The sequence below is a fragment of the Bradyrhizobium elkanii WSM2783 genome, assembly GCF_000472865.1.
Lineage (GTDB): Bacteria > Pseudomonadota > Alphaproteobacteria > Rhizobiales > Xanthobacteraceae > Bradyrhizobium > Bradyrhizobium elkanii_A.
Genome location: NZ_AXAP01000030.1, coordinates 1 through 56,277 on the forward strand (window position 1 = coordinate 1; position 56,277 = coordinate 56,277).

The 56,277-nt window shown below is 62.6% G+C and carries 54 protein-coding genes, 1 tRNA gene and 3 pseudogenes (1 of these 58 only partly in view); 34 read left to right on the forward strand and 24 right to left on the reverse strand.

The genetic code is table 11. The features are described from left to right. Positions 1-145 (reverse strand): annotated as a pseudogene (locus tag YY7_RS60615) (IS5/IS1182 family transposase); the annotation flags it as partial. Positions 146-291: 146 nt separating this feature from the next. Next, positions 292-1,644, reverse strand: coding sequence for a bifunctional UDP-N-acetylglucosamine diphosphorylase/glucosamine-1-phosphate N-acetyltransferase GlmU (gene glmU / locus YY7_RS0124310; RefSeq protein WP_028165522.1), 1,353 nt, complete (start codon positions 1,642-1,644; stop codon positions 292-294). Between the two features lie 168 nt (positions 1,645-1,812). On the opposite strand from glmU, the gene YY7_RS0124315 reads away from it, so the two are divergent. Together YY7_RS0124315 and YY7_RS0124320 are read left to right on the forward strand one after the other, a co-directional pair. After that, positions 1,813-3,141, forward strand: a complete 1,329-nt coding sequence (locus YY7_RS0124315; protein WP_028165523.1) for a hypothetical protein — start codon at positions 1,813-1,815, stop codon at positions 3,139-3,141. Between the two features lie 96 nt (positions 3,142-3,237). After that, positions 3,238-3,618, forward strand: coding sequence for a hypothetical protein (locus YY7_RS0124320; RefSeq protein ID WP_028165524.1), 381 nt, complete (start codon positions 3,238-3,240; stop codon positions 3,616-3,618). On the opposite strand, the gene YY7_RS0124325 is transcribed toward YY7_RS0124320, so the two are convergent. Further along, positions 3,578-5,203, reverse strand: coding sequence for a beta-1,6-glucan synthase (locus tag YY7_RS0124325; protein WP_028165525.1), 1,626 nt, complete (start codon positions 5,201-5,203; stop codon positions 3,578-3,580). The genes YY7_RS0124320 and YY7_RS0124325 overlap by 41 nt on opposite strands. 245 nt (positions 5,204-5,448) lie before the next feature. Between YY7_RS0124325 and YY7_RS0124330 the strand changes: the two genes are divergently transcribed. The 10 genes from YY7_RS0124330 to YY7_RS0124400 all read left to right on the forward strand — a co-directional run bounded on the left by YY7_RS0124330 (position 5,449) and on the right by YY7_RS0124400 (position 13,730). Then, positions 5,449-6,036 (forward strand): hypothetical protein, encoded by a 588-nt coding sequence (locus YY7_RS0124330; protein WP_028165526.1) that lies wholly within the window; start codon positions 5,449-5,451, stop codon positions 6,034-6,036. Positions 6,037-6,225: 189 nt separating this feature from the next. Further along, the gene (locus tag YY7_RS0124335) at positions 6,226-8,904 is read left to right on the forward strand and encodes a glycosyltransferase (protein WP_028165527.1); all 2,679 of its coding nucleotides are present in this window, start codon (positions 6,226-6,228) and stop codon (positions 8,902-8,904) included. 256 nt (positions 8,905-9,160) lie between these two features. Next, positions 9,161-9,236, forward strand: a tRNA-Lys gene (locus YY7_RS0124340). Between the two features lie 1,027 nt (positions 9,237-10,263). Further along, positions 10,264-10,734: a MarR family winged helix-turn-helix transcriptional regulator gene (locus YY7_RS0124355; protein ID WP_028165529.1), complete on the forward strand. Its 471-nt coding sequence runs from the start codon at positions 10,264-10,266 to the stop codon at positions 10,732-10,734. 81 nt (positions 10,735-10,815) lie between these two features. Further along, entirely contained in the window at positions 10,816-11,130 is a 315-nt protein-coding gene (locus tag YY7_RS52585; protein WP_245287376.1) for a hypothetical protein, read from the forward strand. 46 nt (positions 11,131-11,176) lie between these two features. Further along, a complete protein-coding gene (locus tag YY7_RS0124365; protein WP_028165530.1) occupies positions 11,177-11,617 on the forward strand; it encodes a hypothetical protein in 441 nt (146 codons plus the stop codon). Between the two features lie 223 nt (positions 11,618-11,840). After that, positions 11,841-12,047, forward strand: coding sequence for a hypothetical protein (locus tag YY7_RS0124370; RefSeq protein ID WP_028165531.1), 207 nt, complete (start codon positions 11,841-11,843; stop codon positions 12,045-12,047). Between the two features lie 607 nt (positions 12,048-12,654). Next, entirely contained in the window at positions 12,655-12,924 is a 270-nt protein-coding gene (locus YY7_RS52590; RefSeq protein ID WP_130226911.1) for a hypothetical protein, read from the forward strand. 56 nt (positions 12,925-12,980) lie between these two features. Beyond that, entirely contained in the window at positions 12,981-13,154 is a 174-nt protein-coding gene (locus tag YY7_RS61980; RefSeq protein ID WP_196237316.1) for a hypothetical protein, read from the forward strand. Positions 13,155-13,499: 345 nt separating this feature from the next. Beyond that, complete coding sequence (locus YY7_RS0124400) at positions 13,500-13,730, forward strand: hypothetical protein (RefSeq protein WP_028165532.1); 231 nt, start codon at positions 13,500-13,502, stop codon at positions 13,728-13,730. A gap of 30 nt (positions 13,731-13,760) precedes the next feature. Here the strand turns inward: YY7_RS0124400 and greA are convergent, their stop codons facing one another. Continuing rightward, complete coding sequence (gene greA / locus YY7_RS0124405) at positions 13,761-14,246, reverse strand: transcription elongation factor GreA (protein ID WP_028165533.1); 486 nt, start codon at positions 14,244-14,246, stop codon at positions 13,761-13,763. A 1,267-nt stretch (positions 14,247-15,513) separates the two neighbouring features. Here greA and YY7_RS0124425 point away from each other — a divergent pair. From YY7_RS0124425 to YY7_RS0124445, 6 genes are all read left to right on the forward strand, one after another. Then, on the forward strand, positions 15,514-15,717 hold the full coding sequence (locus YY7_RS0124425) for a hypothetical protein (RefSeq protein WP_028165535.1): 204 nt from the start codon (positions 15,514-15,516) through the stop codon (positions 15,715-15,717). A 113-nt stretch (positions 15,718-15,830) separates the two neighbouring features. Further along, a complete protein-coding gene (locus YY7_RS0124430) occupies positions 15,831-16,079 on the forward strand; it encodes a hypothetical protein (RefSeq protein ID WP_028165536.1) in 249 nt (82 codons plus the stop codon). Between the two features lie 270 nt (positions 16,080-16,349). Continuing rightward, the gene (locus YY7_RS0124435; protein ID WP_028165537.1) at positions 16,350-17,639 is read left to right on the forward strand and encodes a hemolysin family protein; all 1,290 of its coding nucleotides are present in this window, start codon (positions 16,350-16,352) and stop codon (positions 17,637-17,639) included. 197 nt (positions 17,640-17,836) lie between these two features. Then, positions 17,837-18,436 carry a formyltransferase family protein gene (locus tag YY7_RS0124440; RefSeq protein WP_028165538.1) on the forward strand — a complete coding sequence of 200 codons (600 nt, stop codon included), beginning with the start codon at positions 17,837-17,839 and terminating at the stop codon, positions 18,434-18,436. A 197-nt stretch (positions 18,437-18,633) separates the two neighbouring features. Further along, positions 18,634-18,990, forward strand: coding sequence for a hypothetical protein (locus YY7_RS63370; protein ID WP_080663820.1), 357 nt, complete (start codon positions 18,634-18,636; stop codon positions 18,988-18,990). Continuing rightward, on the forward strand, positions 18,935-19,486 hold the full coding sequence (locus YY7_RS0124445) for a hypothetical protein (protein ID WP_028165539.1): 552 nt from the start codon (positions 18,935-18,937) through the stop codon (positions 19,484-19,486). The genes YY7_RS63370 and YY7_RS0124445 overlap by 56 nt, the downstream gene beginning before the upstream one ends. Positions 19,487-19,537: 51 nt before the next feature. On the opposite strand, the gene YY7_RS0124450 is transcribed toward YY7_RS0124445, so the two are convergent. Both YY7_RS0124450 and YY7_RS0124455 read right to left on the reverse strand, forming a co-directional pair. Beyond that, on the reverse strand, positions 19,538-19,738 hold the full coding sequence (locus YY7_RS0124450) for a hypothetical protein (RefSeq protein ID WP_028165540.1): 201 nt from the start codon (positions 19,736-19,738) through the stop codon (positions 19,538-19,540). 9 nt (positions 19,739-19,747) lie between these two features. Continuing rightward, entirely contained in the window at positions 19,748-20,146 is a 399-nt protein-coding gene (locus tag YY7_RS0124455) for a RidA family protein (RefSeq protein ID WP_028165541.1), read from the reverse strand. 163 nt (positions 20,147-20,309) lie between these two features. On the opposite strand from YY7_RS0124455, the gene YY7_RS0124460 reads away from it, so the two are divergent. Both YY7_RS0124460 and YY7_RS0124465 read left to right on the forward strand, forming a co-directional pair. Next, the gene (locus YY7_RS0124460; protein ID WP_028165542.1) at positions 20,310-21,188 is read left to right on the forward strand and encodes a DMT family transporter; all 879 of its coding nucleotides are present in this window, start codon (positions 20,310-20,312) and stop codon (positions 21,186-21,188) included. Between the two features lie 182 nt (positions 21,189-21,370). After that, a complete protein-coding gene (locus tag YY7_RS0124465) occupies positions 21,371-22,813 on the forward strand; it encodes a caspase family protein (protein WP_028165543.1) in 1,443 nt (480 codons plus the stop codon). Positions 22,814-22,885: 72 nt separating this feature from the next. On the opposite strand, the gene YY7_RS0124470 is transcribed toward YY7_RS0124465, so the two are convergent. Continuing rightward, complete coding sequence (locus YY7_RS0124470; protein ID WP_028165544.1) at positions 22,886-23,125, reverse strand: BrnA antitoxin family protein; 240 nt, start codon at positions 23,123-23,125, stop codon at positions 22,886-22,888. A 2-nt stretch (positions 23,126-23,127) separates the two neighbouring features. Then, positions 23,128-24,105, reverse strand: a complete 978-nt coding sequence (gene cysK / locus YY7_RS0124475) for a cysteine synthase A (protein ID WP_028165545.1) — start codon at positions 24,103-24,105, stop codon at positions 23,128-23,130. A 231-nt stretch (positions 24,106-24,336) separates the two neighbouring features. Here cysK and YY7_RS0124480 point away from each other — a divergent pair, with 231 nt between their 5' ends. Beyond that, complete coding sequence (locus tag YY7_RS0124480) at positions 24,337-24,552, forward strand: hypothetical protein (protein ID WP_028165546.1); 216 nt, start codon at positions 24,337-24,339, stop codon at positions 24,550-24,552. A 3-nt stretch (positions 24,553-24,555) separates the two neighbouring features. Here YY7_RS0124480 and tgt read toward each other — a convergent pair whose 3' ends face one another. Further along, entirely contained in the window at positions 24,556-25,689 is a 1,134-nt protein-coding gene (tgt, locus tag YY7_RS0124485) for a tRNA guanosine(34) transglycosylase Tgt (protein WP_028165547.1), read from the reverse strand. Positions 25,690-25,944: 255 nt separating this feature from the next. On the opposite strand from tgt, the pseudogene YY7_RS52600 reads away from it, so the two are divergent. The 4 genes and pseudogenes from YY7_RS52600 to YY7_RS0124500 all read left to right on the forward strand — a co-directional run bounded on the left by YY7_RS52600 (position 25,945) and on the right by YY7_RS0124500 (position 29,059). Beyond that, positions 25,945-26,982, forward strand: a pseudogene (locus tag YY7_RS52600) (aspartate-semialdehyde dehydrogenase). 100 nt (positions 26,983-27,082) lie between these two features. Continuing rightward, a complete protein-coding gene (locus YY7_RS0124495) occupies positions 27,083-27,796 on the forward strand; it encodes a TetR/AcrR family transcriptional regulator (RefSeq protein WP_035690741.1) in 714 nt (237 codons plus the stop codon). A 309-nt stretch (positions 27,797-28,105) separates the two neighbouring features. Further along, positions 28,106-28,384 (forward strand): hypothetical protein, encoded by a 279-nt coding sequence (locus YY7_RS58395; protein WP_245287377.1) that lies wholly within the window; start codon positions 28,106-28,108, stop codon positions 28,382-28,384. A gap of 51 nt (positions 28,385-28,435) precedes the next feature. Next, positions 28,436-29,059, forward strand: coding sequence for a PepSY domain-containing protein (locus YY7_RS0124500; protein WP_063623396.1), 624 nt, complete (start codon positions 28,436-28,438; stop codon positions 29,057-29,059). Between the two features lie 184 nt (positions 29,060-29,243). On the opposite strand, the gene queA is transcribed toward YY7_RS0124500, so the two are convergent. From queA to coaD, 5 genes are all read right to left on the reverse strand, one after another. Beyond that, positions 29,244-30,335 carry a tRNA preQ1(34) S-adenosylmethionine ribosyltransferase-isomerase QueA gene (gene queA, locus YY7_RS0124505; RefSeq protein ID WP_028165550.1) on the reverse strand — a complete coding sequence of 364 codons (1,092 nt, stop codon included), beginning with the start codon at positions 30,333-30,335 and terminating at the stop codon, positions 29,244-29,246. A gap of 106 nt (positions 30,336-30,441) precedes the next feature. Then, positions 30,442-30,909, reverse strand: a complete 468-nt coding sequence (locus tag YY7_RS0124510) for a peptidylprolyl isomerase (RefSeq protein ID WP_028165551.1) — start codon at positions 30,907-30,909, stop codon at positions 30,442-30,444. Then, the gene (locus YY7_RS0124515; RefSeq protein ID WP_028165552.1) at positions 30,885-31,319 is read right to left on the reverse strand and encodes a hypothetical protein; all 435 of its coding nucleotides are present in this window, start codon (positions 31,317-31,319) and stop codon (positions 30,885-30,887) included. The genes YY7_RS0124510 and YY7_RS0124515 overlap by 25 nt, the downstream gene beginning before the upstream one ends. Positions 31,320-31,328: 9 nt before the next feature. Beyond that, positions 31,329-31,892, reverse strand: coding sequence for a peptidylprolyl isomerase (locus YY7_RS0124520; RefSeq protein ID WP_028165553.1), 564 nt, complete (start codon positions 31,890-31,892; stop codon positions 31,329-31,331). A gap of 38 nt (positions 31,893-31,930) precedes the next feature. Next, the gene (gene coaD, locus YY7_RS0124525; protein ID WP_028165554.1) at positions 31,931-32,428 is read right to left on the reverse strand and encodes a pantetheine-phosphate adenylyltransferase; all 498 of its coding nucleotides are present in this window, start codon (positions 32,426-32,428) and stop codon (positions 31,931-31,933) included. Between the two features lie 215 nt (positions 32,429-32,643). Between coaD and YY7_RS0124530 the strand changes: the two genes are divergently transcribed. Then, the gene (locus YY7_RS0124530) at positions 32,644-32,904 is read left to right on the forward strand and encodes a hypothetical protein (protein ID WP_028165555.1); all 261 of its coding nucleotides are present in this window, start codon (positions 32,644-32,646) and stop codon (positions 32,902-32,904) included. A gap of 118 nt (positions 32,905-33,022) precedes the next feature. Further along, entirely contained in the window at positions 33,023-34,933 is a 1,911-nt protein-coding gene (locus YY7_RS0124535) for a potassium transporter Kup (protein WP_035690748.1), read from the forward strand. A 132-nt stretch (positions 34,934-35,065) separates the two neighbouring features. Here the strand turns inward: YY7_RS0124535 and YY7_RS0124540 are convergent, their stop codons facing one another. Further along, entirely contained in the window at positions 35,066-36,157 is a 1,092-nt protein-coding gene (locus tag YY7_RS0124540; protein ID WP_245287378.1) for a pyridoxal phosphate-dependent aminotransferase, read from the reverse strand. A gap of 469 nt (positions 36,158-36,626) precedes the next feature. Further along, complete coding sequence (locus YY7_RS65125) at positions 36,627-37,532, reverse strand: helix-turn-helix domain-containing protein (protein ID WP_028165558.1); 906 nt, start codon at positions 37,530-37,532, stop codon at positions 36,627-36,629. A 398-nt stretch (positions 37,533-37,930) separates the two neighbouring features. On the opposite strand from YY7_RS65125, the gene YY7_RS0124550 reads away from it, so the two are divergent. Genes YY7_RS0124550 through YY7_RS0124560 form a run of 3 tightly spaced genes read left to right on the forward strand, consistent with a single transcriptional unit; the run spans position 37,931 to position 40,807 of the window. After that, complete coding sequence (locus YY7_RS0124550) at positions 37,931-39,268, forward strand: Rieske 2Fe-2S domain-containing protein (protein ID WP_028165559.1); 1,338 nt, start codon at positions 37,931-37,933, stop codon at positions 39,266-39,268. Further along, the gene (gene benB, locus YY7_RS0124555) at positions 39,265-39,756 is read left to right on the forward strand and encodes a benzoate 1,2-dioxygenase small subunit (protein ID WP_028165560.1); all 492 of its coding nucleotides are present in this window, start codon (positions 39,265-39,267) and stop codon (positions 39,754-39,756) included. The genes YY7_RS0124550 and benB overlap by 4 nt, the downstream gene beginning before the upstream one ends. A gap of 25 nt (positions 39,757-39,781) precedes the next feature. After that, positions 39,782-40,807 (forward strand): ring-hydroxylating dioxygenase ferredoxin reductase family protein, encoded by a 1,026-nt coding sequence (locus YY7_RS0124560; RefSeq protein ID WP_028165561.1) that lies wholly within the window; start codon positions 39,782-39,784, stop codon positions 40,805-40,807. A 188-nt stretch (positions 40,808-40,995) separates the two neighbouring features. Here the strand turns inward: YY7_RS0124560 and gyrA are convergent, their stop codons facing one another. Both gyrA and YY7_RS0124570 read right to left on the reverse strand, forming a co-directional pair. Beyond that, positions 40,996-43,725, reverse strand: coding sequence for a DNA gyrase subunit A (gene gyrA / locus YY7_RS0124565; protein ID WP_028165562.1), 2,730 nt, complete (start codon positions 43,723-43,725; stop codon positions 40,996-40,998). Positions 43,726-44,141: 416 nt separating this feature from the next. Beyond that, on the reverse strand, positions 44,142-44,639 hold the full coding sequence (locus YY7_RS0124570) for a single-stranded DNA-binding protein (protein ID WP_028165563.1): 498 nt from the start codon (positions 44,637-44,639) through the stop codon (positions 44,142-44,144). A gap of 451 nt (positions 44,640-45,090) precedes the next feature. Between YY7_RS0124570 and YY7_RS0124575 the strand changes: the two genes are divergently transcribed. The 3 genes from YY7_RS0124575 to YY7_RS0124590 all read left to right on the forward strand — a co-directional run bounded on the left by YY7_RS0124575 (position 45,091) and on the right by YY7_RS0124590 (position 50,147). Then, positions 45,091-45,846 carry an outer membrane protein gene (locus YY7_RS0124575; RefSeq protein ID WP_028165564.1) on the forward strand — a complete coding sequence of 252 codons (756 nt, stop codon included), beginning with the start codon at positions 45,091-45,093 and terminating at the stop codon, positions 45,844-45,846. Between the two features lie 308 nt (positions 45,847-46,154). Beyond that, positions 46,155-49,130 (forward strand): excinuclease ABC subunit UvrA, encoded by a 2,976-nt coding sequence (gene uvrA / locus YY7_RS0124580; RefSeq protein WP_028165565.1) that lies wholly within the window; start codon positions 46,155-46,157, stop codon positions 49,128-49,130. A 363-nt stretch (positions 49,131-49,493) separates the two neighbouring features. After that, the gene (locus YY7_RS0124590) at positions 49,494-50,147 is read left to right on the forward strand and encodes an HAD-IA family hydrolase (protein ID WP_028165566.1); all 654 of its coding nucleotides are present in this window, start codon (positions 49,494-49,496) and stop codon (positions 50,145-50,147) included. Between the two features lie 253 nt (positions 50,148-50,400). On the opposite strand, the gene YY7_RS0124595 is transcribed toward YY7_RS0124590, so the two are convergent. From YY7_RS0124595 to YY7_RS0124610, 4 genes and pseudogenes are all read right to left on the reverse strand, one after another. Further along, a complete protein-coding gene (locus YY7_RS0124595; protein WP_028165567.1) occupies positions 50,401-51,333 on the reverse strand; it encodes a cytochrome D1 domain-containing protein in 933 nt (310 codons plus the stop codon). A gap of 2 nt (positions 51,334-51,335) precedes the next feature. Continuing rightward, positions 51,336-51,878 carry an SRPBCC family protein gene (locus YY7_RS0124600; protein ID WP_028165568.1) on the reverse strand — a complete coding sequence of 181 codons (543 nt, stop codon included), beginning with the start codon at positions 51,876-51,878 and terminating at the stop codon, positions 51,336-51,338. A 153-nt stretch (positions 51,879-52,031) separates the two neighbouring features. Then, a pseudogene (locus YY7_RS52610) lies at positions 52,032-52,786 on the reverse strand (AAA family ATPase). A gap of 14 nt (positions 52,787-52,800) precedes the next feature. Further along, a complete protein-coding gene (locus tag YY7_RS0124610; protein WP_028165569.1) occupies positions 52,801-53,583 on the reverse strand; it encodes an AAA family ATPase in 783 nt (260 codons plus the stop codon). A 92-nt stretch (positions 53,584-53,675) separates the two neighbouring features. On the opposite strand from YY7_RS0124610, the gene YY7_RS0124615 reads away from it, so the two are divergent. Beyond that, on the forward strand, positions 53,676-54,014 hold the full coding sequence (locus YY7_RS0124615) for a hypothetical protein (protein WP_035690756.1): 339 nt from the start codon (positions 53,676-53,678) through the stop codon (positions 54,012-54,014). A gap of 935 nt (positions 54,015-54,949) precedes the next feature. Here the strand turns inward: YY7_RS0124615 and YY7_RS0124625 are convergent. Both YY7_RS0124625 and YY7_RS0124630 read right to left on the reverse strand, forming a co-directional pair. Further along, the gene (locus YY7_RS0124625) at positions 54,950-55,816 is read right to left on the reverse strand and encodes a PCC domain-containing protein (RefSeq protein ID WP_028165571.1); all 867 of its coding nucleotides are present in this window, start codon (positions 55,814-55,816) and stop codon (positions 54,950-54,952) included. Between the two features lie 2 nt (positions 55,817-55,818). After that, positions 55,819-56,277, reverse strand: the end of a protein-coding gene (locus YY7_RS0124630) for an acyl-CoA synthetase (protein ID WP_051396878.1). It continues 1,182 nt past the right edge of the window; only the last 459 of its 1,641 coding nucleotides appear in the window; its start codon lies off the right edge, out of view — the gene reads right to left on this strand; the stop codon is at positions 55,819-55,821.

The window sequence follows — 56,277 nt, forward strand, 5'->3', positions numbered from 1 at the left end:
CGATCAGGCTGTCGATATCGACCGCTCGCAGTTCGACCTGGTCGCGCACCGGCTCGCGCAGCCGCGGCGCACCGCGCCGCACTGCTTCGGCCCGTGGCTCCGCTTGCTCCGGCAGCTCTCCAAACAACTCGTCACCAGCCATCATCCCCCTCCTGCAAATCAATCCGCGAAGAGAATCACAGCTGCCACGCGCCCGATATAAAAAGATTCACAGTCTCGTAGGATGGGTAGAGCGATGGGTTTCGCTTCCGCTCTGCCATCCTACGGGACAAGCAATCTACGGCGTCAGCTTCACTTCGTGGCCTTCGCTTTCATCTTGATCTCGCGATAGCGCGCGGCGCCGCCTTCGCGGACGGATTGCGGGCTGCGTTCGACGGCCATCGCATCGTCGGGCACGTCCTTGGTGATGACGGAGCCCGAGCCGATATAGGCGCCGGCGCCGATCTTCACGGGCGCGACCAGCGAGGAATTGGTGCCGATGAAGGCGCCCTTGCCGATCAGGGTCTTGTGCTTGAGGAAGCCGTCATAGTTGCACGTGATGGTGCCGGCACCGAGATTGGAGTTGGCGCCGACATGGGCGTCGCCAACGTAAGAGAGATGATTGACCTTGACGCCCTCCTCCAGGATCGCAGCCTTGGTCTCCACGAAATTGCCGATCCGCGAGCCGTCGCCGAGCGAGGTGCCGGGCCGCAGCCGCGCATAGGGACCGATCAAGACCTTGTTGCCGATCATGGCCTCGACGATGTGCGAGAAGGAGTGGATCACCGCGCCATCGCCGATGCTCACGCCGGGGCCGATCACCACGAAGGGCTCGATGGTGACGTCACGGCCGAATTTGGTGTCGGCGGCGAGATAGACGGTCTCCGGCGCGATCAGCGTCACGCCGGCCTCCATCGCAGCCTTGCGCAACCGCGCCTGCAGCACCGCTTCGGCTTCCGCAAGCTGCGCCTTTGTGTTGATGCCGCGCACTTCGTCTTCGCTGGTCTCGATCACGACGGCCTCCAATCCTTTTTCACGCACGATGGCGACAGCATCGGTCAGGTAATACTCGCCCTTGGCATTGGCATTGCCGATCTCATCGAGGATGCCGAGCGCCTGGCGCCCGTCGAACGCCATCACGCCGGCATTGCACAGCGTGATCTTGCGCTCCTCGGCGCTGGCGTCGGCCTGCTCGCGGATCGCAACGAGCCTGCCGTTCTCGACCACCAGCCGGCCGTAGCCGGTGGGATCGGCGGCGCGGAAGCCGAGCACCGCGAGCGCGGCGCCATTCTTCAGCGGCGCGCGCAGTCGCTCGAAGGTCTCCGCCGATATCAGCGGCGTGTCGCCGAACGCGATCAGGAGATCGTCGGCTCCAGCAGCGATCGCCTCGCGCGCCGCCAGCACCGCATGGGCCGTGCCGAGCCGCTCGCGCTGCACGAAGGTACTGGCGTCAGAACGGACCCGCCGCGACTCATCCGCGACCGCCTGATGGTCCGGCCCGACCACCACCGCCAGCGAAGCGCCCGTGCCATGCGGCGCGGCACGCAGCACATGGGACAGCAGCGACTGTCCGGCGACGGGATGCAGCACCTTCGGCAGCGAGGATCGCATGCGCGTGCCCTCGCCGGCCGCGAGCACCACCGTCAGGCTGGATCGAGCAGTCATCAAAACCCTCAAATATTGTCCGCGGATCGCGCCAAGCCGTCTTAATTGGTTTCCCCGGGAGAGGAAACCTATTCGCCTCGCGGGTTGGCTACGGATCAGGTTCCCCGCGCATTTCCTGTTAATCTTTGCGGCGTGATTCGGCGGGCCTTGAGGAGGGCCAAAGGGGTTTTGGCCAAAGATCCTGACAATCTGGCAGGCGATCTCGGCGCGGAAAGCACCGGCGGTTTGTTTACAGGCCTGCTTGCCGAGGAAGACGAATTCGACCGCCGCACGCTGTGGCGGCTCGGCTCCTGGGGTTTTGCCGCGGTCAGCGCCGTCACGCTCGCGGTCCTCGCCAACCAGTCCTCGCTCGGGTGGCGGCGCGACCAGGGTGCCGCCGCGGAGGTGGCGCGGCAGGCGCAGCAGATCCAGATGCTCACCAAGGAGAGCCAGAACGAGGCGCGGCGGCTTGCGTCCGCGATCGAGACGCTCAACTCCGACCGCGACCGGCTCTACACCCGCGTCACCGTGCTGGAGCAAGGACTGGATTCGGTTACCGGCACGATCGCGAAGCAGAGCACGGCGGCTGCACCACAGCCCGCCCCCTCGCCATATCCCGCGTGGGTGCAAGAGCCGGCAGCGCATCATGCCTCGGCTCCGGTCGTGGCCCCAGTCGCGGCAACGACACCCGCTCCAACCGCGCCCGAGAAACCAGCCGCCGAAAAGCCCCCGGTGCTGGCTTCGGACAAGCCACTGGCCGCTGCGAGCGAGAAGCCGCCCGTGGAGAAACCGCCGGTCGTTGCTGCCAACACGGCACCCGCCGCCCCCGTGCCAGCCAGCAATCCGGACCCGGCCGATGCCGCGGCAGCGTCGCTGCCCGCGATGCCGCTCGTCGGCGCGGCGTCGATAATCGGACCGCCCGTTCCTGCCGCGAGCAAGCAAGTCGAGCCGGCCATGCCCGCTGCCACGGTCACCGCCAGCCCCATGCCCGAGGTGGTCGCCGCGGCACCTGCCGCTGGTGACGCGGAGAAAGCGAAAGAGGACGCCGGCGCGCCGAAAGCCGAGGTGCTGCGTACCGAATTCGGGGTCGATCTCGGCACCGCCAATACGGTGCCGGGGCTGCGCGCGTTGTGGCGAGGCCTGTTGAAATCGCGCTCGAACGCTCCACTGTTCAACCTGCGCCCGATCATCGTCATCAAGGAAGGCGCCAACGGGCTCGGCATGCAGCTTCGCCTGGTTGCCGGCCCGCTGCGCGACGCCGGGGCCGCGGCGAAAATCTGCGCGGTGCTCGCCGAGAACGGCCGCCCTTGCGAGACCGCTGTTTTCGACGGCCAGCGCCTGACGCTCAAGGACGAGCCGGAGCCGACGGCGACAACTCCCAACAAGCCCGCACCACGCCGGCACGCGGCACCGAAACGAGCGGCAGCTCCAGTGGTGGTCGAGGAGCCGCCGAAGAAGCCGGCGCCGCCTTCCGCAGTCTCGGCGATCACCTCAATGTTCGGTCGCAAGGAGCAATAATGGCGTGACCGCAAGACGTTGCGGCGACATTTTCACTCGCTTTCATGCCGCCCGAAGCGGCTTGTCCTCGTCCCCTTTCCCGACCATATTCGCGCGATGACAAAGACCCCGTTTCGCCTTACGCCCTATCAGGTGCAATTCCTGCTGATCGTCGGTTTCCTCACCGTCGGTTACGCACTTTACGTGCGCTATCTCGTGATCGAATTCTCAACTGTCGCGCTCGCCTGCGATGCGGGCCTGCAGACCATGAACTGCAAGGTGCGCGCGCTGGCGACGACCCTGTTCCGGAACTCGGTGTTCGGCATCGTCGCGCTCGTGATCGCGACACTGCACGTGCTGCGGCCGTCGATCGTCCTGATGACCGGCGGGCTGATCGCGGCGGGGTTCGGGATCGTGCTCTACAATGTCGCGCTGTCGGGGATCGCGATCGGCCTGCTCATTTTGGGCTTTGCGCGACCCGCGCCCGCCACAGCGTAAGCGCCAGCAACACATACATCGCGCAGGTCCAGACCGACTGCCAATTGTCGGTACCCTCGTTGAGGAAGGTATAGCCGGCCGCAACCAGCAGGAGGCCAGCGAACACGGCCTCCGCGATCGGCCTTACCCCTTCCTGCGGCCGGTTGAGCAGCATCAGCAGCGCAAACGGCACCACCGCCATGGTGAGCGAGGCGAACGGAAAGTCCTTGTAGCGCGGGTCGAAGGTGAAGCCGAGTGCGGTTTCAGCCCCGATCACGGTCGTCACGATCAGCGACAGGCCGAGCAGCGCGGTGAGCATGGTGCCGTGCCGGTACTGGCGCGGCCCGAGCAACTCGAGGAAGGTCGGCAGCGACTTGCCGGCCATCAGCGCGTGGGCCGACAGGATCGGCGCGAGGATGGCTGCCGCAAGCAGCGTCCCCCATTGCACCCAGCCGCCGGTCCCGTAGCTCTCATAGATCATCTTGTCGATGGCAACCCCGAGCAGGATCCCGGCGCTGGTTGCGGAGACGCCGACCGCGATCCAGGACATGACCCGCGGCGCCCATGGCCGCCGCCGGACCGCCAGCCAGGCCACGAGGAAGGTGACGAAGCCCAGCCCAAGGCCAGCGCCCATGTACCATTTCCAAAGCGGGTAATTGCTGATGGCGACTCCGGGCGGGTACTTCACCACGCGATTGACGGAGTCGAACAGGCCCCAATAGCCGCCGACCGTACCCTCGAGCTGGCGCTTCCAGGGCTGGTCATAGGCCTCGATCAGGTTGACGCGGAAACCCTCGCGCTTGGCGAGATCGAGGATTTCCGAGACGATCCGCGCCTGGTTGGTGCGCGATGGCAGCGCCCCCTCGCGCATCCTGCCCATGCTCGGCCAGCCCGTCTCCCCGATCAGGATCTCCTTGTTCGGGAATGCCACCGCCATGCGCTTACGGATGGCATCGACATGGGCGGCGGCGAATTTCGCCCGCACCGGCATGTCTTCCCAGTAAGGCAGGATATGAATGGTGACGAAATCGACGGCGTCATAGACCTCGCGGTTGCGCAGCCAGAATTCCCAGACGTCGGCGTAGGTCACGGGCACCTGGACCTGGGCCTTCACCGCGCGGACATAGGCGGCGAGATCCGCGGTCGTCATCTCCCCGCGCAGCAGCACTTCGTTACCGACGACCAGCGCCGTGATCACACCCGGATATTGCTTGGCGAGCCCGACCGCGACCGCGATCTGGGTCTGGTTCTTGATCCGGTCGCTGCCGAGCCAGATGCCCTGGATGACTTTCAGCCCGACCTTCGCCGCGAGGCCCGGCACCTGGTCGAGCCCGTTCTCGATCGAATAGGTGCGCACACACTCGGTGACCTTGGCGAGATCAGCCAGATCCTGGGCGATCTGGTCGGCCGAAATGTGCGTGGTGGGGATCAGCGGCGTCTGCGTATCGCGGAACGGCGCATAGGAGACGCATTGCAGCTTTGCATTGGGGTCGATCGGCGCGCGCGCAAGCGTAATCGGCGTGGCGAGCCACCACCACACGGCCGCAATCAAACCCAGCGATATCAGGAGAAGCGCCAGTGGCGTACGAAGAGAAATCGGTTCCATCCTCCGGGGGACCGTCGATTAGCCGGTCATGCACCGTCTGCCAAGAGCACGAGTCGGGCAATAGCAAGGTTGTCCTGCGACAGTTTTGCGCTGTTGCGATAAAGTTGTGACTTTGCTGGACAAAATCTGAAATACCGGTCATGGGATTCCGCCAGCGTCTCCGCCGCACTGGAGACCTATTTGGACGGCATTACGCCATGGCCGTTCGAGATGATTTGTTGGGCGGGAAATCGATCGGGGAAGGTATGGGTGGACGGGTGCTTCAGTTCAAAATCGCGGTCTTGCGCCATTTCGCCACTGCCGGCCTCGCGCTTCTGATCGGTACCGGTGCCGCTTTCTCCCAAAGCGGCACGCCGAATCCGCAGGAGCAGTCGAAGCAGGGAAACGCTCCGTCCGACGTCACCAAGGACAATCAGCGCAAGACCGACGAATTCGTCGAGGCCACGCAGGCGATCAACGGCCCCGCCGGAAACCCGGAATGCGTCTGGCTCGGCCGGCGCGTGGTGCGGCTGATGTGGCTTGATGACCTCGACACCGCCTTCCGCCACCTTGACCTTTACGATCGCTTCGGCTGCCCCGGCGGCCATGTGCAGGCGACCTTCCGCTGCCTGACCCGGTTTGGCGCCACGATCGACGACAAGGTGCCGCGCAGCCTCGATGGCCGCATCCACGCTTGCTGGATCAACCCCGGCGCCCAGCCTCCGGCGGCCGCAGCCGCTGCGGCAGCGCCCAACCCGCAAGCGCCGCCCGCCACGGCTGGCAACGCTGCGCCGGCACCTGCCGCCTCACCTTCTCCAGCGCCGACGGCCTCGCCGTCGCCGGCCGCGAAATAACCGCCTTCGACTTTGGAACGAACGCGACTTCCGTCATTTGAGCTGCGTGGCGCCCTCAAAACGCCATGCGGTCATATCAGTTGTGGAATCGCGTGGCAGGATTATCTTGCAGTTTACCGCCATGTCGGTCGAACCTAGGGGACGGGTTCGCTTTCTCCTTTCATAGCAGCCCCGTATGGTTTAGCCGCGATGCGCGCTGTCGCCGCCGTTCTGTTGCTTGTCACCGCCGTGCATGCCGCGCTCTGGGGCCTTCTGCAGGAAAAGCAGCAGGCTCCTGACTTCCGCGGCATGCTGCCGAGCGTCTCCTATGCGCCGTTCGATGGCAGCGCACATCCCGACGTCGACAATATCCCGCAAGCCGAAAAGATTCGCGCCGACCTGAAGAAGCTGTCGACGATGACGCGCGCGATCCGCCTGTACTCGTCGACGGGCGGCGTTGAACTGGTTCCGCCGATCGCCGCCGAATTCGGCTTGAAGGTCATGGTCGGCGCCTGGATCGACAAGAATTCCGAGCGCAACGAGCGCGAGATCGACGCCGCGATTAACCTCGCCCGGCGCAACAGCAACGTGATCGGCGTCGTCGTCGGAAACGAAGTGATCTACCGCGGCGAGCAGAAGATCGACGACCTGATCGAGATGATCAAGCGCGTCAAGAAATCGGTCAATGTCCCCGTCACCACAGGCGAAATCTGGAACATCTGGCGTGACAATCCGCAGCTCGCCAATTCCGTCGATTTCATCGCCGCCCACGTCCTGCCCTACTGGGAGAACTTCACCGCCCAACAGGCCGTCGACCAGGCGGTCGCCATGTTCCAGCTCTTGCGCGACCAGTTCCCGGGCAAGCGCATCGTGATCGCCGAATTCGGCTGGCCGAGTGCGGGCTACAATCTCCGGAATGCGGAGCCCGGCCCGTTCGAGCAGGCCTCGGTGCTGCGCAATTTCGTCACCCGCGCCGAAGCCATCGGCATGGACTACAACATCGTCGAGGCGATCGATCAGCCCTGGAAATTCTTCGAAGGCGGCGTCGGCCCGTACTGGGGCATCCTGAATGCGTCCCGCGAGCCGAAATTCGCCTGGACCGGGCCGATCGTGAACGAGAACTACTGGAAGCTCGCGCTGCTCGCCCTCCTCGTCGGCATCCTGATGTCGCTGCCGATCCTGCGCCTGGAACGCCCGACGGTGATGCAGGCTCTAATACTCTCGGCTGCCGCCAATGGCGTCGGCGCCTGGGTTGCGACCGTCTTCGCCTATTGGGCCGGGCACTATTTCGTGTTCGGCTCGGCATTCGCGATGGCGCTCGGCCTGATCCTTCTCGTCCCGCTGATCCTGATCGCGATGGCGCGGATCGAGGAGATCGCCGATGTCGCCTTCGGCCGCGGCCCCCACCGCCTGATCCGGAAGAGCGCAGCGGTGGCGCCCGCCACGATTGGCGAGCAGGTCACCTTCCCCAAGGTTTCAATCCACATCCCCGCCTATTTCGAGCCGGTGGAGATGCTGAAGCAGACGCTCGATGCCGTCTCGCGGCTCGACTACCCCAATTTCGAATGCGTCTGCATCATCAACAACACGCCAGATCCCGCGTTCTGGCAGCCGATCCAGGATCATTGCCGCGCGCTCGGCGAGCGCTTCAAGTTCATCAATGCCGAGAAGGTCCAGGGCTTCAAGGCCGGCGCCTTGCGCATCGCCATGGACCGCACCGCGGCAGACGCCGAGATCATCGGCATTATCGATGCCGACTATGTCGTGCATCCGGACTGGCTGAAGGACCTCGTGCCCGTCTTTGCGGACCCGCGGGTCGGCCTGGTGCAGGCGCCGCAAGAGCATCGCGACGGCGACCGCTCGCTGATGCACTACATCATGAACGGCGAATATGCCGGCTTCTTCGACATCGGCATGGTCCAGCGCAACGAACACAACGCCATCATCGTGCATGGCACGATGTGCCTGATCCGCCGCGCCGCGATGGACATGGCCGGCGGCTGGTCCAGCGACACCATCTGCGAGGACACCGATCTCGGGCTTGCCATCATCGAGCGCGGCTGGCTGACGCATTACACCAACCAGCGCTACGGCGAAGGCCTGCTGCCCGACACCTACGAGGCCTTCAAGAAGCAGCGACACCGCTGGGCCTATGGCGGCTTCCAGATCGTGAAAAAGCACTGGCGGCGCTTCCTGCCCGGTGCGAGCCGGCTCTCGCCCAACCAGCGCCGGGAATTTTCGCTGGGCTGGCTGAACTGGCTGGGCGCCGAGAGCCTCGGCGTCTTGGTCGCGATCCTCAACCTGATCTGGGTGCCGATCGTCGCCTTTGCCGACATCGCCATCCCCGACAAGATCCTGACGTTGCCGATCATCGCCTCCTTCGTCGTCTCGCTCGTGCATTTCGTGGCGCTGTACCGGATGCGGGTAAAGGTGAAGGCCGGCCAGATGCTGGGCGCCATGATCGCGGCGATGAGCGTGCAATGGACGGTGTCGCGCGCCGTGGCGCAGGGACTGATCACCGAGCACCTGGCGTTCGCCCGCACCTCCAAGGGCGGCCTTTCGCGGATGTCGATCGAATTCCAGGCGTTCTGGGAAGCGGTGATCGGCGTCCTCCTCTTGGTCGGCGCCGCGGTCCTCATCGCCACCAACGGCTTCAAGCAGGTCCGCGAGATCTACATCTTCGCCGGCGTGCTGGTGCTGCAGAGCCTGCCTTTCCTCGCAGCGGTCGCGATCGCGATCCTGGAGAATTCGCGCATCAACTCGTTCTCGTTCTGGCGCAACAGCGCCATCCGTACCGCGGAACTGATCGGTCTGCGCCCGGTCGCCATGCCCACGATCGCCGCTCCTTCCCAGCAGGCCGCCTCGGAAATCCGCCGCGACGCCAACTGAGGCGCTATCCGGCCGTGGATTGATTTCGCGGCCGGGCTTGAAGAAGCGGACTAACCGCCAGCTATCTCAGGGCAATCCCGGGCCCGCACGACCACGCATTTGCCGCCCTCTGCGCTATTGACCCGTCGGCCCCCGCCCCCTACACAGCGCGGGCTGGAGCATGATCCGGAAAGGCGGGAGTCGGTTTCCGGCGGATCATGGTCAGACAAGAGCTGGAACGGGGTGACGGTTTAGAACGTCGTTACCTCCAGGAAGTGAGCGCGTAGCTCAGGCGGTAGAGCACGTGACTTTTAATCATGGGGTCGAGGGTTCGAGTCCCTCCGCGCTCACCACACACAATATGTCCAGCCCGCGCCAAAACACTTGCGCCAAAATTCAAACGACGAACATACGCGATGATATCATCAGCGATATGGTCGAGGTCACCTTAGCCGGCCGCATCCGTCTCAATGCGACAGCTCAGAGCATCGGCCGGTTTGCGCGCGCAGCTGTCGGATGGCCCATAACAAGTTCGGCCCGGCCTCGCTGGACCTGCCAGCCTTCCAGGAAGCCGAGACGCCGCTGATTGAGCCCGTCAGTCGTGATTGTGGCGTGAGTTAATCACCCATGGACAGAATCTCACCGGTTTGTGTGGGGAGTTTCAGCGCGTTTGGGCCATTAATCAGCTATTGACCCCAGCAGGGATCCTCCCATGGAGTTGCCTGCACCAGATTTGTTGGTGGGCGTCTTTCTTGTCGGCGCTCTGGTTGGCTATGCGGTCAGAGCTTTTATGTCCGCCAGGCGCCGGACTCGAGCCCGCAAGCGGCGACATGATTTCAATTAACTCACACCCATGACGCCCCGTAGCCTCCTCGGGTGAGGATCGATCCAGCAAAAGTGATGGGGCCCAGTGGCGTTTAGTGATAGATTTATGACAGCAGGCCTGACCTACCCATTTACCGTTTGGAAATGCTTCTCTTTCCCCCGAATTGGACCACAACGAACGAGGCAGAAGAGCCTCGTCGATTGGAGCGAGTAGCCCGCGAACAAGCTGCGCTGTGCCTCCTCGACGAGTCGCGCAACGCCATGCTCGAGATCGCCGGCAACTACGCGAGAGCCGCGGCGGTTTCCCAGACGTCTTCCCCCCTCCTCGCGGGCGTGTTCGCCTGGTGGTGGAAGTTGGTGTGTGGATAAGAGCGCCCCTTTGAGGAGCGCCTTCGCGCGTCCAGGGCAGCATCATATGTCCTCACGCGTTTGCACGCTAGCGGCGGCGCAGTCGCTTCCTGAGACGCTACCGATAATGGTAACGGGGAAGGTGCTGCGACCGGAGCTGCGCGCGCGAGGATAGATTCTCTTCGGCAAATTCGACACGATAGGCAAATGCAAAAAACCGCTTCTCACGCCGCGGGCCTGCACCGCGCCTCCCTCAACAAGCTCCACGATTTGGACGCGGCGCTGGAGCTCATGTACTATGGTTGGCGCGGGATGACGCTCTCGGCCGACCAGTATCTCGCCACGCTCGGCCTATCACGCCCGCACCATCGCATTCTCTATGTCGTCGCACGGCGGCCCGACATCTCGATCGGCTCGCTGATCGAGGTCCTCGGCATTTCCAAGCAAGCTTTGAACCGGCCGCTCGGCCTGTTGCTCGAGCGCAAGCTCCTGACATCGAAGCGGTCGCCCGAGCAGCATCGATCCAAATTGCTGCGCCTGACGCAGGCGGGGCAACGCATCGAACAACGAGCATCGGGCTACGAGCGGGAGGTCCTGCGCGAGGCATTTGATCGTGCTGGGCCGTCCGGCGCAGCCGCGTGGATGGCCGTTATGGAAGCTATCGCCGACAACAACTGACTGCACTCTCAGGTCAACCTGATTGACGTCAATGTCACGCCGTGCCACTCTTCAGCAGTTGCACTTGAGGAGGGCGGAAGCATGAGCGGACGGACAATGGACCGGGCGGCCGCCGGGCGCTTTGTCGAGGCGTGGTGCGCCAACTGGTGCAAGGTTGATATCGATGCCGTCGTCTCGCACTTGGCCGACGCCGCCGAGATGCGCAGCCCCCTGGCGCTCAAACTGACGGATTCTCCCGTGGTCGTTGGCGCCGAGAACATTCGCGCCTACTGGCGCAAGGCTTATGGAGGCATTGAAAACGCAGACCTGAAAATCCTGGGACGAAACGACCGCGCGCCTAACGGTGTGGTGGCAACTGGGCGACACGCGCGCCAGCGAGTTCATGGACTTCGATGATGCCGGCCGTGTGGTGCGCAGCGAAGCCTTCTACGGAAAGTAGCCGATGCGATTCTCGGATTTCGTCCTGCTCCTCAACGCACTCTGGTTCGGCGGCGCATTCATCCAGTTCAGCATTGCCCAGCGCAATACGCTGAAGATCCTGGTGCCCCGGGAAGAGCGCGGCAATCCGATTGCACCGACCTTGTCCGCCAGCGTGGCATTTCTGGGCGGGATCAATCTGCCAATCGGTCTCTTGTCGCTTTATCTTCTCGCCCGGCCGCCCTTCTTTCAGGCGATTGACGCGCAGCTTGCGCTGTTCCTGTTCTTCGCCGCGTGCCACTTCAGCCAGTTCGCCTATAACCTCCCGGTCCTGATGCGCGGGGGTCGCGTCGGGGTGGCATACTGGCCCGTATTGAAGGGCCCGATGCTCAGGATTTTCGTCATCGATGCGACGCTGTTCGTGGCAAATCTTGCCGCGGTTTTGCCGCTGGCGTCGCGTTCCTGATGCTCCGCCGTCGCGGCGGTGTCGCCTTCCCAGAGCGGCGATCGCGTTGACGAGCGTCTCCGCGCTTTCCGCTTCGCCTGCTCTGCTTTCTTTCCAAGAAGACTTTCATACTCGCTCACGTTTTCATTTCGCACGAAACTCGCTGGCGGCGATGCAAACCTGATCTCGTTTTCCTCCGCAGGGCGCCCAACTACACGAACCTATCCCTCCAGGAGGAAGTGAAATGAAATTCGTTGCAGTTGCCTTGACCACTTTGGCCATGCTCTCGCTGACCTTCGTGCCGGCGGATGCGGCCAAGCGTCATCACCGCGCGCACCACGCGAAAAATTTGGGTAATCCGAACGGCACAGCCGCCGGCCCCACCTCGCTGAGCGGCACCGGATCGTCGCAGTACGGAGGATCAAGCCCGGGTACCGCGGGCAAGAATTGATCCACGGAAAGTATCTCTCCTCAAGGCGCGGCGACGATGATGTGTGGATGTCCGGTGCTTGATCCGGACGCGCTGCATGCCTTCGCCGCCGCAGCCGAGCTCTCCGTGGATTGTGGCCTGATCTTGTCGCTCGCGTGGCGGACTGTGTCAGGCGCCGGACCGTTTGCATCGCACGAAACCATTTTCCACCGATGACGAAAACGTCCTGAAACAAAGTGCGAGCTATCTACGTTTCAAAAGGAAAACAGGGATGGCGAACATGCAGTTCATATTGGACCTGTTCTGGGAACAATCGTGCAGCAGATATCTCGCCTCCCTGGCACAACAGGAGGTGCAGCAATGATCGAGACCTCTGCAGCAATCCTCGCGCTGGTGAGCGTGGGTATCTTCCTCGCGCACGCGCTGGACGCTTATCGGACCGGCTAGCGCGAACCTGATTTCGTTTGGATGCATTCCCGCTCCAGCAATCTTGAGCGGGCGCTGTCTCACAGCGCTGCTGCCGTACCGCGATAGCCCTCGCCGAGCGCATCGGCCTAAATTCCAGCGCCTCCGGAAACGTTTGCCGCCTTGCGCGTTCTTGCAAGGAGCCAACACGGGAGGAGCGCGCGTGCGAACCTCAACTATCGCAATGCTCATCGCCCTGGGAAGCGCGATCGCGCTGCCGGCAGCGGCGCAGCAGATGACACCCGGCAAGCAACAGATGCAGGACGACGCCAACAAGGGCGTCAAGACCCGCAACTCCGGCGAGTCAGGCTATGTGGCCGGCCAGGAGAAGCAGGGCGCGCGCGTTCCCGGTCAGTCTGACCAGAGCCAGACGACAGGATCCAGCAATGGAACCGGCAGCCAGGGTTCTGGATCGGGCGGAAGAAATCGATAGCGCGCAGCCAATCAGCGAGACCTCTGACACCACGACGACTGCGCCAGGAGATCCGAATGACGACCGCGGCAAAGCTCCTCGCGCAAAAGCAGCAATTGCTCGAGCGGCTGCAGGAGAATCCCGGGGCGAACGAACGCGCCGAGATCGAGCGGCTGCTCGAGCAGATCGACACCGCGCTGAATCTGCTCGATGAAGCCGGCTCGAGCGGCTCCGGCGAAGAGCCCGACTAGAGCATTTTCGGTTCTGATTGAATCAGAACCGAAGCTCTAGATTCTTGTTTTGACGCGTTTTCTTCACGCGAACCGGTCTCCACTTCGCTCGAAAACGCTCTAACGTGGGTCGGATGGCTGCCTACAAAATCGCCTTGCCGGAACCGTATCTCGGCGCTTTTCTGAGAATTGTGGGTCCTTGGGGCGACACCTAGGGTTTCACCGGGCCTCGTGCCATCCACCCGCAAGAGCCCCCGCCTTCCTCCCGGTCGGTGGGGGTTTTGTTTTTCATCAAGCGGATTGGCCCGAAGAAAAAGTATAAGATGGGCCCGTGAGGTATTGCCCAACTCATTTCGAGGAAGCGCTATGGATAGTGATTTTGTCGGTTACCAGCATGCGATGCTTGTTCTCATGCGCCACATATTGGCCGAGCAAGCACTGCAGAGTGGCGAGGAGCCGATGCAGTGGCTCCGCAACTTCAAGAGCCGGGTGGTCCAGGACATCAAGGGAACGTCAGGTCCTTCGGAGCAGGACGAACTGGCTGTGATCCCGGTGTCTCTTGCCGTGATCGACGACGTTTTTGCCGATGTGATGTAGTTTGAGACCGAGCGCTCTCGGCACGAGCGGTCACCCCTCGCCAAGCGCATTCATACGGGAGACGTTGAGGATTTCCGCCTCACCGCTGCCAACGCGGACAACGTCTCCCACCCTCCTGCCAAACAGCGCTCGCGCCAATGGTGAGGCGTGCGAGACGGTGCCGTGCGCAGGATCCGCCTCGTCCTCGCCGACGATCCGAAAGGTCTGTTGTCGACCGTCATCGCGGAGGATTGTAACGGCATGTCCGAACCGAACCTGGCCGTCGTCCTCGGGCTCTGCCACCACATTGGCGGAAGCGCGCCTCGCGCTCCAATAACGCAAGTCACGTGAGGCGCTCGCGATCGCCGAGCGGTCGCCCTCCGCCTGTGCCGCCACCAACGCTTCTTGCGCGGCCGCGACTGCGGCCTCGATCTGGGCAAGGCCTTCCCTGGTGACATCGTTTCGCGCGTCCGAAATCGGCCGATCGGGCAGATCGTCGAGCTTACCCTCGCCTTCCCTGACAAAAGCGCGGCTCATGTTGCTCTCATGCGCGTCCGGCCAACGCGCGGATCACCCATCACCTTGCTCTTGCGATCGGCGCCTTGGTCCTGCGGCCCTTCAAGATCATTCTCTTCTGGCATCTTCGACTCCGAGACTGGATATTTCCAACGGGTCCGAACCGGCGTCGTTCCTCGATCATCTCACGTAAATCGGGATAGTTCGGTATCATTCTTAGGAAGATTCGGAACGGCTGGCAGCCTCCCAGGTTATCGTCCCGTCGATTGGGACGACATGATCCACCTTCCCAAGGGCCCCGGCGATTGTCCCCCGAGCAAGCCGGGGCCCAACTTTTGAGAAGCAAAGATTGAACGCGCTGGATTTCTTCATACCGAACGATGCAGACACATCGCGATATCACGACAATATCAGCAGACCATTCGACTCTGGTGAGGCAAGTCCACGATGAGGGGCGCAGAGATTCATCATAGCCGCTGGCCATGCAGCACCAAGGGATTGAGTTCACCGTCGAGAAAACCAGGCAGCGCCACGTCTGGCGCTGGATATTCTGGATCGGCGATCAAGCGAGGACCGGCCTGATGCGAACGCCATTGGAGGCGCTCGCGATACGCCGGACGCAAACGCTGATCGATCGCGAGTTGAAAAAGCGGGCTCAGGAGAATGCTTGTTAGAGCGAGGTCGACCCGCCCGCCGTGCCGATATTCGTGAACCGCCCAAAGCAAAAAGGACGAGGCCCGGTCAACCTAGAGACCGAGCCTCGTCGCATCATCCCCCGCCCCATCAGCGCGATGATGTCTGGTGGAACGATCGTGTCATACGCAAATTCTGAGGCGCGATCCATCCGGGCGACTACGGGACGTCGAGCATTTGCGATCGGCGCAGCATGACAGAACGGTCCAGCAAGCTCTGTCTGGCTTCGTCACCGGCACCTGCGATTGCGCTGCAGCAGCGGTTTGCGCCTGCAACCTCTCGTTTAATTGATTGAATTGCTAGCGGCGCGCCTCGCACAGATTAGAAAGCACCGATGGAGGCTGCCGTGCTTGCCGAAAAATTCTTCCTGTTGCTGGAGACTCTGAGGAGCTACACCGAGACCGACGGAAGTCAGCGCGTGGTCAGCACGTCGCCGCACGTCCCGCTCCAACTCCCTGAGGCCCAAGTCATCTTTCTCTACCCGTCCAGGGCCGACACGAGACAGCGGCACGGTTTGAATAGCTGACGTGAACCACGTCACAGCGGTCGGCGTTTCGGCGCGCTAGACAGGGCGCCGTAGGACCGCGGTGCCGCCATGGAAAACAAGTTCGACCTGCCCACGATCATCGCCGCCGTCGTTGTCGCGGGGTACGCGGCAATCATACTGGAATATGTCGCTCACGAGGATCTCGGCTTTTCCACCACGCAGATCCGGCACGTCGCGATGATCGCCGCGGTGCTTGCCGGCATCTGGGTCGCGATGGACATGCTGCGCTCGAATCCGGATGAGGTCGAATGAGGATGGCACTGATCAGCCGTTCGAAATGCAACCCTGACGCTATTTTGTCCTAGGTATTGTCTGACGAATCAGACCTACTCGCATCTTGATCGATTCTCACACGGTTTGGCGGCATGACCCAACCAGAGATCTTGGATCAAGACATCCGCGCGTTGCAGGAATGGCTTCGCGCCGCCTGGCTGCAACTCGCTGATCCCTCGCTGACCGCTTTCGGCCGGCGCGAACTGCGCAACCAGATGAAGCAATACAACGCCGATCTGCGCGCGCGTCTCGAGCGCGTTGCCGCGCCCCAGCCGAAGCAGAGCGGGCAGCCGGAGCGCAGCTTCGCAAGACCAGAGATGCGGATTCTCGCTTGGCGCTAGACTTCTGATTCGATCAGAACCGAACATGCGCCAGGCCGTCAGGCCCGGAGCATCCATCTGCGTCGCTCTATCGCCAGCTATTGCGGTGGCCGAGTTTGTACCGCCGCTCCCCGGCTTCACGATGTGACGCCCCTCACACCGAGCCGAACCTGTGTTAACACCTTCGCGCGGCGCGGCTGTTCCGGACGGCGTCGGCAAGCGGGAGCCAAACGGGTTGCGCTTCCTATATGTTCGGTGCTGTCGCGGCTGAGCATTAAAGAAGGTTTAATCGTGCTTTATCTGGAACTTGCGATCGTTTTTGTCCTGATCGTCGTCAATGGCCTGCTTGCGATGTCGGAACTGGCGATCGTCTCCTCCCGGCCGGCAAGGCTGGCGGGATTGGTCGAAAAAGGCGTGAGCGGCTCGCGGCAAGCGCTGGCGCTTTCATCTGACCCGGGCAAATTCCTTTCCACCGTGCAGATCGGCATTACCCTGATCGGGGTGCTCTCGGGCGCTTTTTCCGGGGCAACGCTTGGGCAGCGGGTCTCGCAATGGCTGCTCGGATTCAGTGTCTCCCCAGCGCTCGCCGATGCCATCGGCGTCGGTTTTGTCGTCACCGTCATCACCTATGCCTCGCTGATCGTCGGCGAGCTCGTGCCCAAGCAGATCGCGCTGCGCGATCCGGAAGCGATTGCGGTCAGGGTCGCGCCGGCCATGGTGTGGATGGCGAGGATCTCGCTGCCGCTGGTTTGGCTGCTCGACCGCTCCGGCAAGGCGCTGCTCTGGCTGCTCGGCCATCGTGGCGAAGCCGAAGAGAAAGTCAGCGAGGAAGAAATCAGGACGCTGGTGGTCGAAGCCGAAAATGCCGGCGTGCTCGAGCCCGGCGAAAAAGAGATGATCGCGGGCGTGATGCGGCTCGGCGATCTTCCGGTCGGCGCGGTGATGACGCCGCGTCACGAAGTCAGTTCGATCGACGTCGCCGATCCCCCTTCCGAGATCCATGCAACGCTGCTCAAGACCACCCATTCGCGGGCGGTCGTGTTCGACGGCAATCGCGACGTTGCACTCGGCATCGTGCAAGCCAAGGATCTGCTCGATGCATATCTGTCTGGGGGAACGCCGGACATCCGTTCGCTGGTCCGTCAGGCGCCGGTGATTCCGGAGACCGTGGACGCACGCGACGTGATCGCGATCCTGCGCGATTCCGCCGTCCATATCGGGCTGGTGCACGATGAATACGGCACCTTCCAGGGCGTGGTGACGAGCGCCGACATCCTGGAAGCGATCGTCGGCGCGTTCCACACCGAGGAGGGGCCGGCGGAACTCGCCTCGGTCAAGCGCGATGACGGCTCCTACCTGATCTCTGGATGGATGCCGGCGCTCGAATTTGCCGACCTGCTCGGCATCACCCTGCCCTCGCCGCGGCCCTACCAGACCTTTGCGGGCTTCCTGCTGCAGGAGTTCGGCGCGATTCCCAATGTCGGCGAAAAGATCACGGCCCATGGCTGGCAGTTCGAGATCGTCGATCTCGACGGCCGGAGGATCGACAAGGCCTTGGCCAGCCGCGTGGAAGAGCCGTGACCTATCTCCCGCAGCCTGGACATCTCGCAGGTTCCCGGCCCCGCCGCGACGGCCGTTGCGCACCCGTCCCATGCGCCAGACCGGCTCGCTGCAGCGCCGTTCTGTTGATAACCAGGAACTTGTCCATCCCCGGCGGCGGGATCGTCGGCCGCCCTGTGCTATCGGCATAACGGCAAGATCAGGTACGGAACACAGATATGCGGATTACCCTCGTCGGTTCCCGCCATTTCGGCGTGGCGACCTTGAATATGCTGCGCCAACGCGAAGTCGATGTCGTCAGGGTCGTGGTGCACGATGGCGAAGACCGGCTGGCGGCGGCTGCGCGGGCCACAGGGATCGATGTGGTGGTGCAGGCCAATCCGAAGCTCGTTGTAGCCTCCGAGATCGCCCCCGACACCGATCTGATCGTAACGGCCCACAGCCACGCCCGCGTCGGCAAGGAAGCGCTGGCCGCCGCGAAACTCGGCGGGATCGGCTACCATCCCTCGCTACTGCCCCGACATCGCGGCATGGCTGCCGTGGAATGGACCATCAAGGAAGGCGATCCGATCGCGGGCGGCAGCATCTATCATCTCGCCGATCGCATGGATGCCGGCGCCATCGCGGCGCAGGACTGGGTGTTCGTCAAGAAAGGCGAAACCGCGCGCGAGCTCTGGGAGCGGGCGCTGGCGCCGCTGGGGCTCCGGCTGCTCGCCGAGGTGATCGACTATGCCAGAGCTCATGGCAGCCTTCCTGCCAAGCCGCAGGATGAGCAATTCGCGACCAAGGCACCCAGTCTCCCTGACGCCAGGCACTGAACGCCCAAAGTCTGCCGCAAGAATCGAACGCGCCTGTGTTTCGGTGTGCGGATTCACGCTGCCGATTCACCATGCAAGTTCACCATGATGTGTTTGATCTCGCAGGAACTTTTTGCCTTCCACAGGACGGCCCATTTTGAACACATTGTGTCCGGATAAGCCGGACTGATCACACACATTTCAAGGAAATCTGATCCATGCGTCCTGACCGCATTCGCGCGCTCTTGTTTGCGTCCTTTCTCGGTTCTGCTGCCCTGATTTCTGCCCCTGTTTCGGCCCAGCAGCCCTATGACGGCCTCTGGCAGGTCACCGTGGTCACCAAAACTGGAACCTGCGAGCCTTCGACCTCTTCCACGGTTACGGTCACGGACGGTCAAATCTCCGCGCCGGGCGCTGGCATCTCGGGCAGGGTCGGCCGTGAGGGCCTTGTGCGAGTCTCGATCAATGGTGCATATGCCAACGGACAGCTCAGTGGCAACTCCGGATCGGGGAAGTGGAATGGGGCATCAGCAGGCGTACCGTGCAGCGGTCGATGGGAAGCTTCCCGTCAGTAAGATCCACCGGACCTCGAAGCTGTTCCCCTCCGCTCGGCGGCTGACCTTCGCGGCGGCATTTGCTGCGGCAACGTTTCTGGTCTCCCCCAGCCATGCTCAGTCCGGCCCGTTTGCTGGGATGGCCGGCACTTGGTCTGGCGGTGGCAGCGTAACCTTGGACGACGGCTCCAGGGAGCGCATCCGCTGCCGCGCGACCTACCGCGTCGGCGGCGTCAACATGGCGATGTCGCTGACCTGCGCCAGCGATGCCTACAAGTTCAACCTGCAAGCCGATGTCGTCGCCCAGGGTAGCGCGATCTCCGGTAACTGGACCGAGGGTAGCCGCGGGATCAGCGGGAGCCTGCAGGGCCGCGGCGGCGGCGGTAATTTCCAGGTTGCCGTTAATGCCGGCGGGTTCAATGCGAACCTCAGCATGCGGACGAGCGGCAACAAGCAATCTGTCAGCATCAGGGCCGATAACGGGTTCCGCGAAGCGGACATCTCGCTATCGAGATAGCTCGCGCACGCCGCTCGCCCGCGGAAGCGGGCGATAATTCAGGAAACCCGTTCAGCTCGTCTTCGGCTTCGCCAGCCGCTCGGCGGTGTCCTTGATGGTCTTGGCGATCAGCAGGGCCTGCTCCTTGTTGAACGCAAAATCCTGCACGCCTTTGTGCGTCGTCAGCGACAGCACCATGATGTCGGGCTGATGTTCGGGCCAGCCGGTGGCGAAGCCGGTCACGAAATCCGCCGACGTCTTACGGTTTGCCATCAGCGCCACCTATGCCGCGGGAACGAAGGCGGTGACTTCGATCTCGACCTTGGCGCGTTGATCGACCAGGCCGTCGATATAAAGCAGAGTGGACGGCGGGAAATTGCGCCCCAGCGTCTCCTTCCAGGCCGCGCCGATTCCGGCGCCCGCGGCCTCGTATTCAGCACGATTGGTCAGATACCAGGTCAGGCGCACGATGTGCTCAGGCCCGGCGCCGGCTTCGCTCAAGAGCTTGATGATCCGCTTCAGTGCAGTGGCGACCTGCGCTGCCATGTCCGGCGCGTAATCGCCCTTCTCATCGCCGCCGGTCTGGCCCGCCAGCACGATCCATTTGCCTGATGCGTCGAAGCTGACGCCGTGCGAGAAGCCGCGGGGTTTCGACCATTCGGCCGGTTGCAAGACATGCATGAATTTATCCTCCCAGAAGCGGGACGATGCTTAGCACCTAAGGGGCGATCACGGCAAAGCTGAGGGCCTGCATCGCTGCCTTCTCGGAATTGCGAGTTGCAAATCGTGTGGGCCTCGCCGATACCGACGTTCCCGCCCGTCCCCCTCCTTCTCCGCATCACCGATGGACCGCACCCCTTCCAAGATCAAGGCCGCGCTGTGGATGGCGGGCTGGCTCACGCTGATGCTGGTGATCGCGATTGCCGGCCGCGAAGCCATGCGGGACATGAACGTGTTTCAGCTCATGGAAGCGCGCTCGATCCTCGGCTTCTTCATGCTCTATCCGCTGATCCACGCGAGTGGCGGATTTTCGATCCTGAAGACCGCGCGCGTGCACATGCACATCGCGCGCAATCTGATCCATTACGGCGCGCAGCTCGGCTGGTTCTTCGCGCTGACGCTGATCCCGATCGGCCAGGTGGTGGCGATCGAATTCACCATGCCGATCTGGACAGCGATCCTCGCGGCAGCCTTCCTCGGCGAGCGCATGACGATGTGGAAGATCACAGCGATCGTGCTCGGCCTGATCGGCGTAATCATCATCGTCCGCCCCGTCACGGGCGAGATCAATCCAGGCCAACTGATCGCGCTTGGGGCTGCCGTAGGTTTCGGCATCTCGGTTGCGATGGTGAAATCGCTGACCCGCACCGAACAGACGCTGGCGATCATCTTCTGGATGCTGGTCGTGCAGTCGGCCGCAGGCCTGTTGCCGTCGCTCTATGTCTGGACGTGGCCGCCAGCGCATGTCTGGGTTTGGGTCGTCCTGATCGCCTTCTGCGGCACTTTCTCGCACTACTGTATGGCACGCGCGATGCTCTACGCGGATGCGACAGTCGTGATTCCGATGGACTTCCTCCGTGTGCCACTGACCGCGACCGCGGGCTGGCTGATCTATTCGGAGCAGCTCGATCTGTTCACCGTGCTCGGCGCGGTGCTGATCCTGACCGGCAATCTCCTGAACTTGAAACCGAACGCGCCGGCTCACGCCCGCGCAGGGACCTGACGATCGACGCGGTTGTGACGTAGATCACGTAGCCGCCGCGCGTTTCATGGCATGCCTTATGGCAACGCGATTCTCTCGTCGACCGCAGTGGTATTTTTATGCTGCGCGAACGGTGGTGTTATCGTGTAGTCTGACACAATGCGATAGAGCCAAAGCCTTTTCGATTCTGCTGGGGGATTTCAATGCGCACCCTTACCCTCCTCGCCTCGCTGATCTGCGTGGCGCTGACCGCAACTGCCGCCCGAGCCGACAGACGCGTCGCCTTCGTCGTCGGCAACGGCGCATACAAGAACGTGACGCCGCTGCCCAATCCGACCATGGACGCCAAGTCGATGGCCAGCGCATTGCGCAACGTCGGATTCGACGTGGTCGAGGGCACCAACCTCACCCGCGACAAGATGACCGAGAAGCTGCTCGACTTCGGCAAGAAGGCGCAAGGAGCCGACATCGCGGTGTTCTACTATGCCGGCCACGGCATCGCGATCAGTGGCACCAACTATCTTCTGCCCGTCGATGCCGACATCAAGTCGGAGATGGACGTCAAGCTGGGCTCTGCCATCAACATCGACCTCACGCTCGACCAGACCATGAGCGACGCCAAGGTCAAGCTGGTGTTCCTCGATGCCTGCCGCGACAATCCGTTCGCCGCCAAGATCAAGTCGAACTCGGCGACCCGCAGCGTCAACGTGCAGACCGGCCTTGCCGAAATGAAATCCGGCGAAGGCACGCTGATCGCGTTCGCAACCGGCCCGGGCCAGACCGCGCTCGACGGCCAGGAAGGCACCAACAGCCCGTTCACGCGCGCGCTGATCGCCAACATCACCCAGCCCGGCGTCGAGATCCAGCAGGCGATGACCAAGGTCCGCGCCCAGGTCAACGAGGAGACCAGCAAGGGCCAGTTGCCCTGGGGCCACACCAACCTGATCGGCTCGGTCTATCTCAACGGCGCGCCAGCGAACAACCCGGCCACCGCGGCGGGCACGCCTGCGGCATCGACCGCGGTTGCGGCCGCGCCGAGCTCGGACGTCGAGCTCGAGTTCTGGCGTTCGATCAAGGACTCCAACAAAACGGAAGAGCTCAACGCCTATCTCTCGAGCTACCCGAACGGGCAGTTCCGTTCGCTCGCGCTCGCCCGCATCGCCGCGCTTGAGAGCGCCGCGGCTCCGAGCACGCAGACGCGTAACCTTACCGCCGGCATCGATCCTGCGACCTTCACCGAGGAAGCAAGCCAGGTCACCGAGGACCAGATCGGCCTCGACAAGGGCCAGCGCCGCGACGTGCAGCGCCGCCTCAATGGGCTCGGCTTCGACGTCAAGGCCACCGGCAAATTCGACGAGCCCACCCGCGCCGTGATCACGCGCTGGCAGGCCGCGCGCGGCTATCCGAAGAGCGGCTACCTCAATAGGCTGCAGCACAAGGCGCTGCTGACCGAGGTCGTGGCGACCACGTCGACGAGCTCGAGCGATGAAGAGCGTCCGCGCCGTCGCGCCAGCAGCGGTGGCGGCGGAGGTGGTGGCGGCAGCGCTCCCCCTCCCTCCCGCCATCACGGCGGTGGCATCGATCCGGGAGCCGCCTTCGTCGGCGGCGTCGTGGGTGGCATGCTGGGCGGCGCGTTCCGTCGCTAACGCCCTTGAAACGTTCAACGAAAAGCCCGGCTCACGCCGGGCTTTTCAGTTTCTGGAGGCTCCTCGTCGGAGCTACTTCCCCGCCGCCTTGCGCAGCGCCTCGTTGATGCGGTCCTGCCAGCCCGGGCCGCCCTCCTGGAACCACTCCAGCACGTCCTGGTCGATGCGCAGCGTAACTTGCTCGCGCACGCCGGGAGCGGCATTCTTCTTGGGCGGCGCTTCGGCCACCTTCGTGGTGGCGCGCTTGAACGCCGCTTCCGCCTCGCTGCGGGCGTCGTTCAGCGTGCGCGGTCGCCTCGGTTGATCGGCCATTGCTAGATCCCCTCAAACAGCGCCGTCGACAGATAGCGCTCGGCGAACGACGGCACCACGGCCAGGATGGTCTTGCCGGCCGCCTCGGGCCGCTTGCCGATCTCAAGCGCCGCGGCGATTGCCGCCCCGGAAGAGATGCCGCCGGGAATGCCTTCGTTGCGCGCCAGCGCGCGCGACATCTCGATCGCGGTGGTGCTGTTGACCTTGACGATCTCGTCGATCACGGAACGATCGAGGATATCAGGAATGAAACCGGCGCCGATACCCTGGATCTTGTGCGGCGAATGCTGGCCGCCTGACAGCACCGGGCTTTCCTCGGGCTCGACAGCGACGATGCGCAGCGAGGGCTTGCGCGGCTTCAACACCTGCCCGACGCCGGTGATGGTGCCGCCGGTGCCGACTCCCGCAACGAAGTAGTCGATGTTCCCGCCGGTATCGTTCCAGATCTCCTCGGCGGTGGTGCGGCGATGGATCTCCGGATTGGCGAGGTTCTTGAACTGCTGCGGCATCACCGCATTCGGCGTCGTGCGCACCAGCTCTTCGGCGGCCGCGATCGAGCCTTTCATGCCCTGCGCTGCCGGCGTCAGCACGAGCTCGGCGCCAAGGAACGCCAGCATCTTGCGGCGCTCGATCGACATCGATTCCGGCATCACCAGTTTCAGCCGATAGCCGCGCGAGGCCGCGACGAACGCCAGCGCGATGCCTGTATTGCCCGAGGTCGGCTCGATCAGCACGGTGTTGGCATTGATGATGCCGGCCTTCTCCATCGCGATGATCATCGCCGCGCCGATGCGATCCTTCACGCTCGCCGTCGGATTGAAATATTCCAGTTTGGCGAGGATCGTCGCGTGCGCGCCATGCGCCTGCGGCAACCGGCGCAGGCGGACGATCGGCGTGTTGCCGATCGCGTCCACAATGGAGTCATAGACCAGCCCTCGTCCCGGCCGTTGCACTGCACGCGTAGTTGAAGGCGCATCCATCACAGGGCTCCTATGCAAAATGTGCCGCGAAAATCGCGGTTCTCGTTAGTTAGGAACAGGGCCCACCGCAGCGCAAGAAGGGAAACGATCGATTAACAGATCGCTGCATCGCAATAGCGAAATGTTTCTAAATAGCGATAAACCAACGCATTTGTGTTGCGACAACGTCAAATAAATCGGTGTATAAGTTACCGCTAAGTTAAGCTCCCCACAGATCGCCAGGAGGTCACGATGACAGCAATCGCTGAAATCCCGTCGACCATTGCGGTTCGTCCGAATCCGCGCGGCTGCGATCTGCCGACCTGCCCGGTGTGCGCAGACACCATGATAGCTGCGGAAGCGTCTGCCTATCTGTACGACAGCATCATCAGCTATCTCTGGACCTGCGACACCTGCGGTTACGGTTTCGTGACCAAGCACGCGGTCAAGCGCTTCGTCTGCAACTAAGCCCTATCTGGCGGCGATGTCACCACGCGCCCAATCGGCGCGTGTTTGGTTTTGGAAGTCCTCAAAACTTCCGCCCGCGATCGCGGCGCGTATGTCCTGCATGAGCTGCTGGTAATAGGCGATGTTGATTTCCGATAGCAGCATAGCACCGAGCGTCTCACCCGATTTCACGAGGTGATGCAGATAGGCGCGCGAATAGCTGCGCGCGGAAGACCAAGCGCTCTCTTCGTCCAGCGGACGCGGATCGTCGGCGTGTCGTGCGTTGCGCAGGTTCACCGGCCCGAACCGGGTGAACGCCACGCCATGACGTCCGTTCCGCGTCGGCATCACGCAGTCGAACATGTCGATGCCGCGCGCCACCGCTTCGAGGATGTCCTCGGGCGTGCCGACGCCCATCAGATAGCGCGGACGATCCGCTGACAGCGCCGGCGCAGTCTCCTCGATCATCGCCAGCATCACGGCCTGCGGCTCGCCGACCGCGAGCCCGCCGATCGCGTAACCGTGAAAGCCGATCTCGACCAGCGCCTCGGCGCTCTGCCGGCGCAGCTCCGGCACATCACCGCCCTGCACGATGCCGAACAGCATGTAGCCGGCGGGTGCAGTCTCGAACGCGCGCTTGCTGCGCTCGGCCCAGCGCAGCGACAACCGCATCGCGCGCTCGATATCGTCGCGCTCCGCCGGCAATCGCACACATTCATCCATCTGCATCGCGATGTCAGAGCCGAGCAATCGCTGCACCTCGATCGAGCGCTCCGGCGACAGCTCGACCTTGGCGCCATCGATATGCGAGCGGAAGGTCACCGCGTTCTCGCTGACCTTGCGCAGCTCCGACAGCGACATCACCTGGAAGCCGCCGGAGTCCGTCAGCATCGGCCCGTTCCAGCCGGTGAACGTCTGCAGCCCGCCGAGGGCTGCGATGCGCTCGGCACCCGGCCGCAGCATCAAATGATAGGTGTTGCCGAGCACGATGTCGGCGCCGGCGTCGCGCACCTCGCGCCAGTGCATGCCCTTCATCGCGCCGGCCGTGCCGACCGGCATGAATGCCGGCGTGCGCACCACGCCATGCGGCGTGGTCAGCCGGCCAGTACGGGCATTGCCGTCAATTGTGAGCAACTCGAAATGATTGGGAAGGCTCATGCGGCCGCTTATGGCGCGCCAGCGTGGCTCGTTCAACCGCGCCGACGTCGTTTTTCTGCCGCAAAGCCGTTGACGGCGCAAAAACTCTCCCGCATAAGTTCCAACACCATGATGACCGCGACCAAACGCACCACCACGACCAAACAGCTCTCCGGGGCCTTGGGAGGCGTGCGCGTGTAGTCGGACCGACCGCATCATCTCAAACCGAAGCCCCGCCTGATGAAGGTCCGGGGCTTTTTTTATTGCCCAAATCTGATGGAGACTTCCGTGAAGAACGATCCCGTAGTTGCGATTGCCGGCGTGACCGGCGCCGTCGGTGCCGAGTTCATCGCCACCATGGACCGGCGCGGCTTCCCCGTGCGCAAGCTGAAGCCGCTGGCGAGCAGCCGTTCGGCGGGCAAGGCCATCGACTTCCGCGGCCAAAAGGTCGTCATCGAGGAGCTCAACGAGCGCTCCTTCGAGGGCGTCGACATCGCCCTGTTCTCGGCCGGCAGCGGCGTCTCGAAGAAGTTCGCACCGCTTGCGGTGAAGGCCGGCGCCGTTGTCGTCGACAACTCCTCAGCCTTCCGCATGGACCCGAACGTGCCGCTGGTGATCCCGGAGATCAACGCGTCCCGCATCCGCTAGCACAAGGGCATCATCGCCGTCCCGAACTGCGCGGCGATCACCGCGCTCGTGCCGCTGTGGCCGATCCATCAGAAGAACCGGATCAAGCGCGTGATCATCTCGACCTATCAAGCCGCGAGCGGCGCCGGCGCCGCAGCCATGGAGGAGCTGGTGGAATCGACCCGCGCCAATCTGAACGGTCAGGTCTATACGCCGAAGGTGATGCCGCATCCTTACGCATTCAACCTGTTCAACCACAACACCGCCGTCGATCCCGAAACCGGCTACAACGACGAGGAAACCAAGGTCATCAAGGAGACCCGCAAGATCTTCGAGGACGACCGCATCGCAGTCGGCGTCACCTGCGTCCGCGTCCCTGTGCTGCGCGCGCATTGCGAGGCCATCACCTTCGAATGCGAGAAGCCGATCAGCGAGGACCAGGTGCGCGCGCTGCTTGCCGCCGCGCCCGGCGTGCGGATCGTGGACGATCGCGCCGCAAATTACTTCCCGATGCCGATCGATGCCTCCGGCCAGGACGACGTGCTGGTTGGCCGCATCCGCAAGGATCTGAGCGACCCGAGCGGCCATTCGATCTCGATCTTCGTGGCGGCCGACCAGCTCCTGAAGGGCGCAGCGCTGAACGCGGTCCAGATCGCGGAGCTGTTGCCCGAGCGCGTGATGGCATGAGGCCGGTGCCGCCGGCAGATTGGCGATGACGGCTGCACGGAGGCGCGATATAGAGCTGAGGTACAGTAGCGCCGAGAGGACGGAACCACTGACGAGGTTAATGGCACGGGCGGCACGGCAGAGCGCTGCGAAATCCCGCGGCGGCCGCCCGACAAAAAGCGCCGCCATCCAGCGCGACCTGCGGCTGATCGAGGTTGCTACCCGGCTTTTTCTGGAGCGCGGCTTCGAGGCGACGTCGATCGACGCCGTCGCTGAAACGGCGCGGGTCAGCAAGCCCACCGTCTACGCCCGCTATCGCGACAAGCGCAGCCTGTTCGAGGCCGTGCTGCGGCGCGAGATTGCGCGCTGGCTCTCTCCGCTCTCGACAGCGGCGGAAATGCAGTGCAGCGATGTTTCCGGCGTTTCCGTCGAGCAAGTTCTCCTCGACCTCGCGCGGCAGATGCTCGATTTGATCAGTGGGCCCGAGCCGGGGGCTCTGAGCCGCATCGTGGCGGCGCAGGCAACCAATTTCCCCGAGCTCGCAAGGCTCGCGGAGGAAGAAGGCTACCTGAAAGCCGTTTCGACGATGACCCGTCTGTTTGATCGCCTGGTCGCCGAGCGAGCGGTCCAGATCGAGGACACGACGACCGCCGCCGAGGTCTATATCAACATCACCGTCGGCCACACCTTCCGGCAGGCGACCAACGGCATTCCGATTGACCGGAAGGCTGAGGAAAAACGCTTGCGGGCGTCCTTGCGGCTTTTGATGACCGGCATCGGCGGATCTGGCGGTCGGCCGCAGAAATCCGGCGCACGGACCCGCCCGTCCCGCTGACATCTCGATAAGCCATGCCCGGCGCTGCGGGCTGCCCCGCGATTTGGGCGGCTATCGGCGTCGGAGCACTGTTGACGACAACTAAACGATACAGTACAGTTTAATTAAGTGAGCCGGCGATGTCAGCCGCACCTGATGTCACCCAGTGCTCACGCCGTCGCAGACTTCGATCGGCGCAACCTGTGTCTTCCTGGCCCCCAAGCCTGGCTTGCGCTGTTCGGACGGCCGACCCGGACACGGGTCGGCCGTGTCCTTTCGGCGCACGAATGCGACGCGCGATAGTCGTCCGGACCAGCAAGGATCCTCTCATTGGCCCCCGCCTTGTTGCAAAGAAGCGTCCAGCTCATGGCCGTCGGTCTTGCGATCACGGCGCTGTCATGCGCGGCGCGAGCTGATGCAGAAGATCGGGGAACGCCGGAACAGCGCGAGGCCTGCACGCCCGATGTCTTTCGATTCTGCTCCGGTTCCATCCCGAACACCGAAGAGATTGTTTCGTGCCTTCACGCAAATAAGCGGCGGTTGAGCGAAAAATGCCGCGATGTGATCTCGGTTCGGAACTCAAAAATGCCGGATCGAAGTCCCAAATGATGGGAGACGCATGGCTGCGAAACAGATGCTTCGCGCCACGGAGGAGGATCGATGGTGAATCCGCGCACGCTCGCCACGGGCACAGAGTCCAGAACGACACGGCACCTGCTCGTGATCGGTCTGCTGACGCTGCTCGCATCCGCGCCCTCCTTCACTGTCGCCGCACCTTCTGCTCCTGAGGCTTCCTCCGGCCAGGAGCAGGCAACGGAGTCTGACGACAAGGCGGTCGCCCATCAAATTGAGCTGTTCCGGACCGCCCAGGTGTCGCTCAGCCGGGCCATCGAGATCGTCGAGCGGGCGCACGCCGGCGCGAGGACCTCCGATGTCAGCTTCGATGGGGGGTCAGGTGCGCCGGTGTACCGGGTCAGGACGTTTCATGACGGCCAGCTCTGGGAACATGCCATCGATGCTGCCACCGGCGAGATCTCGACGGATCGGCTGGTGTCGTCCCTGAAAGAACTCAATGCGGAGGACCGCACCAACATCGCTTCGCTGTCGGGTGTTGACCAGCAGTTGTCGGATGCGGTGCGCGTGGCGGAACGGGCCGCCTCGGGCAAGGCGATCAGCGGAGGCCTGACACGCGAACGCGGCAAGCTGAGCTTCGTGGTCATCATCGTCAGCGGACTGGATCTGAAGCAGGTGATCCTCGAACCGCCCCGCCGCAAGAGCCGTTGACGCTCATTCCCTTCTCCCCTTGCGGGAGAAGGTGGCGCGAAGCGCCGGATGAGGGGTTGTCTCCACGGGCGACCGTGCCCGCGGAGGCAACCCCTCACCCGAATGAGTCAAATAGCAGCAGCGGAGCAGCCCTCTCCCACAAGGGGCGAGGGCACATCAACTGGCAGCGCGAGCGCGTAGCACCCTACAGAAACTCGCGTCCCTCGTGCGCGCGAAACAGCAGACACGCATCGCCATACGAATAGAAGCGATAGCCCGCAGCGATGGCATGCGCATAGGCCTGCTTCATCGTCTCGAGGCCGGAGAAGGCCGACACCAGCATGAACAGGGTCGAGCGCGGCAGATGGAAATTGGTCAGCAGGATATCGACTGCGCGAAAGCGGTGGCCGGGCGTGATGAAGATCGCGGTGTCGCCGGTGAATGGCTGGATCGTGCCATCCTCCCTCGCCGCGCTTTCGAGCAGCCGCAGCGAGGTGGTGCCCACTGCGACGATGCGCCCGCCTTTGGCGCGCGCCGCGTTCAGCGCGGCGGCGGTCTCTGCGGAGACGCAGCCCCATTCGGAATGCATCCTGTGCTCGGAGGTGTCGTCCACCTTCACCGGCAGGAATGTCCCTGCCCCGACATGCAGGGTCAGTCTGACAATATCGACGCCGTGGCCACGTAGTGCAGCTTCCAGCGCCGGCGTGAAATGCAGGCCCGCGGTCGGGGCTGCGACGGCGCCCTCATTGGCCGCGAACATGGTCTGGTAGTCGGCGGCGTCCTGATCGTCTGGCGTGCGCTTCGAGGCGATGTAAGGCGGGAGCGGCGGGCTACCGAGATCGGCGATGGCCTGGTCGAGCGCGGGCCCGTGGAAGGAGAATGACAGCGTCACCTCGCCTTCCTGCCCCTTGGCTTCGACCTGCGCATCGAGATGTCCAAGCAGGCAGACCTTGCCCTCATTGCCGAAGCGGACAGTGTCGCCTTCCGCCAATTTCTTCGCCGGCTTCACCAGCGCCTGCCAGCGCGAACCGTCGAGCCGCTTGATCAGCGTCGCCTCGATCTTCGGTTCGGTCTCGCGGCCGATGCGGCGGCCCTTCAATTGCGCCGCGATCACCTTGGTGTCGTTGACCACGAGCTGGTCGCCCGGCTCGAGCCATTGCGGCAGTTCGGCCACGGTGCGGTCGCGCAGCACGCCGTCCCCCTGCACCACCAGCATCCGCGCGGCGTCGCGCGGACTCGCGGGCCGCAGCGCGATCCGTTCAGGCGGGAGGTCGAAGTCAAAGAGGTCGGTGCGCATCTTCTAGCCGTCATTGCCGGGCTTGACCCGGCAATCCATCTCCTAGGAAAGACTCTTCTGAAGAGCGATGGATACCCGGGTCAAGCCCGGGTATGACGATTGAGTGTCAGGCTGTCGCGTCGGCAGCCATCCTTGCCTTGACGATCTTGTCCGGGTTCTGCACCGGCTCGCCGCGCTTGATCTTGTCGACGTTCTCCATGCCCTCGGTGACCTTGCCCCAGACCGTGTACTGGCCGTTGAGGAAGGCGGCGTCGTCGAAGCAGATGAAGAACTGGCTGTCGCCGGAATCCGGGTTGGCGGCGCGCGCCATCGAGGCGGTGCCGCGGACATGCGGCTCCTTGTTGAACTCTGCCTTCAGCTTCTTTCCGGAGCCGCCCGTGCCGGTGCCATGGGGGCAACCGGTCTGGGCCATGAAGCCCTCGATCACGCGGTGGAACACGATGCCGTCGTAGAAGCCCTCGCGCACCAATTCCTTGATGCGGGCGACGTGGTTCGGCGCGAGATCAGGGCGCATCTCGATGGTGACGGGACCCTGGGTGGTCTCGAGGATCAAAGTATTTTCGGTGGCAGCCATGCTCGCCTCTCTTTAGCTTCGGGTTGACGTTTGCGGGTTCGGAAAGGGATCGCCATCGGCCGGCCGGCAACCGCTCCGCCCAGTGCATCGGTAAATGGCAACGGCGTGCAGCGTTCCAAGGCCTGCATCACGGCGATGCGGTATTGCAACCGGTCATTCTCGCTGGCCTCTGCCGTCTCATAGGTGATCCTGGGACGGCCGAGGATTGCGCCCTGGCGGTTGAAGCTGACGATCACGGTGATGTCGATCGGGTTGGCTTGCGACAGCGGCGGTGGCCTGAAGCAACTGTGCAGCTTTATGAAAAGATCCTTGAGCGTATCAAGCTTTTCGGGCGCCGGCTGCGCCCGCGCCGCGCAGGCAAGCAGCATCAGCGGCGCTGCAAACCAGAGAAATGGTTTGCTGCGCAGCATCGCCTGAACTCACTTGATGTCGGATGCGACTTGCACCTTCACCATCTTGTCGGGATCGGTCACCGCGCCGCTCGGGGAGCCTGCGGGAGCCTTCTTCAACTTGTCGACCACGTCCATGCCGGACACCACTTCGCCGATTACGGTGTATTGGTTGTTCAGGCTCGGGCCATCCGCGAACATGATGAAGAACTGCGAGTTGGCGCTGTCGACGCTGTCGCCGCGCCGAGCCATGCCGACGATGCCGCGCTTGAAGGGCACATTCGAGAATTCCTGCTTCAGGTTCGGGTATTTCGAGCCGCCGGTGCCGTCGAATTTCTGGCCGTCGCCGGTCTGCGCCATGAAGCCGTCGATCACGCGGTGGAACGGCACGTTGTTGTAATAGCCCTCGCGCGCGAGCTGCTTGATGCGCTCGGCATGCTGCGGCGCGATGTCCGTCCTGAGCTTGACGACAATGCGGCCCTTGTTGGTGTCGATCACGATCGCATTGGCCTTGTCCAGATTGGCCGGCAAGGGCTGCGCGACCGCGGGAGCCACACAGAGGAGCGCGGCGAGAACGGCGAGGATTCGGATCATGAAAACTCCGGAACGGATGTCTGAGAAGAGCGCGAGAGCTAGCTGGCGAATTTGGCCTTGAGGCGGGCGGCAACGGCTTTGGGCACGAAGTTGGAGACATCGCCGCCCATGCCGGCGATCTGGCGCACCAGGGTCGCCGTAATCGGCCGGACGGTCGGCGAGGCCGGCAGGAAAACGGTATGCACCTCGGGCGCCATGGCTTCGTTCATGCCGGCCATCTGCATCTCGTAGTCCAGGTCGGTGCCGTCCCGCAGGCCCCGGATCAGAATCGTAGCACCGGCGCGTTGCGCCGCGGTGACGACCAGGTCATCGAATGTGATGCAATCGAAGCCGCAGCCGGCTTTGGCGGCGACGGGGCCGAATACCTCCTGCAGCATCACCAGGCGCTCCTCGACCGAAAACAGCGGCTTCTTCCCCGGATGGACGCCGATGGCGACGATCAGGCGGTCGCAGAGGACGACGGCGTGCTTGACCACGTCGAGATGGCCGTTGGTGACCGGGTCAAACGAGCCGGGATAAAGCGCGGTGCGAGGCATATCCCCCTCTAGCCTGCCCGGGGCTGGCCGGCAAGCCAGCCGGGTTCCAAGGCGGCCCTGAACCCCAATGTTTCATCCATCTGGCGCGGACGAAACAAAATCCCGAGGCAACGAAATCATTTTCGCCCCCGGCGAAGACAGCGGGAAACGGGCGGCCTCTATCACTCCCGCCAACGAAACGACGGGCCACCAAGGCCCACTGACAGGGAACCGTCATGATCAAGGCACTTTCCGCCGTCGCCGTTGCCGCCTTCATTGCCGCCGCTCTCACCGTTCTTCCCGGCTTTGCGCCCCAGGTCGAGGCCAGCGTGCCCCGCGCTCTTGCCAAGGCTGACCGGCTGGACATCCGCCCCGCGGGCAACGATCACTGTGCGCAGCAGAACTGGCCGAACTTTGACGCTTCCTGCCTCCGGAACGCCGGCACCCAGAGCGGCGTTCGCGAAGCCCGCCTCGTCACCGCCGATCGCACGCCGTAACCCCGGCCCCCCCTCCGTAGGAACATAGTGGTAATTTGCGACGTCTCGTCGCAGACTGCCGTTTGGTCGCGCCCTTGAGGATGATCCGGTCGGCGCGGTGCAATCGGGGGTCTCGCTGATGTCAAGCACGCCCGCCATCGCCTCAGGCCATCCGCCGAGCCCCCTTCCTCTTGCAACAACCATCGGCGCGCTTGGCGTCGTTTATGGCGATATCGGGACCAGTCCCCTGTATGCATTGAAGGAGGCTGCCAGGGCGGCCGCCCATGGCGGCACGATCGCGCCGAACGCCGTCCTGGGCGTGGTATCGCTGATCCTGTGGGCGCTGATCCTGATCATCTCGATCAAATACGCGCTCCTGATCCTGCGCGCGGACAACCGCGGCGAAGGCGGGATCGTGGCGATATTGGCGCTGCTGCACGCGCGCCATGCCCAGCCGGGCACCTGGCGTGCGCAGCTTCTGGTCGTCGGCCTCATCGGCGCCGCCCTGCTCTACGGCGACGGCGCAATCACCCCGGCGATCTCGGTCTTGAGCGCGATCGAGGGATTAAAGGTGGACGCGCCATCGCTGGCGCCGGCGGTGGTGCCGATCACCATCGTAATTCTGGTTGGCCTGTTCGCGATGCAGAAGCAGGGCACCGGCTTCATCGGCCGGATTTTCGGACCGGTCATGCTAGGCTGGTTCCTTGTTCTCGCGGCGCTCGGCATCCACGGCATCGTCCAGGCGCCGGCGGTGCTCGCGGCACTCAGCCCGTTCTATGCCTTCAATTTCCTGATCCACCAGAATTTCCACATCAGCTTCGCCATCCTCGGCGCAGCTTTTCTCGCGGTCACGGGCGGTGAGGCGATGTACGCCGACATGGGGCACTTTGGGCGGTTTCCGATCCGGCTCGCCTGGTTCGCCGTCTGCCTGCCCGCGCTGGTGCTCAATTATTTCGGGCAGGCCGCGCTGTTGATCACCGATCCGGGCGCGCTGGACCATCCGTTCTTCCAGCTCTCGCCCGACTGGCTGCACTACCCGCTGGTCGCTTTCTCCGCGATCGCCACCGTGATCGCCTCCCAAGCGATCATCTCGGGCGTGTTCTCGCTGACCCAGCAATCGATCCAGCTCGGCTTCCTGCCGCGGATGCACATCCTCCACACCACCAGCGACGCGATCGGTCAGATCTATGTGCCGCTGGTGAACTGGCTGCTCGCCGCCGCGACGCTTGGCGCGGTACTGGGCTTTGGCACTTCGGACGCCCTCGCCGGCGCCTATGGCATCGCGGTGTCCTTGCTGATGGCGATCACCACGCTGCTGGCGGCGCTGGTTGCGATCCAGTGGGGCTACTCGCCGCTGATCGTGCTCGCCGTCAACGGTTTCTTCCTTGTCATCGACCTCATCTTCTTCGCGGCCAACTCGACCAAGCTGCACGAAGGCGGCTGGTTTCCGCTGCTGCTTGCAGGCTTGATCGCGTTCCTGATGCTCACCTGGCGCGGCGGTGTAAAACTGGTCGAGCGCGCCCGCGCAAGACTGCGCCAGCCGGAAGAGGATTTGATCGAGACCGCGATCACCAAGTGCCGCGCCAGGCTGCCGGGCACTGCCGTGTTCCTCGCAGCCGCGCCGAGCGGCGTGCCGCTCGCACTGACGCAATTCGTCAAGCACAACCACGTCCTGCACGAACGCGTTCTTTTGGTCACCGTGCAGATCGAGGAATCCCCGCGCATTTCCGAGGACGACCGCGCCGAGATCATCGACATCATCCCGGGCATCACGCGGGTGATCCTGCACTACGGCTTCATGCAATACCCGACCATCTATGAGGGCCTGCAACTCGCCTGCCGACAGGGCAAGCTGCCCGGCATCGATCTTTCCGATGTCACCTACTATATCGGCCGCGAGACCATCATCCCGCGCGAGGACGTTCCGGGCATGTGGGTTTGGCGGGAATCAATCTTCGCATTCCTGCAACGCAACGCCGAACGCACCGCGGCGTTCTTCGGCGTGCCGACCGGACAGGTGGTGGAGTTCGGGACGGAAATCGAGATCTGACTGGCTGGGCAGCAGGCCGCAATCGCAAAGCCATTGCCTGCAATCACAGCTACTCGATTGACTCGTACTGAATGCCGATGTCAGCTTTGAGGTGACATGCTACGCGAGTCCGTGAGGCCTCGCCGAGGATCCTTACCGCAACAGCTCGGCGATGACGGCCCGGGCCATCGCATTCTCGTGCGGCAGGCCGATCGAAATCCGGACCCAATCGTCAAGTGGCGGGAAAGCGCGGCCGACCTCGATGCCTTTAGCGCGCATTGCGGCAGCGATTTCGTGGTGTGGATGTCCGGTCTCAAAGAAGACGAAATTTCCCCGGGACTCTGAATGCCGGAGCCTCATGCTGCTCAGCAGCTCATGCCATTTGCCCCGCTCGGCGGCGACCTTTGCGCGCGTTGTCGCCACATAGCTGGAGTCCTGGAGGCTCGCTAATGCTGCCGCAAGCGAAAGGCGATCTACTGCGTCCGCGGATCCCACCCCGGCGTTCTTGAGCGAAGTGGCAAGCGCTTTGGCCGCGATGCCATAACCGACCCCAAGACCGGCCAATCCGAAGATCTTGTCGAAAGTTCGGAACACGACCACGTTCTCGCCGTCTCGGACGAGGCCCATAGCCGTTCGCTTTTCGAAATCGGAATCGAATTCCAGATAGGCTTCGTCGACAATGACAAGCGTTCGTTTCGACATCTCGCGAACAAAAGCGATAAAGTTCACGGTATCACTGACCGTGCCGGAAGGGTTATGAGGGTTAACCAGATAGATTGCCCGAGTCCGCTCGTTCACCTTGGAGGCGATGGCTGGAAGATCATTCTCGAGCTCATGATTGAGCGGCACACCGATCACGACGCCGCCGCTGGGGAGCACTGCATCCACCAGCGCGGTGTAACCCGGCTCAGAGTAGATGAACTCTCCTCCGCTTGGGCCGTCCTGAGCGAGACGAAATCCGAGTGGCTCAAGGATATCCCCGATCATAACCTCGTCCATTGATAAACCTTCGCGCGCGGCGATCCTTTGCGTAAGGATGTCACCGAGTTCCCGACCGTAGCGGCAGAGTTCGCTAAGCTCGTCGCGAACCACCGCAAGAGCCAGCGGCGAGGGACCGAACGGGTTTTCATTGAGCGACAGTCGTGTGCGAGCCGGCTGTGTTGCGCCTTCGGCACTGACCCTGATGAGCCTCGCTGGTCCGCCCAGCGCGAGCCCGATGGGGAAAGGATGATTGCGGCGGTTCAAGACCATGATCCTATGCGATGTTCGACTGAACAGTGCGCAACACTATGACGCGGCGGTTAGTGGATGATTGCAAACGCGCCCTAGTGTGGTTACGACTGTAAGACGATCAAGTCGTTTCCGGGTTCAAGACCGGGCATATTCGGCGGCAGATCGAGCGACTATAAACTTAACGGCCGCGACATTGCCGGTCGCCTAAATCGCAATTTCGCAGGTATTTGCTTTCATCGCTGATGACGTTTGATAGTGGCTTGAAACCTCGTAGCATCGGTAGCCAGATTACTGGACACAAAACAGCGACCTGAGCGCGAGTCTGCCACCGCTCGGACGGTTAGCGGGAGGCCGATCACGCGACAGATAAACAATGACTCTATTTCCGCACGTCGCTTGTTGGACGCCATCGGACCAGTCGCCTTAGCCTCCCAAATGTCGTGTTGAAGACGCTTGTCAGATTGTTGCCGTGTGGATCGAGCTAACTGGGATCTCGCAAGAGAGAACTCGGATGTTGTCCGAACTGTCTGCGAAACGATCGATTGAAATAAGCATAGTCGCCGAATCCGCTCGCGTACGCGATCTCGCGAATGGGCTGGCCGGTTTTCAGAAACGATCGTCGTTTCAACAGAAATGCCGCACGCTCGAGGCGGACCGAGTTTATGTATCGGCTGCAGGTCGAATTTCTCGTTGTAAAGAGCTTCTGAACATAGCGTAGGGAGATTCGGGCCTCGCGGGCGACGTCGCCGGGGCCAAAATCAGGATCGGCAAAACGCTCCCTAATGATGTCGCAGATATGTCCAAACAGCCTCTCCGTGTGAACTGAACTATGTCCTGGCTCGGAGGGGGCGAATAACGCGCCCAATAAGTCCAAGAGGGCTAGACGCATATAATCCTTGGTCGAATGGGACATTGATTGCTCGTCTTCAGCGCTATCTTGCAGCAGTCGACGGAGTTGTCGTGCGGCAGCGATTTCGCCGGATCGAAGCGGGCACCGCGGCTCCAAACCAAGGTAAGACAAGAGGGTACCGCGCGGCAGTTGCACGGAGGCCCAGTGGTTACCTTCTTCCTCAGACACATACGCTATGGGTCGGGCTGCATCCACGAGTGCGACATCACCGACGCTGAGTTCTATGGTTTGATCGTTCTGAATTATTCCAGAGCGACCGCTCATCTGAAACACCGCGTAGTAGTGATCCTTCGCGTCAGCACGGACGTCCCGGTTCGTTCGCTCGAACCGATGGGCGCTGCAACTGAGGTCAACGGCCCTCAAGCCGTAGATACTTCGGGCCTGCACTCGACCCGAAAAGGCGCTGGGCTCGATCATGCTCGGCGTGTACCGCCCGCATATCGATAGGACAGTACATTGCCACTCCTCGTAGTCCATACTTGGGATTGTGAGAAATTCGCTGCTTGAGTGCACCGCCGCCGCCTCTATCAAGCGTTCTCGATGGGTAGAAAAGCGCTCTTAAACATAGGTCAACAAAAGCGTCCTCAAACGGAGAACGTTTCAGGCCGCATACTAAAGATAACAAGACCAAACTATTTTTTGGATCACAGATGATCACCTCCCCGAGAAATGGGTGTGAGGCCGACCGGTTTGTATGGAAGCTCCTTGCCGCCTCACGACCGCTGATCAGCATTGTGCGCGTGTGTCCATCTGGAACGGGCGCGAGAGTCTCACGACGGATGGGGAATCCGGCCGTAGAGTCGGGGCCGTATCGTCGATAGTTGCAATACATCGTCGATCATCAACCGACGCAGGTAATTGACGAGGTCAGGCCCATGGCAGCGAGCATCATTGAGCGTCTTGACGCGGCATTGATTGAGGATTCCACGAACGGGTTGTTTCGTTGTGACCGCACGATCTTTACCGACAAAGAACTCTTCGAACTGGAAATGGAGCATTTGTTTGAGGGTAACTGGGTCTATCTCGCGCATGAGAGCCAGATTCCAGACCGGAACGACTATTTCACGACCTGGATGGGGCGGCAGCCCGTCTTTGTAACACGCAACAAAGACAACGAACTTGGCGCTTTCATCAATGCTTGCAGTCATCGTGGTGCGATGCTTTGCCGCTACAAGCGCGGCAACAAGTCGACATTTACCTGCCCGTTTCACGGCTGGACGTTCAGCAATGCCGGTAAATTGCTGAGAGTGAAGGATCCAGACGGCGCCGGCTATCCGAACCAATTCGGCAGCAACGGCTCCCACGATTTGAAGACGGTTGCGAGGTTCGAATCCTATCGGGGCTTTCTGTTTGGGAGTCTCAATCCGGATGTGCAGCCGTTGCCCGAATTTCTCGGTGAGGCAACAAAGATCATCGACATGATGATCGACCAGGCGCCTGACGGACTGGAGGTGCTACGCGGCTCATCCAGCTACATCTACGACGGCAATTGGAAGTTGCAGACCGAGAACGGTGCCGACGGTTATCATGTGTCCTCAGTGCATTGGAATTACGTTGCGACGACAGGCCGTCGCAGCGCGGAATCGGATGACGTTAAGGCAGCCGACATGAGCAAATTTGCCAAGCAGAGAGGAGGATACTATTCGTTCAACAACGGCCACTTGGTCCTTTGGTCTCGGTGGGCCGATCCGACCAGCAGGCCAGCCTATGCTCAGCGGGAGAAACTTATCGCTAAGCATGGCAGAGCCAAAGCCGAATGGATGGTCGAGAACCTCCGCAATCTCTGCATCTATCCGAACCTCTATCTGATGGATCAGATGAGTTCCCAACTGCGCGTTAGCCGCCCCCTGTCCGTGGATAAGACGGAGGTGACGATCTATTGCATCGCGCCGAAGAATGAACCGGCCGAGCATCGGGCGCGCCGCATTCGCCAGTACGAAGATTTCTTCAATGCCAGCGGAATGGCGACGCCCGACGACCTTGAGGAGTTCCGTGCTTGCCAACAGGCCTACATGGCCTCTTCGATGCGGTGGAATGACTTATCGCGCGGCGCAACGCACTGGATTGAAGGTGCCGATGAGGCAGCGCGGGCCATCGACCTTCATCCGGTGAGAAGCGGCGTGAAGATCGAAGACGAAGGCCTTTTTCTCGTTCAGCACAGGCATTGGTCTACGGCACTTCGCGCGGCTGTAGCTAAGGGAGAGCAAGCATGAGCACTATTTCCCTATCCGCTGTTGAGGCGTTCCTTTATGCGGAAGCCCGCGCTCTTGATGATCGGAATTGGGACGCGTGGCTCGCCTTCTATGCTCCCGATGCGAGCTTTTGGATGCCGGCTTGGGACGACAACGACGGGCTTGTTGAGGATCCTCAAAGCGAGATCTCGTTGGTCTACTATGCGCGCCGCAGCGGCTTGGAGGACCGAGTGTTTCGCATCAAGACCGAACGGTCGAGCGCAAGCACCCCCGAGCCACGGACATCGCACAACATCTCGAATGTCGAGATCCTTTCTCACGGCGATGGAAAGGTTGACCTTAGGTTCAACTGGTTGACGCTCAGCTATCGGTACAAGATCGTCGACACATATTTTGGAGTTTCCTTCTACACGCTCGAGATTGCCGGTGAACGTCCAATGATCAAAGCGAAGAAGGTAATTCTGAAGAACGACTACATCCACCACGTGATCGACGTCTATCACGTCTAACGATGACCGGCATTAGAGCGGATGCATGCCCAGGATAGCTCTTAACTTCGAAAACGGAATCACAAGGTTCATCGATGCAGGCGAAAATGAGAGCATCGCCGACGCGGCTTATCGGCAGAGCGTCAATGTGCCGCTCGACTGTACCAACGGCGTTTGCGGCACCTGTAAGGCCTTCCGGCAATCCGGACAGTGTGATCTGGGATCGCCGTCCAAGGATGTGTTGAGCGACGCAGAGGCAAGCGAAGGTTATATCCTCTGTTGCCAGACTAAGGCCAGGAGCGACATGGTAATCGACATCTTGGCTTCGTCCGACGCCTGCAAAGTGAAACCCAAGAGGACCATTTGCGAAGTCGTCAATCTGGAGCCTTTATCGGACCATCGCATTAGGCTTTCGGTCAAATCGCTCGAGGGCGAGCTCCCGATGTTCTTGCCGGGACAGTACGTCAACATTACCGCTCCGGATGAAGGGATAAGTCGGCCGTATTCATTCACCTCCGCGCCGGGTAGCGACGTGGCAACGTTTCTGATCCGCAATCTGCCGAACGGCAGGATGAGCGTGTATCTTAAAGCAAAGGCCAAACGAGGAGAACGGCTCGTTCTCGACGGCCCGTTTGGCAATTTTTATCTTCGCGTACCCACACGGCCAATGTTGTTCATCGCTGCTGGGACCGGCGTTGGACCATTCTTGTCAATGCTTGAATACCTTGCCAGGACGGGAAACTGCGATCAGCCCGTGCGACTCATTTACGGCGTGCGCGACCCCGCTGATCTTGTCGAGCTCGAGCGGATCGAGGCGCTTCGAGCGCTCCTTCCGAACCTCAGCTATGTCACGACCTGCTCGAATCCTGCAAGCCAACATCAGCTATCCGGGCGCGTTACAGACCATCTGAGCGCTGAAGCGCTGAATCATGGTGATGTTGACGTTTACTTGTGTGGACCGCCCGAAATGGTCGAAAGCGCCCGACAGCACGCAGCGAAGTGTGGCTCACCGCCTGCAAACATTTATTTCGAGAAGTTCGCTCCTGCAGTGGCGACATTGTATCAAGCCTGAACGATCAAAATCCGCGCTCGAATGATTGTGGACCTCATCGCGTGTCAGATAACGAACTCCGCAGCGCAACCGTAGCGACTTTAGCGAAGGCCGAGAACGTTCTTGAGCAGTGACAAAGCGTTCGCTTGGCATCAAGCTCCGCTGCGTGAATCGCGACGTTGGAGAGGATGCGATCCGCTCCTCCTAAATTAGCCGCCGTTCCCGTTCTCGCCATTCTCGCTGTCGTCGCCGATATGCTCGACCGAGACGACATGCTCGTCGTCGGCGGTGTCGAACACGATGACGCCCTGGGTCGAGCGGCCGGCGATGCGGATGTCGCCGACGGGGCAGCGGATGAGCTGACCCTTGTCGGTCACCAGCATGATCTGGTCGGCCTCCTCCACCGGGAACGAGGCCACCAGCTTGCCGTTGCGGCTGTTGACGCTCATGGCGACGATGCCTTTGCCGCCGCGGCCGGTCGTGCGGTACTCGTAGGACGAGGTCCGCTTGCCGTAGCCGTTTTCGGACACGGTCAGCACCACCTGCTCCTGCGCCGACATATCGACATAGCGCTCCTGCGAGAGCTGGATCGCGCCTGTGGCCTCCTCGGCCTCGGTCTCGACCGGCTCCTCGGTGGTCGCTTCGCCTGCGACCGCGCGGCGCATCTTCAAGTAGGCCGAGCGCTCGTCCGAGGTCGTCTCGACATGGCGCAGGATCGCGAGCGAGATCAGCTTGTCGCCTTCGGCGAGGGAAATGCCGCGCACGCCCATCGAGGTGCGGCCGGTGAAGACGCGCACATCAGTGACGGGGAAGCGGATGCACTGGCCGCCGGCGGCTGTCAGCAGCACATCGTCATGCTCGGTGCAGATCTGCACGTCGACGATCGCCTCGCCCTCCTCCAGCTTCATGGCGATGATGCCGGAACGGCGGACGTCGACGAAGTCGGACAGCTTGTTGCGACGGACGTTGCCGCCGGTGGTGGCGAACATCACGTCGAGATTCTTCCAGGAGGATTCATCCTCCGGCAGCGGCATGATGGTGGTGATGCGCTCGCCCTGCTCCAGCGGCAGGATGTTGATCAGCGCCTTGCCGCGCGCATTCGGCGCGGCCATCGGCAATCGCCAGACTTTCTCCTTGTAGACCTGGCCGCGCGAGGAGAAGAACAGGACCGGCGTATGGGTCGAGGCCACGAACACGCGGCTGACGAAATCCTCGTCGCGGGTCTGCATGCCGGCCCGGCCCTTGCCGCCGCGGCGCTGGGCGCGATAGGTCGACAGCGGCACGCGCTTGACATAACCGGCGTGCGACACGGTCACGACCATGTCTTCGCGCTGGATCAGATCCTCGTCCTCGACCTCGCCTTCCTGCTCGACGATAACAGTTCTGCGCGGGGTGGCGAACTCGGCCTTCACCTCGGCGAGCTCGGTCTTGACGATCGCCTGCACCCGGGCGCGCGAGCGCAGGATGTCGAGATAGTCGGAGATCTCGGCGGCGAGCTTGGTGAGCTCCTCGCTGATCTCGTCGCGGCCGAGCGCAGTCAGGCGCTGCAGCCGGAGGTCGAGGATTTCCCTCGCCTGCTCCAGCGAAAGGCGGATAGTGCCGTCCGGATTGATACGGTGGCGCGGATCGTCGATCAGCGTGATCATGTCTTCGACGTCCCGCGCCGGCCAATCGCGCGACATCAGGGTTTCGCGCGCGGCCGCCGGATTCGGCGACGAACGAATCACGCGGATGACCTCGTCGATATTGGCAACGGAGATGGCCAGGCCCACCTGGAGATGCGCGCGATCGCGCGCCTTGCCGAGCAGGTATTTGGTGCGCCGGGTCACCACCTGTTCGCGGAAGGCGACAAAGATCGTCAGCAGGTCCTTCAGGTTCATCTGCTGCGGGCGGCCGGAATCGAGTGCCAGGATGTTGGCCGGGAAGTTGGTCTGCAGCGGCGTGAAGCGGTAGAGCTGATTCAGCACCACGTCCGGCATCGCCTCGCGCTTCAGTTCGATCACGACGCGGAAGCCTTCGCGATCGGATTCGTCGCGCAGGTCGGAAATCCCCTCGATCTTCTTCTCGCGGATCAGCTCGCCGATCCGCTCGACCATGTTCGCCTTGTTAACCTGGTACGGGATCTCCGTGATGATGATCGCCTCGCGATCCTTTCGCAGGGTATCGATCGTGACCTTGCCGCGCATCACGATCGAGCCGCGGCCGAGATGATAGGACGCCCGGATGCCCGCTCGACCGAGGATGATGCCGCCGGTGGGGAAATCCGGCCCCGGAATGATGTTGATGAGGTCGTCGATGGTGAGCGCCGGATTGTCGATCAGCGCCACACAGGCGTCGACGACCTCGCCGAGATTGTGCGGCGGGATGTTGGTGGCCATACCGACGGCGATGCCGCCCGCGCCATTGACCAGGAGGTTCGGAAACCGCGTCGGCAATACCGACGGCTCTTGCTCGCTGTTGTCGTAGTTGGGCTGGAAGTCGACCGTGTCCTTCTCGATGTCCGCCAGCACAGCCTCTGCCGCCCGCGTCAGGCGTGCTTCGGTGTATCGATAGGCTGCCGGCGGATCACCGTCGACCGAGCCGAAATTGCCCTGGCCGTCGATGAGCGGCACGCGCATCGAAAAATCCTGCGCCATGCGCACCATGGCGTCGTAAATCGACTGGTCGCCGTGCGGGTGATACTTACCGATGACGTCGCCGACCACGCGCGCGGACTTGACGTACTTCTTGTCCGGCGTGTGCCCCTGGTCGTACATCGAATACAGGATGCGGCGGTGGACCGGCTTGAGCCCGTCACGCGCATCGGGGAGCGCCCGCGCCACGATCACGCTCATGGCGTAGTCGAGGTAGGACTTCTTCATCTCGTCGAGGATGGAAACGGGACGAATGTCGGAGGGCCCCGACGGCTCGCCGGGCTTGTCGTCTTCAGGTTCTGACAAAGGGGGAATCCGGGTCGGTTCTACTGCAGAATCATATAGCGTATCGGGGGCCCGACCACCACCCCGGAACGGCCTCGGCGACCGGTTTTTCCCTTCGTTTTTTCATAGACTTACGGGGTCGACCGGCGCGCCGCGGGAACACCCTAGCGGGGTGCGGCAAGGGCGCCCTCAGAGGTCAGGAAACCGCCCGCGGGCCGTTGGCGGCGCCCGCATCGCCCCGCCCTGTCGGTTAGATCGATTTCCTCACAGTTCACATCAACCGGAGCCACAAGCAGCCTGGCCGCGGCACATCAAGCCATATCAATCGCTTGACGCTGATATCCTGCAGTCATGGAAGAGGATAAGTTCGACGCAAGCTGTATCGCGCGATAGAGATTTTCATCCTCACGCGATCTTTCCGGCAACGTACCGCTCGATCAGAACGGGATATCGTCGTCCATGTCGTTGTTGTTGCGGGCGCCGGCCGGCACGGCGCGGCGTGGCGCGGAACTCGAGGGGCCGCTGACGCCGAAATCGCCGCCACCGCCGCCCATGTCGTCGGAGAAGCTGCCGCCACCGCCGCCCCTGCCGTCCAGCATTGTGAGGTTGGAGTTGAAGCCCTGCAGCACCACTTCGGTCGAATATTTCTCGACCCCGCTCTGATCGGTCCATTTCCGGGTCTGGAGCTGGCCCTCGACGTAAACCTTGGCGCCCTTCTTCAGATATTGCTCGGCGACCTTGGCGAGCCCTTCATTGAAGATGACGACACGGTGCCACTCGGTCTTTTCCTTGCGCTCGCCGGTGGCCCGGTCGCGCCACGTCTCCGAGGTCGCGACGCTCAGATTGGCGATCGGACGGCCGTCCTGGGTCCGCCGGATTTCCGGGTCCTTGCCGAGATTGCCCACCAGAATGACCTTATTTACGCTTCCCGCCATCGCCGCTCTCCACTCAATCACTGGGCCGGCCGGTTAGACGGCGGCCACATTCAGTCTTCGCTAACCACATCTTACATTGCTGACGGACCCTATACGCTCGCCGACACCGTCGGGCGCAGCCATTCCCCGTCCATTCCGCGGTTATCCACATATAGCACCAGCCGCGCCATTGTTCCAGTTTTGTTCCGTGCAACTTGACGTAATCGTGGTGGCATTGTGGCCCAAATTTGGTGCAGCCAGGATGGAACCCGAAATCGACCGTCGGTTCCATAAAACACCAATACAATCATTAACTTATGTTGCCGGTACTTCGCCGTGAAGTGTTGCGTTTCGGCGACGGTATTTCCGGTTGAATCGGAGTATATGCCTAAAACGACGGCGCGGCGCTCGCGTCTTTAATACCGTAACGCTTCGGGACCAAATTGAAGCGAACAAAGGCTGGAGAGCTACGATGAAGAAGTTTTTGCTTGGAACGGTTGCCTTGGTTGCGCTGGCTGCGCCCGCCTCGGCTGCCGATCTTGCCGCGCGCCCTTATGTCAAGGCTCCGCCGGCGCCCGTCGCCGTCGTCTACGACTGGACCGGGTTCTATATCGGCGGCAACGGCGGCTGGGGAACGAGCCGCAACCGCTGGGACGTCCTTGGTTTCAGTGACGGCTCCCATAACGCCGACGGCGGCACTGCTGGTGGTCAGATCGGCTATCGCTGGCAGACCGGAACCTGGGTGTTCGGTGTCGAAGGTCAGGGCAACTGGGCTGACTTCAAGGGCAGCAACGTCAGCCTGCTGACGGGCATCGACACCAACGAGACCAGGGTCGACGCCTTCGGCCTGATCACCGGCCAGATCGGCTATGCTGCCAACAATGTACTGTTCTACGTCAAGGGCGGCGCGGCCGTGGTCGCCGATCGCTACCGCGTGCGTGACGCCTTCACCGGTTTCCCGATCACCAACGACATCAACGACACCCGCTGGGGAGCCTCGGTTGGCGCTGGCATCGAGTACGGCTTTGCGCCGAACTGGTCGGTCGGCGCCGAGTACAATCACATCTTCCTGGGCAATCGCTCCTACGATTTCATCAACAATGGCTTCGCCGGCCCGGCCGGCAGCCTCTTCGCCACCGAGAATATCAAGCAGGACATCGACCTCGTCACCGTCCGCGTGAACTACAAGTTCGGCCTCGGCGGCGCTCCGATCATCGGGCGGTACTGATCTCGCGATCGGATATCAATCTTAAGAAAAGGCCGGCCTTGTGCCGGCCTTTTTGTTTGCGTGTCGTTAGTTCCGAGCCGCTCATCTGCGAAGCTCCGCTTGCGCGAGCCCCTCTTGCTGCCAGCTACTGCCAAAGCTGCACGCAGGAAATGCGATCAGAAACAAATCGTTGATGATTCGCGCTGAGCACTGGAAATCGTCGCCCGTTCTTCCTATGTTCCGGCATCACCCCATCGGCGCCGTGGTAGGGATTTCCGACGACGCGCGCCCATAACGTGGCGCGCTTACAAGCGCCTGGAAATGCCGATATGGATGAAGTGCTCAGGGCGAAGCGCCAACCGACCGCCGGCTCCTCAACGCGTGCCATCACGATCCGCGGCGCGCGGGAGCACAATCTCAAGAACATCGACGTCGAGATTCCCCGCGACAAGCTCGTCGTCTTCACCGGCCTGTCCGGCTCCGGCAAGTCCTCGCTTGCCTTCGACACCATCTATGCCGAGGGCCAGCGCCGCTATGTCGAATCGCTGTCGGCCTATGCCCGCCAGTTCCTGGAGATGATGCAGAAGCCTGATGTCGACCAGATCGACGGCCTCTCGCCCGCCATCTCCATCGAGCAGAAGACCACCTCGAAGAACCCGCGCTCCACCGTCGGCACTGTCACCGAGATCTACGACTACATGCGCCTGCTCTGGGCACGCGTCGGCGTGCCCTATTCGCCGGCCACGGGATTGCCGATCGAGAGCCAGACCGTCTCGCAGATGGTCGATCGCGTGCTCGCCTTGCCCGAGGGCACTCGCCTCTATCTGCTGGCGCCGGTCGTGCGCGGCCGCAAGGGCGAGTACCGGAAGGAGCTCGCCGAATATCTCAAGAAGGGTTTTCAGCGCGTCAAGATCGACGGCACCTTCCATGAGCTCGCCGAAGCGCCGAGCCTCGACAAGAAGTTTCCGCACGACATCGACGTCGTCGTCGACCGCATCGTGGTGCGCCCCGACATCGGCCAGCGTCTCGCGGAGAGCTTTGAGACCGCGCTCAAGCTTGCCGAGGGCCTTGCGGTGATCGAATTCGCCGACGCCCCGGAGGCAGCTCCCGCGGAAGAAAAGAAGAAGACCGCAAAGATCCACGACAAGAGCGGACCGGAACGCATCCTGTTCTCGGAAAAGTTCGCCTGCCCGGTCTCCGGCTTCACCATCCCCGAGATCGAGCCGCGGCTGTTCTCGTTCAACAATCCCTATGGCGCCTGCCCCGCCTGCGGCGGCCTCGGCATCGAGCAGCATGTCGACGAGGACCTCGTCATTCCCGACAAGGATCTGTCCCTGCGCAAGGGCGCGATCGCGCCGTGGGCCAAGTCCTCCTCGCCCTATTACCTGCAGACGCTGACCGCGCTCGGCAAGCACTACAAGTTCACGCTCGACACCAAGTGGAAGGACCTGGCGAAGAAGACGCAGAACGCCATCCTGCACGGCTCCGGCGACGACGAGATCAAGTTCTCCTACGAGGACGGGGTGCGCTCCTACGACACCAAGAAGCCGTTCGAGGGCGTGATCACCAACATCAACCGTCGCTACCGCGAGACCGAGAGCGAGTGGGCGCGCGAGGAGCTGGCAAAATATTTCACCGACATTCCTTGCGCCGCCTGCAACGGCTATCGCCTCAAGCCGGAAGCGCTGTGCGTCAAGATCGGCGGCAAGCATATCGGCGAGATCGCCGACCTCTCGGTGAAGCGCGCCGGCGAGTGGTTCGAGACCGTGCCGGAAGCGCTGAACACGCAGCAGAACGAGATCGCCGCGCGCGTGCTGAAGGAAATCCGCGAGCGGCTCACCTTCCTGCTCGACGTCGGCCTCAACTATCTCACGCTGTCCCGCTCCTCCGGCACATTGTCCGGCGGCGAAAGCCAGCGCATCCGTCTCGCGTCCCAGATCGGCTCGGGGCTGACAGGCGTGCTCTATGTGCTGGACGAGCCCTCGATCGGCCTGCACCAGCGCGACAATGCGCGGCTCCTGGATACGCTGAAGCGGCTGCGCGACCTCGGCAACACCGTGGTCGTGGTCGAACATGACGAGGACGCCATTCGCCTCGCCGACTACGTGCTCGACATCGGCCCCGGCGCCGGCATGCATGGCGGGCATATCGTCGCGCAAGGCACGCCCGCCGAGATCATGCGCAATCCGAAATCGCTGACCGGCAAATATCTCACCGGCGAGCTTTCGGTGCCGATCTCCGACCGGCGGCCGCCAAACCATCGCCGCACCATCAAGGTCGTCAACGCCCGCGGCAACAACCTGAAGAACGTCACGGCGGAGATTCCGCTGGGGCTGTTCACCTGCATCACCGGCGTCTCTGGCGGCGGCAAGTCGACGCTCCTGATCGACACGCTCTACAAGGCGATCGCGCGCAAGCTCAACAATGCCAGCGAAGCCGCCGCGCCGCACGACCGCATCGAGGGCTTGGAGCATATCGACAAGATCATCGACATCGACCAGTCGCCGATCGGCCGCACCCCGCGCTCGAACCCCGCGACATATACCGGCGCCTTCACGCCGATCCGCGAATGGTTCGCCGGCCTGCCCGAAGCCAAGGCGCGCGGCTACGAGCCCGGCCGCTTCTCCTTCAACGTCAAGGGCGGCCGCTGCGAGGCCTGCCAGGGCGACGGTGTCATCAAGATCGAGATGCACTTCCTGCCGGACGTCTACGTCACCTGCGACGTCTGCAAGGGCAAGCGCTACAACCGCGAGACGCTGGAGGTTCTGTTCAAGGGCAAGTCGATCGCCGACGTGCTCGACATGACCGTGGAAGAAGCCGCCGATTTCTTCAAGGCGGTGCCGCGCGTCCGCGAAACCTTCCAGACCCTGCACCGCGTCGGCCTCGACTACATCCACGTCGGCCAGCAGGCGACCACGCTGTCCGGCGGTGAAGCCCAGCGCGTCAAGCTGGCAAAGGAGCTGTCAAAGCGTGCCACCGGCCGCACGCTCTACATCCTGGACGAGCCGACCACCGGCCTGCACTTCCACGATGTGGCAAAACTCCTGGAGGTGCTGCACGAGCTGGTCGCCCAGGGCAACACGGTTGTCGTCATCGAGCACAACCTCGAAGTCATCAAGACCGCCGACTGGGTGATCGACCTCGGCCCCGAAGGCGGCGACGGCGGCGGCGAAATCGTCGCCTGGGGTCCGCCGGAGGACATCGCCAAAGCGCCGCGCAGCTACACCGGCAAATTCCTGGCGCCGGTGCTGAAGAAGGCGAACAGCAAGCCACGCAAGAGCAGCGCGAGCGAAGCAGCGGAGTGAGGGTTTTCCGACACTTCGGTCGCGGTTCCGGTGCAAATCGGTTCCGACCTTGATCTAACGCAGTGCCACGATGATTTGAGCGTCTACTTTTCTGCGATGGTTCACCCCTTGTGGATCACCGCAATGATCATCGAGCTGCTAAGCCAAGAGGACCCGCTGTTCAGCGACGCCACGGAAGCAAGGTTCGATGCGCTGCGGGCTCATATCCTGCAGCTGGAGCAGGAGGCCGAAGCCGAGTGACGTTAGTGCAACTGCCATCTGGCGGCATGCGGCAACAGCCAATGCCGATCGCAGCTTTGCGACTGCTTTTCCATTTGTTAATTTCGCAATTGTCTCGGCGCGTGCTATCTCTTCTCCCGCCGAATGCCCTACTCCCTTGTCATCTTCGACCTCGACGGCACGCTTGCAGACAGCTTTCCCTGGTTCCTGCGCAACGTAAACGATGTTGCCGACCGCTTCGGTTTCCGCCGCGTCGCGGATGAGGACGTCGAAGAGCTGCGGCATGCTGGCTCGCGTGAGATCGTCGCGCGGCTTGAAGTGCCGATGTGGAAAATACCCGTGATCGCCCGGCACATGCGGCGCCTGAAGGCGGAGCACCTGGCCGACATCACGCTGTTTCCAGGCACCGAGACCATGCTGCGAACACTCAAGGACGGCGGCATGCAACTCGCCCTGGTCAGTTCGGACCATGAGGCCAATGCCCGCCGGCTGCTTGGCGAGACAGCCGCACTGTTCTCCTCGTTCGATTGCGGCGCGTCGATCTTTGGCAAGGCCGCTAAATTCAGCCGCGTCCTCAAGCGCGCCGACCTTGCGCCGTCGCAGGTGATCTCGATCGGCGACGAAACCCGCGACATCGAAGCCGCGCGCGCCGTCGGCATCGCATGTGGCGCCGTGTCGTGGGGCTATGCAGCGCCCGCCAAGCTGCGGGCGCTCGGGCCCGACCTGATGTTCGAGCGAATGGAGGATATTGCTTCGTCCCTTTGCGGCGGCGCCGAAGGGCGGGTTACGCTTCGCTAATACGGGCCTAGGCACGAACCTCCATCCGCGCGTTAGAGCATGATGAGATCAGGTCGAGTTGGCGCCACGTCGGAGGTGCCTTACCTCTCCCCATCGGGGAGAGGTCGGATCGCATCGTGAGATGCGATCCGGGTGAGGGGGATGAGCTCGATCGAGGAACCATAACCCCTCACCCGGCGCTGCGCGCCGACCTCTCCCTATGGGAGAGGTGGACAACCGCGGTCACGCCGATTCGAAGACAAGTCATCCCGCTCTAGTGCCGCAGAAAAGCTCCGAACGCGCGCGGACCGTCGCCGACCTTGGTCTCACCGATCACCTTAAGCTCGACCGCATCGATGACGCTGAGCGTGTTGCTCTCCCAGTTTGCCACGATGATGCGCCGCGCATCCGCCGTCGCGGCGATCCCTTCCGGATAGTCGCCGACGCTGATGCGCTTGATCGGCGCCAGCGTCGCGAGATCGAACACGCTGACGGTGCCGTCATATTGGTCGGTAACGAAGCCCCGGCCTTGCGCCAGCGCAACCGCATAGGGGCGCAGGCCGGCCTTCACACGAGCGATCTCGCGGCCCTCTGCAATATCGATGACCGACACGTCGTTCGATTCGACATTGGCGGCGTAGGCGCGCCGGCCTTCCGCATCGATGGTGACTCCGAACGGGTGCATCCCGACCTTGATGACCGCCCGCCGGTCGCGCGTTGCGGTATCGATGACGGACACAGTGTTGTCGTCGCGGTCAGCCGAGAGCAAGAGCCGGCCGTCGGGCGTCACCGCGAGGCCCGACGGCGATGCGCCGACCGCGATATCGGCGACAACGCGCAGCGCCAGCGGATCGATCACCCGCACCGCTGCGGCATGCCAGTCAGCAACATAGACCGCTGCGCCGTCCGGCGATACCGCGACACCGAGCGGACCGCCGCCAACTTTGACCTGCCCGACGACCTGGCGCGCGGCGGCATCCACCACCGTGAGCGCCTTGGCCTCGGGGCTCGTCACATAGGCGAAGCGTCCATCCAGCGTGACGGCAACGCCGGCCGGCTTGCCGCCAATCGCGATGGTCGCGACCGGCTGCACCGTTGCGAGGTCCACGACCGTCAGGTTTTCGCTGAGCTGATTGGTGACGAACGCCTCCTCGGCCGAGGCTGAGCCGATGCTGGCGACCACAGCCGCCAGAACGATGGCCCGCACGATCAGCTTCCGCTCTCGACCTTCTTCTTCAGCGCCTCAAGCCCTGAACGATAAAGCCCGCTCACCGCCTTCACCGCGGCCTCATCGTTCAACTCAGGTGGCGGGTCGTTGTTGGGATAGCCGCGATAGAAGGCGCCGGCCCACTCCAGAACGCTGCCCTTGCCGTCGGCCCCTGGCGATATCGTCAAGGTCGAGGAATAGTTGGTGACCGGCAGCACCTTCACGTCGACCGCCGTAATCCGGTACGAATAGCTCAACTTCTCGGCGTCGTATTTGTAGAGCTCCTCGTCCATCGTGCCGCCGCTCGCAAGCGTCAGCCGCCGGGTGGCGCCGATCTCGTTGCCCTTCTCACCTTCGGTCTTGCTGACCGGCTGCAACCAGCTCATGTCCTGAAAATTCCCGATCACCGCCCACACCTTTGCAGGCGGCGCGCTGATCTCGATCGATTCCCGCACCTTTTGCCGGGTCGGTCCATGGGCCCAAGCCGCCCCTACCACAGCCAGCGCCGCCACCACGGCTCCCACCTTCGCGATCGTCACTCTCATGTCGTTTCCTCATTTATTATCTTGGCAGCCACCTAGGCGCGCGGGCTGTCATATCGCAAGGCATTTTCAGACCAAAGGCGGCTGGTTTGTGGCGCGGGCGGGAGCGGCGCTGGACCAGAAAGGCGGTCGCACGCGGTCAGCGCCCTGCTCGTCTTAGTCCCCGATCGCCGCTTCAACGAAGCTCTTGGGATCATCGCAGAATTCGCGCATGACCCTGTAATGATCCATATCCGTCACGCTCACCGGCTCCAATCCGTATTTCGACAATCGCAACAGAGTCGCATTTGGATAGGCCATCAGGATCGGCGAATGGGTGGCCATGATGATCTGACATTGGCGCGTCTCGTCCATCCGGCGCATCAGCTTCAGGAATTCGATCTGGCGTGAAGGCGACAGCGCCGATTCCGGCTCGTCGAAGATGAAGATGCCCTGGCGCTGGCAGCGTTCCTCGAAGAAGTAGAGAAAGCCCTCTGCGTGAGAATAGGAGAGATAGTCGGGGGGCTCTTCGCTGGTTTGATCCAGATATCTTGCGACCGAGAAGAACGTCTCCGCCCGGAAAAACCAGCCGTAGTGGATCTTGGGCAGCCAGCCGGCATGCAGGGCAACCGAAAGGTCTTCGCCGGTCACTTCGATGGCGTCGGAATGATCGACCAACCTGTGCCCTTGCCGCCCCCACCGCTGTCGAATCCGGCAAGCGCTGCGATGCCTTCGAGGATGGTCGATTTGCCGGTCCCGTTCTCGCCGGCGATGATGGTGATGGCGGACTCGAAACTCAGATCGAACTCGTCCCTGAAAATGGGAAGGCAGAATGGATAGGCGTCCCAATCCGGAACGAGGGAACGATCGAGCCAGACCCGCTTCAAATACGGCGCAGGCAGGTTGATCGTTCGGTTTCGTTTTCGCCCCATGTCCCCGCCCCACTCTATTCCGCGATCGCCGCGCTCACGAAGCTCGCCGGGTCCGCGTAGAACTCGCGCATCACCTTGTAGTGGTCGGTCTGCTCGACGGTAATGGGCTCGAGTCCGTATTTCGTCAGCCGCAGCAGCGTTGCGTTGGGATAGGCCATCAGCACCGGCGAATGCGTGGCCATCAGCACTTGGCAATGTCCTGTTACGTCCATGCGGCGCAGCAGTTTCAGGAATTCGATCTGGCGCGAGGGCGACAGCGCCGATTCCGGCTCGTCGAAGATGAAGATGCCCTGACGCTGGCACTGCTCGTTAAAGAAACGCAAAAAGCCTTCGCCGTGAGAATGGGAGAGGAAGTCTGGAGGGATGCCGCGACCCACTCCCGGAATAAATTCGTTGTTGACCTCGTCCAGATATCTCGCAACAGAAAAGAAGCTTTCCGCCCGGAAGAACCAGCCATTGGTGATTTTCGGCAACCAGCTTGCGCGAAGCGCGGTCGACAATTGCCCGCCCATCTTCTCGATCGCCTTCGAGTGATCGACCGGCATGTAGCCATTTCTGCCGCCGGCCTCGTCGAAGCCGGCCAGCACCGCTATACCTTCCAAGAGCGTCGACTTGCCGGTGCCGTTCTCGCCCACGATGATGGTGATCGCACGATCGAAGCTCAACTCGAAGTCATCCCGCAGTAATGGCAGGCAGAACGGATATGCGTCCCGGTCCGTGATGCGGGACGGATCGAGCCAGACGCGCTTGAGGTAAGGCGCCGGCAGATTGATCGTTCGGCTTCTTCGCGAGGCCATGGGCGCACCTAACAACCGACGCAGTTCAGAGCTTCAATCCCAGGCTGATTATCTGGCACAGATCACGGAACACAACAAGAACGATCCTGCCGATGAGCGTCCGTCCCGCGCCGAGTGCCACCTACGCTCTTTTCCGCAAAGCCATTCTCGGCGAGCTGCAGGTCGTCTGCACTTACGAGAGCCGGCCGCGCGAGCTTTGCCCGCACATCATCGGCACCAACAAATCAGGCGAAGAAGTCGTGCTGGCCTGGCAGTTCGCCGGCGAGAGTTCAGGCATGCTCCCGCAATGGCGCTGCCTGCGGCTCGCCAATGTGCGCGATGCCCGCCTGCGCAAAGGACGCTGGCACGAAGGCGGCTCGCATCGCACCGAGCAGAGGTGCGTCAGCAATATCGATCTCGACATCAACATCCACGTCCGCAAGCGGCGGTGACGATGTTTGCGTCCTAGCCCGCGCAATGCCAGACCCTCATGGTGAGGAGCGCGTAGCGCGTCTCGAACCATGAGGCCCCGATCTCGCCCGCGGCCATCCTTTGAGACGCCGCGCGAGGCGCGGCTCCTCAGGATGAGGACTGAGCACGTGGTCTCGCATGTCGCTCGAGCGAAAATTCCCCTGCAATATCAACGTGATTTGCCCCATCCAGTCTGCCCGCGAAAAACATTCCGCTTCGTTCTCACCGCAAATCACCTTAGAAACGCGCCGTCCCGCCTCCACTTGGAGGGGCGTATCGCGATCGTCACGGACGTTGGAAGCGGGATGCGATGGACGTGGCTGTGTCAGGCGCGAAAAGCGCAGACGAATGGCGTGGCTGCGTACGGCGAAGTCGTGTGGTCCTGGCGCCCCGACGCTGGCGCTAAGCGCGCGAGCAGCAAGAGCTGCCGCGGGCGACGGTGGCAAGAAAGCCCGGTCACCGGGGAGAGTACGAAGTAAGCCGTAAAGCCGTCGCGCAGGGAAAGCCGGTGTGATCCCGGTTGAACCTGTGGTCCTACCCCCGTGCTTTTTGTTGCACGGGACCCATGGGTGCAATCGGCGCCCGGCTTTCCCTGCGCCCTCTCTTCGAGGGTGGAAGTGACGCAGAACTCGGACGCAAAGCGTCGCGAGAATGCGAACGCACATCCTCTCCCAAACTCCACCGTCATGCCCGCGAAGGCGGGCATCCAGTAACCCGCGGCCTTTCGGCTCAAGCACGATGGCCTCTGGAATACTGGATCGTCGGGTCAAGCCGGACGATGACAGCGGAGAGCTGTTTGAAAATTGAATCGGAATCGTAGGGTGGGTAGAGCGAAGCGAAACCCACCATGCGGCCGCTTGCTATGAAGTCGATGGGTTTCGCTTCGCCCTACCCATCCTACAATATCGGAGAGAGCCTACTCCTCGTCCAGCACTTCGAGCACGAGCTCCATCGTCATCAGCACTGGATTGTCGCCGCGCACCAATTTCCCCTCGGCAATGCCCCCGAGATAGTCGACGAGCGCGATCTCGAGCTCGGCTTCGAGCTGGCCATCGGCGTCGGGAGCGATCGTGCCGGCTCGGACCGCGAGTTCGGTCGCGAACGGCACCACCGTGCGGCCATCGGTGAAACAGGCGCCGATGGTCGAGCCGACGCCGCCATGCAGGCGCGCGTGCGGGATGCCATGCTGGCGGCAAAACTTCTCCAGCGCGCAGGCAAAATCCTGGTTCGGGCGCAGCCGCAGCGCAAAGGCGCGGCTGGCGGTCTCAGCATTGGTCGCCTGGCGCGGCACCGGGCCGAACAGTTTGAAATTGGTCTCGGCATCAGGCTCGGCGACAAACATCGCCCCATTGAGACCGAAGGCCTGCACCTCGAAAGGTTCGGCGACCACCGTCTCCTCCGGCAGCATATGGCCGCCGTTGAAGCGGCCGTCAGCCTCGGTCCACAATCCGTGGCAGTGGAAGAACGGCGCACCGTCGCGCTCGCCCAGCGTCATCGTGGCGAACTTGAGCCGCGTGATGCCATCAGGGCGAAATGTCTCGCTGTAGAATGCGGCATTGGCGCCGGTCTTCGACAGCGCCGGCATCACGTAAGCGAACGGGCCGAGCGCGCCGCCGCTTGCGCTCAACACGCCGCCGGAAAACCCTTCCGCCGCAAAGCCCCGGCGTGCAGCTTCAAGCAGCGGAATGCCGGCCTGCAGCGTAAACGAAAACGCGCGCCCGCGCGCTTCGACCCATTGAACACGCTCGCGCGCGATGGGACCCGGTTGGGCGATGCTGCGCATCGTCAGGTCTGCTTGGTGGAGATGTCGAGCAGCCCGCGCGCTTCCAGCTCATCGCGGATCAGGCGCTTGGGTATCTTGCCGTAACCCGACTTCGGCAGTGCTTCCCAGAAGAAGAAGCGCTTAGGCATCTTGTAGCGCGGCACCTTCGGCGCAAGATACGCGGCAAGCTCCGCCTCGCCGACCGCGCTGGCGCCCTCGCGCGCGACGCAGACGGCAACCCCGACCTCGCCCCAGAAGGGATCGGGCACGCCGAGCACCGCGACCTCGCCGACAGCAGGATGCGTCAGGATCTTCTCCTCGATCTCACGCGGATAGATGTTGGAGCCGCCGGAGATGTACATGTCGGACGCGCGGCCGGTGATGTAGACGAAGCCCTCTTCGTCCATGTGGCCGAGATCGCCGGTGCGAAACCAGCCGTCACGAAACGCCTTCGCATTGGCTTCGGGGTTGTCGTAGTAGCC

Coding starts and splice junctions, on each gene's coding strand:
- glmU (WP_028165522.1), bottom strand. CDS start 1,644: ATGACTGCTCGATCCAGCCTGACGGTGGTGCTCGCGGCCGGCGAGGGC.
- YY7_RS0124320 (WP_028165524.1), top strand. CDS start 3,238: ATGACAAAGACCCCGTTTCGCCTTACGCCCTATCAGGTGCAATTCCTG.
- YY7_RS0124325 (WP_028165525.1), bottom strand. CDS start 5,203: ATGGAACCGATTTCTCTTCGTACGCCACTGGCGCTTCTCCTGATATCG.
- YY7_RS0124330 (WP_028165526.1), top strand. CDS start 5,449: ATGGGTGGACGGGTGCTTCAGTTCAAAATCGCGGTCTTGCGCCATTTC.
- YY7_RS0124335 (WP_028165527.1), top strand. CDS start 6,226: ATGCGCGCTGTCGCCGCCGTTCTGTTGCTTGTCACCGCCGTGCATGCC.
- YY7_RS0124355 (WP_028165529.1), top strand. CDS start 10,264: ATGCAAAAAACCGCTTCTCACGCCGCGGGCCTGCACCGCGCCTCCCTC.
- YY7_RS52585 (WP_245287376.1), top strand. CDS start 10,816: ATGAGCGGACGGACAATGGACCGGGCGGCCGCCGGGCGCTTTGTCGAG.
- YY7_RS0124365 (WP_028165530.1), top strand. CDS start 11,177: ATGCGATTCTCGGATTTCGTCCTGCTCCTCAACGCACTCTGGTTCGGC.
- YY7_RS0124370 (WP_028165531.1), top strand. CDS start 11,841: ATGAAATTCGTTGCAGTTGCCTTGACCACTTTGGCCATGCTCTCGCTG.
- YY7_RS61980 (WP_196237316.1), top strand. CDS start 12,981: ATGACGACCGCGGCAAAGCTCCTCGCGCAAAAGCAGCAATTGCTCGAG.
- YY7_RS0124400 (WP_028165532.1), top strand. CDS start 13,500: ATGGATAGTGATTTTGTCGGTTACCAGCATGCGATGCTTGTTCTCATG.
- greA (WP_028165533.1), bottom strand. CDS start 14,246: ATGAGCCGCGCTTTTGTCAGGGAAGGCGAGGGTAAGCTCGACGATCTG.
- YY7_RS0124425 (WP_028165535.1), top strand. CDS start 15,514: ATGGAAAACAAGTTCGACCTGCCCACGATCATCGCCGCCGTCGTTGTC.
- YY7_RS0124430 (WP_028165536.1), top strand. CDS start 15,831: ATGACCCAACCAGAGATCTTGGATCAAGACATCCGCGCGTTGCAGGAA.
- YY7_RS0124440 (WP_028165538.1), top strand. CDS start 17,837: ATGCGGATTACCCTCGTCGGTTCCCGCCATTTCGGCGTGGCGACCTTG.
- YY7_RS63370 (WP_080663820.1), top strand. CDS start 18,634: ATGCGTCCTGACCGCATTCGCGCGCTCTTGTTTGCGTCCTTTCTCGGT.
- YY7_RS0124445 (WP_028165539.1), top strand. CDS start 18,935: ATGGGGCATCAGCAGGCGTACCGTGCAGCGGTCGATGGGAAGCTTCCC.
- YY7_RS0124450 (WP_028165540.1), bottom strand. CDS start 19,738: ATGGCAAACCGTAAGACGTCGGCGGATTTCGTGACCGGCTTCGCCACC.
- YY7_RS0124455 (WP_028165541.1), bottom strand. CDS start 20,146: ATGCATGTCTTGCAACCGGCCGAATGGTCGAAACCCCGCGGCTTCTCG.
- YY7_RS0124460 (WP_028165542.1), top strand. CDS start 20,310: ATGGACCGCACCCCTTCCAAGATCAAGGCCGCGCTGTGGATGGCGGGC.
- YY7_RS0124465 (WP_028165543.1), top strand. CDS start 21,371: ATGCGCACCCTTACCCTCCTCGCCTCGCTGATCTGCGTGGCGCTGACC.
- YY7_RS0124470 (WP_028165544.1), bottom strand. CDS start 23,125: ATGGCCGATCAACCGAGGCGACCGCGCACGCTGAACGACGCCCGCAGC.
- cysK (WP_028165545.1), bottom strand. CDS start 24,105: ATGGATGCGCCTTCAACTACGCGTGCAGTGCAACGGCCGGGACGAGGG.
- YY7_RS0124480 (WP_028165546.1), top strand. CDS start 24,337: ATGACAGCAATCGCTGAAATCCCGTCGACCATTGCGGTTCGTCCGAAT.
- tgt (WP_028165547.1), bottom strand. CDS start 25,689: ATGAGCCTTCCCAATCATTTCGAGTTGCTCACAATTGACGGCAATGCC.
- YY7_RS0124495 (WP_035690741.1), top strand. CDS start 27,083: ATGGCACGGGCGGCACGGCAGAGCGCTGCGAAATCCCGCGGCGGCCGC.
- YY7_RS0124500 (WP_063623396.1), top strand. CDS start 28,436: ATGGTGAATCCGCGCACGCTCGCCACGGGCACAGAGTCCAGAACGACA.
- queA (WP_028165550.1), bottom strand. CDS start 30,335: ATGCGCACCGACCTCTTTGACTTCGACCTCCCGCCTGAACGGATCGCG.
- YY7_RS0124510 (WP_028165551.1), bottom strand. CDS start 30,909: ATGGCTGCCACCGAAAATACTTTGATCCTCGAGACCACCCAGGGTCCC.
- YY7_RS0124515 (WP_028165552.1), bottom strand. CDS start 31,319: ATGCTGCGCAGCAAACCATTTCTCTGGTTTGCAGCGCCGCTGATGCTG.
- YY7_RS0124520 (WP_028165553.1), bottom strand. CDS start 31,892: ATGATCCGAATCCTCGCCGTTCTCGCCGCGCTCCTCTGTGTGGCTCCC.
- coaD (WP_028165554.1), bottom strand. CDS start 32,428: ATGCCTCGCACCGCGCTTTATCCCGGCTCGTTTGACCCGGTCACCAAC.
- YY7_RS0124530 (WP_028165555.1), top strand. CDS start 32,644: ATGATCAAGGCACTTTCCGCCGTCGCCGTTGCCGCCTTCATTGCCGCC.
- YY7_RS0124535 (WP_035690748.1), top strand. CDS start 33,023: ATGTCAAGCACGCCCGCCATCGCCTCAGGCCATCCGCCGAGCCCCCTT.
- YY7_RS65125 (WP_028165558.1), bottom strand. CDS start 37,532: ATGGACTACGAGGAGTGGCAATGTACTGTCCTATCGATATGCGGGCGG.
- YY7_RS0124550 (WP_028165559.1), top strand. CDS start 37,931: ATGGCAGCGAGCATCATTGAGCGTCTTGACGCGGCATTGATTGAGGAT.
- benB (WP_028165560.1), top strand. CDS start 39,265: ATGAGCACTATTTCCCTATCCGCTGTTGAGGCGTTCCTTTATGCGGAA.
- YY7_RS0124560 (WP_028165561.1), top strand. CDS start 39,782: ATGCCCAGGATAGCTCTTAACTTCGAAAACGGAATCACAAGGTTCATC.
- YY7_RS0124570 (WP_028165563.1), bottom strand. CDS start 44,639: ATGGCGGGAAGCGTAAATAAGGTCATTCTGGTGGGCAATCTCGGCAAG.
- YY7_RS0124575 (WP_028165564.1), top strand. CDS start 45,091: ATGAAGAAGTTTTTGCTTGGAACGGTTGCCTTGGTTGCGCTGGCTGCG.
- uvrA (WP_028165565.1), top strand. CDS start 46,155: ATGGATGAAGTGCTCAGGGCGAAGCGCCAACCGACCGCCGGCTCCTCA.
- YY7_RS0124590 (WP_028165566.1), top strand. CDS start 49,494: ATGCCCTACTCCCTTGTCATCTTCGACCTCGACGGCACGCTTGCAGAC.
- YY7_RS0124600 (WP_028165568.1), bottom strand. CDS start 51,878: ATGAGAGTGACGATCGCGAAGGTGGGAGCCGTGGTGGCGGCGCTGGCT.
- YY7_RS0124610 (WP_028165569.1), bottom strand. CDS start 53,583: ATGGCCTCGCGAAGAAGCCGAACGATCAATCTGCCGGCGCCTTACCTC.
- YY7_RS0124615 (WP_035690756.1), top strand. CDS start 53,676: ATGAGCGTCCGTCCCGCGCCGAGTGCCACCTACGCTCTTTTCCGCAAA.
- YY7_RS0124625 (WP_028165571.1), bottom strand. CDS start 55,816: ATGCGCAGCATCGCCCAACCGGGTCCCATCGCGCGCGAGCGTGTTCAA.